The sequence below is a fragment of the Hydrogenophaga sp. L99 genome, from assembly GCF_058731905.1.
On the sequence record NZ_CM178972.1, the window covers coordinates 1,052,501 to 1,109,533 of the forward strand.

General features: G+C 64.6%; 46 protein-coding genes, 2 rRNA genes, 1 other RNA gene, 1 pseudogene and 1 riboswitch (2 of these 51 only partly in view). Of the genes and pseudogenes, 38 read left to right on the top strand and 12 right to left on the bottom strand.

The genetic code is table 11. The features are described from left to right. From AC4QBL_RS05060 to tnpC, 8 genes and pseudogenes are all read left to right on the top strand, one after another. Window positions 1-2,696, top strand: a 23S ribosomal RNA gene (locus AC4QBL_RS05060); it begins 183 nt to the left of the window's first position. Window positions 2,697-2,890: 194 nt separating this feature from the next. Beyond that, window positions 2,891-3,003, top strand: a 5S ribosomal RNA gene (gene rrf / locus AC4QBL_RS05065). Window positions 3,004-3,257: 254 nt separating this feature from the next. Further along, a complete protein-coding gene (gene tnpA, locus AC4QBL_RS05070; protein WP_472900638.1) occupies window positions 3,258-3,596 on the top strand; it encodes an IS66-like element accessory protein TnpA in 339 nt (112 codons plus the stop codon). Next, on the top strand, window positions 3,593-3,925 hold the full coding sequence (gene tnpB / locus AC4QBL_RS05075) for an IS66 family insertion sequence element accessory protein TnpB (protein ID WP_472908505.1): 333 nt from the start codon (window positions 3,593-3,595) through the stop codon (window positions 3,923-3,925). The genes tnpA and tnpB overlap by 4 nt, the downstream gene beginning before the upstream one ends. 81 nt (window positions 3,926-4,006) lie before the next feature. Next, window positions 4,007-4,189 (top strand): hypothetical protein, encoded by a 183-nt coding sequence (locus AC4QBL_RS05080; RefSeq protein WP_472900640.1) that lies wholly within the window; start codon window positions 4,007-4,009, stop codon window positions 4,187-4,189. Window positions 4,190-4,248: 59 nt separating this feature from the next. Next, window positions 4,249-5,775 (top strand): IS21 family transposase, encoded by a 1,527-nt coding sequence (gene istA, locus AC4QBL_RS05085; RefSeq protein ID WP_472906857.1) that lies wholly within the window; start codon window positions 4,249-4,251, stop codon window positions 5,773-5,775. After that, window positions 5,768-6,595 carry an IS21-like element helper ATPase IstB gene (istB, locus tag AC4QBL_RS05090; RefSeq protein WP_472902295.1) on the top strand — a complete coding sequence of 276 codons (828 nt, stop codon included), beginning with the start codon at window positions 5,768-5,770 and terminating at the stop codon, window positions 6,593-6,595. The genes istA and istB overlap by 8 nt, the downstream gene beginning before the upstream one ends. 112 nt (window positions 6,596-6,707) lie before the next feature. Then, a pseudogene (tnpC, locus tag AC4QBL_RS05095) lies at window positions 6,708-7,328 on the top strand (IS66 family transposase); the annotation flags it as partial. A gap of 195 nt (window positions 7,329-7,523) precedes the next feature. Here tnpC and rpoD read toward each other — a convergent pair. Together rpoD and dnaG are read right to left on the bottom strand one after the other, a co-directional pair. After that, window positions 7,524-9,854 (bottom strand): RNA polymerase sigma factor RpoD, encoded by a 2,331-nt coding sequence (rpoD, locus tag AC4QBL_RS05100; RefSeq protein WP_472902330.1) that lies wholly within the window; start codon window positions 9,852-9,854, stop codon window positions 7,524-7,526. A gap of 293 nt (window positions 9,855-10,147) precedes the next feature. Then, window positions 10,148-12,133, bottom strand: coding sequence for a DNA primase (gene dnaG / locus AC4QBL_RS05105; protein ID WP_472906478.1), 1,986 nt, complete (start codon window positions 12,131-12,133; stop codon window positions 10,148-10,150). 44 nt (window positions 12,134-12,177) lie between these two features. Here dnaG and AC4QBL_RS05110 point away from each other — a divergent pair, with 44 nt between their 5' ends. Next, window positions 12,178-13,824, top strand: a complete 1,647-nt coding sequence (locus AC4QBL_RS05110) for an acyl-CoA synthetase (RefSeq protein WP_472906477.1) — start codon at window positions 12,178-12,180, stop codon at window positions 13,822-13,824. Window positions 13,825-13,843: 19 nt separating this feature from the next. Here the strand turns inward: AC4QBL_RS05110 and AC4QBL_RS05115 are convergent, their stop codons facing one another. Further along, a complete protein-coding gene (locus AC4QBL_RS05115) occupies window positions 13,844-15,697 on the bottom strand; it encodes a gamma-glutamyltransferase family protein (protein ID WP_472906476.1) in 1,854 nt (617 codons plus the stop codon). Window positions 15,698-15,828: 131 nt separating this feature from the next. Here AC4QBL_RS05115 and AC4QBL_RS05120 point away from each other — a divergent pair, with 131 nt between their 5' ends. The 3 genes from AC4QBL_RS05120 to chrA all read left to right on the top strand — a co-directional run bounded on the left by AC4QBL_RS05120 (window position 15,829) and on the right by chrA (window position 19,555). Further along, the gene (locus AC4QBL_RS05120) at window positions 15,829-17,775 is read left to right on the top strand and encodes a GspE/PulE family protein (RefSeq protein ID WP_472906475.1); all 1,947 of its coding nucleotides are present in this window, start codon (window positions 15,829-15,831) and stop codon (window positions 17,773-17,775) included. A gap of 114 nt (window positions 17,776-17,889) precedes the next feature. Further along, entirely contained in the window at window positions 17,890-18,300 is a 411-nt protein-coding gene (gene arsC, locus AC4QBL_RS05125; RefSeq protein WP_472906474.1) for an arsenate reductase (glutaredoxin), read from the top strand. Then, window positions 18,278-19,555, top strand: a complete 1,278-nt coding sequence (gene chrA / locus AC4QBL_RS05130) for a chromate efflux transporter (protein ID WP_472898975.1) — start codon at window positions 18,278-18,280, stop codon at window positions 19,553-19,555. Before arsC ends, chrA begins: the two co-directional genes overlap by 23 nt. Before the next feature lie 24 nt (window positions 19,556-19,579). Here the strand turns inward: chrA and AC4QBL_RS05135 are convergent, their stop codons facing one another. Beyond that, a complete protein-coding gene (locus AC4QBL_RS05135) occupies window positions 19,580-20,437 on the bottom strand; it encodes an AraC family transcriptional regulator (RefSeq protein ID WP_472898976.1) in 858 nt (285 codons plus the stop codon). 95 nt (window positions 20,438-20,532) lie between these two features. Here AC4QBL_RS05135 and AC4QBL_RS05140 point away from each other — a divergent pair, with 95 nt between their 5' ends. The 4 genes from AC4QBL_RS05140 to AC4QBL_RS05155 all read left to right on the top strand — a co-directional run bounded on the left by AC4QBL_RS05140 (window position 20,533) and on the right by AC4QBL_RS05155 (window position 25,029). After that, window positions 20,533-21,762, top strand: coding sequence for an MFS transporter (locus tag AC4QBL_RS05140; protein ID WP_472898977.1), 1,230 nt, complete (start codon window positions 20,533-20,535; stop codon window positions 21,760-21,762). 27 nt (window positions 21,763-21,789) lie between these two features. Further along, window positions 21,790-23,496, top strand: coding sequence for a thiamine pyrophosphate-binding protein (locus AC4QBL_RS05145; RefSeq protein ID WP_472906473.1), 1,707 nt, complete (start codon window positions 21,790-21,792; stop codon window positions 23,494-23,496). Window positions 23,497-23,676: 180 nt separating this feature from the next. Next, window positions 23,677-24,372 (top strand): helix-turn-helix transcriptional regulator, encoded by a 696-nt coding sequence (locus tag AC4QBL_RS05150; protein ID WP_472898979.1) that lies wholly within the window; start codon window positions 23,677-23,679, stop codon window positions 24,370-24,372. A 6-nt stretch (window positions 24,373-24,378) separates the two neighbouring features. After that, on the top strand, window positions 24,379-25,029 hold the full coding sequence (locus tag AC4QBL_RS05155; RefSeq protein WP_472898980.1) for a Crp/Fnr family transcriptional regulator: 651 nt from the start codon (window positions 24,379-24,381) through the stop codon (window positions 25,027-25,029). Window positions 25,030-25,083: 54 nt separating this feature from the next. Here the strand turns inward: AC4QBL_RS05155 and AC4QBL_RS05160 are convergent, their stop codons facing one another. The 4 genes from AC4QBL_RS05160 to AC4QBL_RS05175 form a co-directional block, all read right to left on the bottom strand. Beyond that, window positions 25,084-27,090 carry a S8 family serine peptidase gene (locus tag AC4QBL_RS05160; RefSeq protein ID WP_472898981.1) on the bottom strand — a complete coding sequence of 669 codons (2,007 nt, stop codon included), beginning with the start codon at window positions 27,088-27,090 and terminating at the stop codon, window positions 25,084-25,086. Next, on the bottom strand, window positions 27,087-28,196 hold the full coding sequence (locus AC4QBL_RS05165; protein ID WP_492131634.1) for a phosphatase PAP2 family protein: 1,110 nt from the start codon (window positions 28,194-28,196) through the stop codon (window positions 27,087-27,089). The genes AC4QBL_RS05160 and AC4QBL_RS05165 overlap by 4 nt, the downstream gene beginning before the upstream one ends. A gap of 13 nt (window positions 28,197-28,209) precedes the next feature. Further along, window positions 28,210-30,042, bottom strand: coding sequence for an adenylate/guanylate cyclase domain-containing protein (locus AC4QBL_RS05170; protein ID WP_472906471.1), 1,833 nt, complete (start codon window positions 30,040-30,042; stop codon window positions 28,210-28,212). A gap of 199 nt (window positions 30,043-30,241) precedes the next feature. Further along, a complete protein-coding gene (locus AC4QBL_RS05175; RefSeq protein ID WP_472906470.1) occupies window positions 30,242-30,736 on the bottom strand; it encodes an SWIB/MDM2 domain-containing protein in 495 nt (164 codons plus the stop codon). A gap of 258 nt (window positions 30,737-30,994) precedes the next feature. Between AC4QBL_RS05175 and rraA the strand changes: the two genes are divergently transcribed. Then, window positions 30,995-31,513, top strand: a complete 519-nt coding sequence (gene rraA, locus AC4QBL_RS05180; protein ID WP_472906469.1) for a ribonuclease E activity regulator RraA — start codon at window positions 30,995-30,997, stop codon at window positions 31,511-31,513. Between the two features lie 35 nt (window positions 31,514-31,548). On the opposite strand, the gene AC4QBL_RS05185 is transcribed toward rraA, so the two are convergent. From AC4QBL_RS05185 to AC4QBL_RS05200, 4 genes are all read right to left on the bottom strand, one after another. Beyond that, on the bottom strand, window positions 31,549-32,364 hold the full coding sequence (locus AC4QBL_RS05185; protein WP_472898986.1) for a sulfite exporter TauE/SafE family protein: 816 nt from the start codon (window positions 32,362-32,364) through the stop codon (window positions 31,549-31,551). A gap of 57 nt (window positions 32,365-32,421) precedes the next feature. Beyond that, a non-coding RNA gene (ssrS, locus tag AC4QBL_RS05190) (6S RNA) lies at window positions 32,422-32,601 on the bottom strand. Window positions 32,602-32,707: 106 nt separating this feature from the next. Next, window positions 32,708-33,076 carry a cell division protein ZapA gene (locus AC4QBL_RS05195; RefSeq protein ID WP_472906468.1) on the bottom strand — a complete coding sequence of 123 codons (369 nt, stop codon included), beginning with the start codon at window positions 33,074-33,076 and terminating at the stop codon, window positions 32,708-32,710. Then, the gene (locus tag AC4QBL_RS05200; protein WP_472898988.1) at window positions 33,073-33,324 is read right to left on the bottom strand and encodes a coiled-coil domain-containing protein; all 252 of its coding nucleotides are present in this window, start codon (window positions 33,322-33,324) and stop codon (window positions 33,073-33,075) included. The genes AC4QBL_RS05195 and AC4QBL_RS05200 overlap by 4 nt, the downstream gene beginning before the upstream one ends. A 50-nt stretch (window positions 33,325-33,374) precedes the next feature. Beyond that, window positions 33,375-33,622, top strand: a riboswitch (cobalamin riboswitch). A 77-nt stretch (window positions 33,623-33,699) separates the two neighbouring features. Between AC4QBL_RS05200 and AC4QBL_RS05205 the strand changes: the two genes are divergently transcribed. The 21 genes from AC4QBL_RS05205 to AC4QBL_RS05305 all read left to right on the top strand — a co-directional run. Then, window positions 33,700-35,619, top strand: a complete 1,920-nt coding sequence (locus tag AC4QBL_RS05205; protein WP_472906467.1) for a TonB-dependent receptor — start codon at window positions 33,700-33,702, stop codon at window positions 35,617-35,619. A gap of 7 nt (window positions 35,620-35,626) precedes the next feature. Then, on the top strand, window positions 35,627-36,442 hold the full coding sequence (locus AC4QBL_RS05210) for an ABC transporter substrate-binding protein (protein WP_472906466.1): 816 nt from the start codon (window positions 35,627-35,629) through the stop codon (window positions 36,440-36,442). Next, window positions 36,439-37,011, top strand: coding sequence for a bifunctional adenosylcobinamide kinase/adenosylcobinamide-phosphate guanylyltransferase (locus tag AC4QBL_RS05215; protein WP_472898992.1), 573 nt, complete (start codon window positions 36,439-36,441; stop codon window positions 37,009-37,011). The genes AC4QBL_RS05210 and AC4QBL_RS05215 overlap by 4 nt, the downstream gene beginning before the upstream one ends. Next, the gene (locus AC4QBL_RS05220; RefSeq protein WP_472898993.1) at window positions 37,008-37,895 is read left to right on the top strand and encodes an ABC transporter substrate-binding protein; all 888 of its coding nucleotides are present in this window, start codon (window positions 37,008-37,010) and stop codon (window positions 37,893-37,895) included. Before AC4QBL_RS05215 ends, AC4QBL_RS05220 begins: the two co-directional genes overlap by 4 nt. Then, window positions 37,892-38,920: a FecCD family ABC transporter permease gene (locus tag AC4QBL_RS05225; protein WP_370870945.1), complete on the top strand. Its 1,029-nt coding sequence runs from the start codon at window positions 37,892-37,894 to the stop codon at window positions 38,918-38,920. Before AC4QBL_RS05220 ends, AC4QBL_RS05225 begins: the two co-directional genes overlap by 4 nt. A gap of 4 nt (window positions 38,921-38,924) precedes the next feature. After that, window positions 38,925-39,725 (top strand): ABC transporter ATP-binding protein, encoded by an 801-nt coding sequence (locus AC4QBL_RS05230; protein WP_370870946.1) that lies wholly within the window; start codon window positions 38,925-38,927, stop codon window positions 39,723-39,725. Window positions 39,726-39,754: 29 nt separating this feature from the next. After that, complete coding sequence (cobO, locus tag AC4QBL_RS05235) at window positions 39,755-40,336, top strand: cob(I)yrinic acid a,c-diamide adenosyltransferase (protein ID WP_305334222.1); 582 nt, start codon at window positions 39,755-39,757, stop codon at window positions 40,334-40,336. A gap of 27 nt (window positions 40,337-40,363) precedes the next feature. Further along, window positions 40,364-41,365 (top strand): biotin synthase BioB, encoded by a 1,002-nt coding sequence (gene bioB / locus AC4QBL_RS05240; protein WP_472899293.1) that lies wholly within the window; start codon window positions 40,364-40,366, stop codon window positions 41,363-41,365. 11 nt (window positions 41,366-41,376) lie between these two features. Next, a complete protein-coding gene (gene panD, locus AC4QBL_RS05245; RefSeq protein WP_304839308.1) occupies window positions 41,377-41,793 on the top strand; it encodes an aspartate 1-decarboxylase in 417 nt (138 codons plus the stop codon). A 71-nt stretch (window positions 41,794-41,864) separates the two neighbouring features. Further along, entirely contained in the window at window positions 41,865-43,172 is a 1,308-nt protein-coding gene (gene bioA, locus AC4QBL_RS05250) for an adenosylmethionine--8-amino-7-oxononanoate transaminase (RefSeq protein ID WP_492131652.1), read from the top strand. Beyond that, complete coding sequence (gene bioD / locus AC4QBL_RS05255; protein WP_305334225.1) at window positions 43,162-43,842, top strand: dethiobiotin synthase; 681 nt, start codon at window positions 43,162-43,164, stop codon at window positions 43,840-43,842. The genes bioA and bioD overlap by 11 nt, the downstream gene beginning before the upstream one ends. Window positions 43,843-43,846: 4 nt before the next feature. Beyond that, window positions 43,847-45,106 carry an aminotransferase class I/II-fold pyridoxal phosphate-dependent enzyme gene (locus AC4QBL_RS05260; RefSeq protein ID WP_305659807.1) on the top strand — a complete coding sequence of 420 codons (1,260 nt, stop codon included), beginning with the start codon at window positions 43,847-43,849 and terminating at the stop codon, window positions 45,104-45,106. Further along, the gene (gene cbiB, locus AC4QBL_RS05265; protein ID WP_304840697.1) at window positions 45,103-46,080 is read left to right on the top strand and encodes an adenosylcobinamide-phosphate synthase CbiB; all 978 of its coding nucleotides are present in this window, start codon (window positions 45,103-45,105) and stop codon (window positions 46,078-46,080) included. The genes AC4QBL_RS05260 and cbiB overlap by 4 nt, the downstream gene beginning before the upstream one ends. After that, complete coding sequence (locus tag AC4QBL_RS05270) at window positions 46,077-47,078, top strand: aminotransferase class I/II-fold pyridoxal phosphate-dependent enzyme (RefSeq protein WP_304840699.1); 1,002 nt, start codon at window positions 46,077-46,079, stop codon at window positions 47,076-47,078. The genes cbiB and AC4QBL_RS05270 overlap by 4 nt, the downstream gene beginning before the upstream one ends. Window positions 47,079-47,089: 11 nt before the next feature. Continuing rightward, the gene (locus AC4QBL_RS05275; protein WP_304840747.1) at window positions 47,090-48,571 is read left to right on the top strand and encodes a DUF3375 domain-containing protein; all 1,482 of its coding nucleotides are present in this window, start codon (window positions 47,090-47,092) and stop codon (window positions 48,569-48,571) included. A 139-nt stretch (window positions 48,572-48,710) separates the two neighbouring features. After that, window positions 48,711-49,379: a DUF4194 domain-containing protein gene (locus AC4QBL_RS05280; RefSeq protein WP_304840701.1), complete on the top strand. Its 669-nt coding sequence runs from the start codon at window positions 48,711-48,713 to the stop codon at window positions 49,377-49,379. Continuing rightward, the gene (locus AC4QBL_RS05285) at window positions 49,372-52,767 is read left to right on the top strand and encodes an ATP-binding protein (protein ID WP_304840703.1); all 3,396 of its coding nucleotides are present in this window, start codon (window positions 49,372-49,374) and stop codon (window positions 52,765-52,767) included. The genes AC4QBL_RS05280 and AC4QBL_RS05285 overlap by 8 nt, the downstream gene beginning before the upstream one ends. Continuing rightward, window positions 52,764-54,002: a Wadjet anti-phage system protein JetD domain-containing protein gene (locus tag AC4QBL_RS05290; RefSeq protein WP_304840705.1), complete on the top strand. Its 1,239-nt coding sequence runs from the start codon at window positions 52,764-52,766 to the stop codon at window positions 54,000-54,002. The genes AC4QBL_RS05285 and AC4QBL_RS05290 overlap by 4 nt, the downstream gene beginning before the upstream one ends. Continuing rightward, on the top strand, window positions 53,999-55,480 hold the full coding sequence (locus AC4QBL_RS05295; RefSeq protein ID WP_304840707.1) for a cobyric acid synthase: 1,482 nt from the start codon (window positions 53,999-54,001) through the stop codon (window positions 55,478-55,480). Before AC4QBL_RS05290 ends, AC4QBL_RS05295 begins: the two co-directional genes overlap by 4 nt. A gap of 15 nt (window positions 55,481-55,495) precedes the next feature. Beyond that, a complete protein-coding gene (gene cobT / locus AC4QBL_RS05300) occupies window positions 55,496-56,548 on the top strand; it encodes a nicotinate-nucleotide--dimethylbenzimidazole phosphoribosyltransferase (RefSeq protein WP_304840709.1) in 1,053 nt (350 codons plus the stop codon). 124 nt (window positions 56,549-56,672) lie between these two features. Continuing rightward, window positions 56,673-57,033 carry the 5' end (the start) of an adenosylcobinamide-GDP ribazoletransferase gene (locus tag AC4QBL_RS05305; RefSeq protein ID WP_304840711.1) on the top strand. Its footprint extends 446 nt past the window's final position, so only the first 361 of its 807 coding nucleotides appear in the window; the start codon lies at window positions 56,673-56,675; its stop codon lies off the right edge, out of view.

Below are 57,033 nucleotides of genomic sequence, written 5' to 3' on the forward strand. Positions count from 1 at the left end.
TGAACTGAAACATCTCAGTAGCTCGAGGAAAAGACATCAACCGAGATTCCGAAAGTAGTGGCGAGCGAAATCGGAAGAGCCTGTTAGTGATAGCACGACACTTAACAAAACGGCATGGAAAGGCCGGCCAAAGAAGGTGATAGCCCTGTATGTGAAAAGAGACGTGTGGTACTGAGCTAACGACAAGTAGGGCGGGACACGAGAAATCCTGTCTGAATATGGGGGGACCATCCTCCAAGGCTAAATACTCATCATCGACCGATAGTGAACAAGTACCGTGAGGGAAAGGCGAAAAGAACCCCGGGAGGGGAGTGAAATAGATCCTGAAACCGCATGCTTACAAAAAGTAGGAGCCTCGAAAGGGGTGACTGCGTACCTTTTGTATAATGGGTCAGCGACTTACATTCAGTGGCAAGGTTAACCGAATAGGGAAGCCGTAGAGAAATCGAGTCCGAATAGGGCGAATCAGTCGCTGGGTGTAGACCCGAAACCAAGTGATCTATCCATGGCCAGGATGAAGGTGCCGTAACAGGTACTGGAGGTCCGAACCGACTAATGTTGCAAAATTAGCGGATGAGCTGTGGATAGGGGTGAAAGGCTAAACAAACTTGGAAATAGCTGGTTCTCTCCGAAAACTATTTAGGTAGTGCCTCAAGTATTACCGTCGGGGGTAGAGCACTGTTTTGGCTAGGGGGTCATGGCGACTTACCAAACCAAGGCAAACTCCGAATACCGACGAGTACAGCTTGGGAGACAGAGCACCGGGTGCTAACGTCCGGACTCAAGAGGGAAACAACCCAGACCGCCAGCTAAGGTCCCTAAAACGGGCTAAGTGGGAAACGAAGTGGGAAGGCTAAAACAGTCAGGATGTTGGCTTAGAAGCAGCCATCATTTAAAGAAAGCGTAATAGCTCACTGATCGAGTCGTCCTGCGCGGAAGATGTAACGGGGCTAAGCCAGTTACCGAAGCTGCGGATTTGCAATTTATTGCAAGTGGTAGGAGAGCGTTCTGTAAGCCTGTGAAGGTGTCTTGTAAAGGATGCTGGAGGTATCAGAAGTGCGAATGCTGACATGAGTAGCGTTAAAGGGGGTGAAAAGCCCCCTCGCCGTAAGCGCAAGGTTTCCTACGCAACGTTCATCGGCGTAGGGTGAGTCGGCCCCTAAGGCGAGGCAGAGATGCGTAGCTGATGGGAAACAGGTCAATATTCCTGTACCGATTACAAGTGCGATGTGGGGACGGATCTTAATAGGTTATCCGGCGGTTGGATGTGCCGGTTTAGATGGATGTAGGCGACACGTAGGCAAATCCGCGTGTCATATACCGAGGCCATTGATCGAGCGAGCTTGCTCGCGAAGTAACTGAACGAGGTCCCAGGAAAAGCCACTAAGCTTCAGCTTGTAATTGACCGTACCGCAAACCGACACTGGTGCGCGAGATGAGTATTCTAAGGCGCTTGAGAGAACTCAGGAGAAGGAACTCGGCAAATTGACACCGTAACTTCGGAAGAAGGTGTGCCCTTGTAGTGTGATGAGAACATCTGAGCACGAACGGGTTGCAAAAAATTGGTGGCTGCGACTGTTTATTAAAAACACAGCACTCTGCAAACACGAAAGTGGACGTATAGGGTGTGACGCCTGCCCGGTGCTGGAAGATTAATTGATGGGGTGCAAGCTCTTGATCGAAGTCCCAGTAAACGGCGGCCGTAACTATAACGGTCCTAAGGTAGCGAAATTCCTTGTCGGGTAAGTTCCGACCTGCACGAATGGCGTAACGATGGCCACACTGTCTCCTCCTGAGACTCAGCGAAGTTGAAATGTTTGTGATGATGCAATCTCCCCGCGGAAAGACGGAAAGACCCCATGAACCTTTACTGTAGCTTTGTATTGAATTTTGAACAGATCTGTGTAGGATAGGTGGGAGGCTTTGAAGCAGGGTCGCTAGATCTTGTGGAGCCAACGTTGAAATACCACCCTGGTGTGTTTGAGGTTCTAACCTAGGTCCATTATCTGGATCGGGGACAGTGCATGGTAGGCAGTTTGACTGGGGCGGTCTCCTCCCAAAGTGTAACGGAGGAGTTCGAAGGTACGCTAGGTACGGTCGGACATCGTGCTAATAGTGCAATGGCATAAGCGTGCTTAACTGCGAGACTGACAAGTCGAGCAGATGCGAAAGCAGGACATAGTGATCCGGTGGTTCTGTATGGAAGGGCCATCGCTCAACGGATAAAAGGTACTCTGGGGATAACAGGCTGATACCGCCCAAGAGTTCATATCGACGGCGGTGTTTGGCACCTCGATGTCGGCTCATCTCATCCTGGGGCTGTAGCCGGTCCCAAGGGTATGGCTGTTCGCCATTTAAAGAGGTACGTGAGCTGGGTTTAAAACGTCGTGAGACAGTTTGGTCCCTATCTTCCGTGGGCGCTGCAGATTTGAGGAAGCCTGCTCCTAGTACGAGAGGACCGGAGTGGACGCACCTCTGGTGTACCGGTTGTCACGCCAGTGGCATTGCCGGGTAGCTAAGTGCGGAAGAGATAACCGCTGAAAGCATCTAAGCGGGAAACTCGTTCCAAGATGAGATCTGCCGGGGCCTTGAGCCCCCTAAAGAGTCGTTCAAGACCAGGACGTTGATAGGCTGGGTGTGGAAGCGCAGTAATGCGTTAAGCTAACCAGTACTAATTGCTCGTGAGGCTTGACCCTATAACTTTGATCTAATCCATCAACAGTTGAATGTCACCCGACTACAATACACAACCGTTTGTAGTCTTGTTATGCCCTTATGGAATTCAACACCGTTGATCCATAACGTTGGCAGCAATCAAAAAGACAGCTGATTCGAAGCTCTATGAATTCGTCGCCGTAGCACCCTCGTGCTGCAGCGGCAACCCTTTATGCCTGACGACCATAGCAAGTTGGTACCACTCCTTCCCATCCCGAACAGGACAGTGAAACGACTTTGCGCCGATGATAGTGCGGATTCCCGTGTGAAAGTAGGTCATCGTCAGGCTCTTACCAGCCCCCCAAACCCCCTCGTACCCCGTGTACCTGGGGGTTTGGGCTTTCTGGATTCTTAAATAGTTCGCGCCGATAGGCCGTGAGTTCGGTATCCGGTAATGTGCTTGGGTGTGCATGCCAGATAGGGGCCCTGTACACACTCGGTCGCCCTCGTGCAGTTGCGCGTAAGCGCGCGGTCATCCCACCCTTGAAGATCTTGGCTTAAGCGGCAACGATGGTGTCCACCAAACGAAATAGGTGGACACCATGAATGAAGCCAAGAAGAAGACCCGCCGGCGGTACGGCGCCGAGCTCAAACAGCAGATCCTCGCTCAGTGCGCCGAGCCGGGTGCCTCGGTGGCCCGCATTGCCCTGTCCCACGGCATCAACGCCAATGTTGTTCACAAGTGGCGCAGCCAAAGTGGTGGTGCGCTGCCTGCCCCGCAGGCTCCCGCATTCGTTCCGGTGCCGATGCCACCTCTCGCGTTCGCACCCGCACCAGACATCCGAATCGAGGTGCGCCGTGGCGCTACCAACGTCTGCGTGACCTGGCCGCTGGCCGCGGCCGAGCATTGCTCGGTGTGGATGCGAGAGTTGCTCAAATGATACGTGTGGATGCCTTGTGGTTGGCCACCGAACCGCTGGACATGCGAGCGGGCACCGAATCAGCGCTGGCCCGTGTGGTGTCGGTCTTCGGCGCAGCGCACCCGCACCACGCGTACCTGTTCGCCAATCGGCGCGCCAACCGCATGAAGGTGCTGGTGCACGACGGCATCGGTGTGTGGCTGGCGGCGCGGCGCCTGAACAGCGGCAAGTTCGTCTGGCCGCGTGATACGGCCAGCACCGCCGCGCTGACCCGTGCGCAGTTTGATGCGCTGGTGCTGGGCCTGCCCTGGCAGCGCCTGGCCGACGGTGGTGTCATCACCGTGGTCTGACTCTGAAGCGCAGACCGGTGCTTGCCAATTGGGGCATGCGCCAATGGTGCGCGCGTGCCAGTGCTGGCACAGTGAATACCCATGGTGGTCGAGCCTCAATCCCTGCAGAGCCTGAGCGCACAAGAGCTGCGTGAGCTGACCACGCGCCTCATGACGCAACTGCGCCACCAGAGCGCGCTGCTGGACAAACTCACGCACGAGAACGCGTGTTGCCGCCGCCCGAAAACTGACCCACCCCAGGCCACTGTGCCGACTGAAAACTGACCCAGGTGTTTAACTTGCCTTGCTCAATTATTGGGCAGGGGGCAAAGAGGGTGATCACCATGGAAATGTTGGGAAGAATTCGTCGGATGTACCTGCGCGACAAGATGTCGTTGCATGAGATCGCCAAGCGCACGGGCCTGTCGCGCAACACGGTACGAAGCTGGCTGAGGACGCCAGAAGAGGTGAAGGAGCCGGTCTACAAACGCAAGCCGGGATTCAACAAGCTCGGTGCCTATGTGGCCGAGCTGGTGCTCTCGCTCAAGGCCGATGCTCAGCGGCCCAAGCAGGACCGGCGAACGGCGCGCGCGCTGTTTTCGCAAATCAAGGCCAGCGGCTATGAAGGTGGCTACACCCGCGTCACGGATTTCATTCGAGGCTGGCGTGCCGATGCAGGCAAGGGCGTCCAGGCGTTCGTGCCGCTGAGGTTTGAAATGGGCGAGGCGTTTCAGTTTGACTGGAGCGAAGAGGGGCTGGTGGTGGGCGGCATCTACCACCGCATGCAGGTTTCGCATATGAAGCTGTGTGCCAGCCGCGCGTTCTGGCTGGTGGCCTACCCCAGCCAGGGACACGAAATGCTGTTTGATGCTCATACGCGTTTGTTCGCGGCGCTGGGCGGCGTGGCCCGCCGGGGCATCTACGACAACATGAAGACGGCGGTGGACAAGGTTCAGCGGGGTAAAGGTGGACAAGGCGGTAAAGGCCGCGTCGTCAACGCCCGCTTTGCCGTGATGTGTGCGCATTACCTGTTTGACGCCGACTTCTGCAACGTCGCCAGCGGCTGGGAGAAAGGCGTGGTGGAGAAGAACGTGCAGGACAGCCGCAGGCGCATCTGGCTGGACGCGCAGCAGCGCAAGTTTGGCAGCTTTGCCGAACTCAACGCCTGGCTGGGCGAGCGCTGCCGCAGCCTGTGGGATGAGGTGCGCCACCCCGAGCACAAGGCGTTCAGCGTGGCCGAGATGCTGGAGCAGGAGCGTGCAGAACTCATGCCGATGCCGACGGCCTTTGATGGCTATGTGGAACGCTCGGCCAAGGTGTCGAGTACCTGCCTGGTGGCGGTGGCGCGCAACCGGTACTCGGTGCCGTGCGAGCTGGTCGGCCAGCGCGTGAGCACCCGGCTGTACCCGGGCCGGGTGGAGATCGCGAGCTGCGACGAGGTGATTGTGGCCCGGCATGAGCGGCTGCCCAACCGGGGCCATATCTGCTATGACTGGCAGCACTACATCACGCTGATCCAGCGCAAGCCCGGCGCGCTGAGAAACGGCGCGCCCTTTGCCGACATGCCGGCTCCCCTGCAGCGCCTGCGTCAGGGCCTGATGCGGGTTGAAGGCGGTGACAAGACCATGGCCCAGGTGCTCAACTGCGTATCCAGCCACGGGCTGGACGCTGTGCTGGTGGCGGTCGAATTGGTCATCGAGTCCGGCGCGCTCAGCACCGAGCACGTACTCAACGTTTTGGCGCGTCTGAACGCCGTGGAGCCGCCGCCCAATGTGCAGAGCACTCTGGAGCTCAAGGAGGCGCCGTTGGCCGACACCGGGCGCTACGACAGACTGCGCGGTGACGCCATGGAGGAAATCAGCCATGCGTGATGTCGCTGCCGAACTGAAAGAGCTGCGCCTGAACGGCATGGCTGAGGCCTGGGCAGAGCTGATGACGCAGGAGGGGCCGCCAAGCGATGTTGGCGTTCAAACGTCGCGCTGGTTGATCGAGCACCTGCTGAAGGCTGAGCATACGCAGCGGGCCTTTGCGTCGGTGCGCCACCAGATGAAGGCAGCGAAGTTCCCGTTGCATCGCGACCTCGCAGGCTTCGACTTTGAGGTCTCCAAGGTGGACCAAAAGCTGGTGCATCAACTGGCCACGATGGCGTTCACGGAGGCGGCACAAAACGCGGTGCTCATCGGCGGCCCGGGCACAGGAAAGACGCATCTGGCCACCGCCATTGGCGTGACCGGCATTGTGGCCAAGGGCAAGCGTGTGCGCTTCTATTCCACGGTTGATCTGGTCAATGAACTGGAGCGTGAAAAGCACGAGGGCAAGGCCGGGCGCATCGCACTGGCGCTGAAGCGTCTGGACCTAGTCATCCTGGACGAATTGGGGTACCTGCCCTTCAGCCAGGCGGGCGGTGCGTTGCTGTTCCATTTGCTCTCCAAGCTGTACGAGCACACCAGCGTGGTCATCACCACCAACCTGAGCTTCTCGGAATGGTCGGCGGTGTTCGGCGACGCCAAGATGACCACGGCGCTACTGGACCGGCTGACGCACCATTGCCACATCGTGGAGACCGGAAACGAGTCCTACCGCTTCAGGCACAGCACCCTGGAGGCCAAGTCACGCATCAAGGCCCGGGAGACCTCACGCAAAGGCCGCTCGACCACACCAGTACCCCCGGGGGCGGACGAGCCGTTATGAAAGGGCCAATCGCTACACTTATCCACAATTGCTGAAAGAAAATTCAGCAGTCCGCCCTGGGTCAATATTGGATCGGCAGGGTGGGTCAATATTCAATCGGCGCCAACACGACTGGAGAGGCAGCCTGACCTGTGACGACTTCAGCGGCTACAAAGCCTTGATCGCCAGTGGCGTGACCGAGGTCGGCTGCCTGGCGCCCGCACGGCGCAAGTTCTTTGACCTGCACGCAGCGAACCAGAGCCAGATCGCCGAGTTCGCGCTGCAGCAGTTCGCGCGGGTCTACGAGATCGAGCGTGAGGCCAAGGCGCTGCAGACCGATCAGCGCCAAGCCATCCGGCAACAGCAAACGAAGCCGCTGCTCGATGCCTTGCACCAGTGGATGGTGCTGCAACGTCAGAAGGTGCCCGAGGGCTCAGCTAGCGCCAAGGCGCTGGACTACAGCCTGCGGCGCTGGGATGCATTGACCCGGTTCGTGGGGGATGGGCAATTGCCCGTGGACAACAACTGGATCGAGAACCAGATCCGGCCGATTGCCATTGGCCGCAACAACTGGCTCTTCGCTGGCAGCCTGCGCGCGGGCCAGCGGGCAGCGGCCGTCATGAGCCTGATCCAGTCAGCGCGCATGAACGGGCACGACCCCTACGCCTACCTGCGCGATGTGATGGCACGCCTGCCCATGCAGCGCGCCAGCCAGATCGGCGAGTTGCTGCCGCACCACTGGCAGCCAACCTGATAGCGCATTCTCAGGTGGGGAACGGCCTTGTCGTACGGGCGGGGTGGGATCGCCGTCCGCTTACAGTTGCGCTTCGCTTCGTTCGTCTTGGTCAACTTGGGGCGGGACTTGCACCCGCAGGAGTGAGCCCATGCTGGGCGCACCATGAAAAAGGGCTCCAAAGGGAGCCCTTTTACTTACCGCAACTGCGTCAAATCACATCGTGTCGATGAAGCTGCGCAGCTTGTCAGAGCGGCTGGGGTGCTTGAGCTTGCGGACCGCCTTGCTCTCAATCTGACGGATGCGCTCACGCGTCACGTCGAATTGCTTGCCCACTTCTTCCAGCGTGTGGTCGGTGGACATTTCTATACCGAAGCGCATGCGCAGCACCTTGGCTTCGCGTGGCGTCAGGCTGTCAAGAATCTCCTTAACCACTTCGCGCAGACCGGCTTGCATCGCGGCCTCAATGGGTGCGGTGTTGGCCTGGTCTTCGATGAAATCGCCCAGGTGCGAATCGTCGTCGTCGCCGATGGGGGTTTCCATCGAGATCGGCTCTTTCGCAATCTTCATGATCTTGCGGATCTTGTCTTCGGGCATTTCCATCTTCTCGGCCAGGATGGATGCATCAGGCTCAAAACCATGCTCTTGCAGGTGTTGGCGGCTGATACGGTTCATCTTGTTGATGGTCTCGATCATGTGCACCGGGATGCGGATCGTACGAGCCTGATCGGCGATCGAGCGCGTGATGGCCTGGCGGATCCACCAAGTGGCGTAGGTCGAAAATTTGTAGCCGCGGCGGTATTCGAACTTGTCCACCGCCTTCATCAGGCCGATGTTACCTTCCTGAATCAGGTCCAGGAACTGCAGACCGCGGTTGGTGTACTTCTTTGCGATCGAGATCACGAGGCGCAGGTTGGCCTCGATCATCTCCTTCTTCGCATCGCGCGACGTGGACTCGCCCTGGTTCATCCTTTTGTGGATGTCTTTGAGGTGCGCGAGCGGCACCACCACACTGGTCTGGATCGCCATCAGGCCGGTTTGCAGTTCTTGCACCGGCGGGATGTTGCGCTGCATGACCACGCTCCAGGGCTTGCCCGCAGCGGCCTGCTTTTCAACCCATTTGAGGTTGAGCAGGTTGGCAGGGAAGTCTGCAATGAACTTCTCTTGTGGCATGCCGCACTTGTCCACGATGATGCGGCGCAGTTCGCGTTCTTTCTTGCGCACTTCATCGACCTGGCTGCGCATGGTGCTGCACAATTTTTCGATGGCTTTGGCGGTGAAGCGGATCGACATCAGCGTTTCGGTGATGGCGGCTTGCGTCTTCAGATAGGTCGGCGTGCCGTAACCTTCTTTGTCGTAGGTTTTGTGCAGTTTTTCAAACAGCGCGCGCATGGAGTCGAAGCGGGTCAGCGCTTCGCGCTTGAGCTCTTCGAGCTTGCGGGTGAGGGCCTTGGAGCCGCCTTTGCCGTCGTCGTCATCGGCTTCGTCGTAGTCGTCAAAGTCTTCTTCGGCCACATAGTCGTCGGCCGCGTTGGCGTCTGCAAAACCGTCCACCACGGTGGAAATCACCACCTTGCCTTCGCGGATGTCTTCGGCCATGGCCAAAATCTCGGCAATGGTGGCCGGGCTTTCCGAGATGGCCGCGATCATGTCGTTGAGACCTCCCTCGATGCGCTTGGCGATCTCGATTTCACCTTCGCGTGTCAGCAGTTCCACGGTGCCCATTTCGCGCATGTACATGCGAACCGGGTCGGTGGTGCGACCGAATTCGCTGTCCACGGTGGACAGCGCGGCTTCGGCTTCTTCTTCGGCTTCTTCTTCGGTCGCGGCAGTGGGGCCGGTGTTGTTCAGCAGCAGGGTTTCGGCGTCGGGCGTCTGTTCGTAAACGGCCACACCCATGTCGTTGAGTAGCGAAACCACCACTTCCAGGGTTTCGGCTTCGACCAGCTTGTCGGGCAGGTGGTCGTTGATCTCGCCGTGCGTCAAGTAGCCGCGCGTCTTGCCCAGCTTGATCAGCGTCTTGAGGCGTTCGCGGCGGTTTTTGGCTTCTTCTTCGGACAGGACGGTTTCGTCCAGACCAAATTCCTTCATCAGCGCGCGCTCTTTGGCCTTGCTGATCTTCATGCGCAGCGGCTTGACCTTTTCAACCGGCTGTGCCGAAGAATCTACCGCTTCGGTCTCCACCTCGGGTTCACCGCTCAGATCGTCTTCAATGTCGCTCAGATCGGCGTCGTCCATGTCGACGTCAGACGAAGCGCCAGCTTTGGGCTTACGACCGCGCTTGGCTGCTGGTTTGTCGGCAGAGGCCGCTTTGGCCGGGCGGCCAGCTTTCTTTTTGACGGTGCCCGCCTCAACCGCCAATTCGGTGTCGAGAGCTTCGGGTGCGGTCTTGCCGGCGGCTTTTTTGGCAGCGGCTTTGGTGGGTGTCTTGTCGGTCACAGCAGGGGCTTTCTTCGGGGGGGCTACCGGTGTTGCCTTGTTCGGGCTGGCCTTGGCGGCGGTTTTGCTACTGGACACGACGGACGCACTGGACTTCTTCGTGGGCATGAGGACCTCAAAAAAACGTCAAACAGGAACCGGCAGAACAGACAAAAGCCGCCGGGCAGCCCCAACAGATGGGCAACCCCGGTGATTTTTGTGGTGCACAACGCCCACCTTTCGCCGGAAAGGGTGGGCCTGCAAGCTGTTGGGGCGATCATTTGGTGTGCAGCCCTTGCGGGGTTCCGTCAGGACCGGTGTGGTCGCTGGGGTGGCCGGGAATGAGATCCGTGTAGCCCCGTTACTGGGGGCCGGGCCGGGCCGGAGGTGCTGCTGTCGCGCTTGCGGTGCGTAACCCTACATTATACCGCCTGGCTATTTTTCAAGGCCTTGATGCGGTCGTTCACGCGTTTGAATTCCTCGTAAGCCGACGCATCGCCTTGCTGGACCCGGGCAGCGAGTGCATCGGCCATGGTTTTGAGCGCATCGGCTCGCAGCAAATTCATGATGCCGTCGAGCTCCGACAGCTCAGACGCGGCATCGTTCACCAGCGTCACCTGTTCGACCTGGGCGCATATATAGGCTTCAGAAGCGTGACCACGCAATGCCTCGCGCAACGCGACCCAGGGTTGCGGTCCATGTTCATGCATTTGTGCTTCAAGCCAGGCGAGAGCGGGGCCTTGCGGTGAGGGCAGATGCGCAAGCAGTGCGTGGTCGTCGGCCGACAGGTGGTCCCAGGCTTGGGCATTGGACAGCAGCAAGCCCACCGCCCGGTCGGCGCGGCTGGTGTTGGCACGGCGCTGCCCCAGCATGCGTGGCGGTGGTGGTTCCCCACGGCGGTATTTGCTGAAGCGTTTGCCGCCGAAGTCGCCACCCTTGCTGTAGCCACCACCCGATGCCTCCCACGGTTTGCGGTTGCTGGGGTAGCGCGCTTCGTAGTCGGGGTAATGACCTCCACTGTCTTCCGGGGTGTACTCGTGGGTGCGGCTTGGTGGCTCACCGCTGGCGCTGCGGGGCGCGCGCTGGGTGCTGCCCGCTTGCTGCCAAAGCTGTAAAAGATCTTGGCTGTTAAGCCCGGTGCCTTCGGCCAGCTCGCCGATCAGCTGGCGTTTGAGTGCGCCGTCGGGCAGGGCGCTCCACAGTGGGCGGGCCTGCGAAGCCATGCGCGCGCGGCCTTCCGCGGTGGTGAGGTCGCACTCTGCGCCGGCCGCTTCAATGAGAAAGCGCGAGAGCGGCATGGCTTCTTTCACGCACTGCGCAAAAGCCGCTTCACCGTTGGCGCGCACGAAGCTGTCGGGATCGTGCTCGGCCGGCAGAAAAAGGAACTTCACGCTGCGCGTGTCGGTGGCCAGGGGCAGGGCCGCATCCAGCGCCTTGCGCGCGGCGCGGCGCCCAGCGTTGTCACCGTCGAAGCTGAAGACCACGCTGTCGGTGAACCGAAACAGTTTTTGCACGTGGTCGGGGGTGCATGCCGTGCCCAGCGTGGCCACGGCGTTGGCAAAACCGAGCTGCGCCAACGCCACCACGTCCATGTAGCCTTCGGTCACCAGGGCGTAGCCGGCCACGCGGATGGCGGTACGGCCTTCAAACAGGCCGTACAGCTCGCGACCCTTGCTGAACACAGGCGTTTCGGGCGAATTCAGGTACTTCGGCTCGCCTTTGTCGAGCACCCGGCCACCGAAGCCGATGGTTTCCCCTTTCACATTGCGAATGGGGAACATGATGCGGTCGCGGAAGCGGTCGTAGCGTTTGACTTCGCCGTCCTGGCCTTTCTCGTCCTCGTGCACGATCACCATGCCGGACTCGACCAGCAGCGGGTCCGTGTAATCCGGGAACACGCTGGCCAGGCTTCGCCAGCCTTCGGGGGCGTAGCCGAGTCCAAACGTTTTGGCAATTTCGCCGGAAAGACCGCGGCCTTTCAGGTACGCTACTGCGCGGGGCGAGGCCTTGAGCTGTTTGATATAAGCCTGAGCGGCTTTCTCCAGCACATCGTGCAGCGTGGTCTGCTTTTGGCGCTGCTGCGCCGCACGCTCGCGGTCTTGCGGTGACGCGTCGTCTTCCGGAATCTGCAGCCCGGTCTGCTGCGCCAGGTCTTTCACCGCTTCAATGAAGCTCATGCCAGCGTGTTCCATGAGAAAACCGATGGCATTGCCGTTGGCGCCGCAGCCGAAGCAGTGGTAGAACTGCTTGGTCGGACTGACGCTGAAGGATGGCGATTTTTCCCCGTGGAAGGGGCACAGCCCCATCAGGTTGGCGCCACCCTTTTTGAGTTGGACGTAGCGACCCACCACGTCGACCACGTCGACGCGGTTAAGCAGTTCCTGGATGAATGTTTGCGGTATCGCCACCCTTCTATTCTCCCCCACCAGACAATAACGACAGGAGACACGACATGACCAGCATCTTTGACCGGGATCTGCCCCGAAACGAGGCCAACTTCACCCCCATTTCCCCGTTGTCGTTCATCGAGCGCACCGCCGAGGTGTATCCGGAGCGGCTGGCCATCGTGCATGGCCCGCTACGCCAGACCTGGAGCCAGACCTATGCCCGTGCGCGCCAGCTGGCCAGCGCCTTGCACCGCGCCGGCATTGGCAAGAACGACACCGTGGCCGTGATGCTGCCCAACACGCCGCCGATGGTGGAGGCGCACTTTGGCGTGCCCATGGCGGGCGCTGTGCTTAACGCGCTCAACACCCGGCTGGACCCGGAGGCCATTGCATTCATGCTGGACCACGGTGAGGCCAAGGCTGTGATCGTGGACCCGGAGTTTGCCCCCACCATGGCCCGGGCGCTCCAGCTGCGCCAGGCCACGGCGCCCCTGTTGTTGATTGACGTGGAGGACCCACTGTTTACCGGTGAGTCACAGCCTGTGGGCTCGACCACCTACGAAGCCTTCATGGCCGGTGGCGACCCGGCGTTTGCCTGGAACCTGCCCAGCGACGAATGGGACGCCATTGCGCTGAACTACACCAGCGGCACCACCGGCAACCCCAAGGGCGTGGTGTACCACCACCGGGGCGCGGCGACCAACGCCATTTCCAACATTCTGGAATGGGACATGCCCAAGCATGCGGTGTATCTCTGGACGTTGCCGATGTTCCATTGCAACGGCTGGTGCTTTCCCTGGACGGTGGCGGCTCGCGCGGGTGTGAATGTGTGCCTGCGCCGCGTGGAGCCGCAAGCCATTTTTGACGCCATGCGCGACCACGGCGTGACGCACTATTGCGGCGCGCCCATCGTGCATGGCCTGCTGGTGAATGCGCCGGCGGCCATGAAGGCGGGTGTGCCCGCCGGCATCAAGGCCATGGTGGCTGGCGCTGCGCCGCCGGCCTCCATGATTGAAGGCATGGAGCAGATGGGTTTTGACCTGACCCATGTGTACGGCCTGACTGAGGTGTATGGCCCGGCCACCGTGTGCGCCAAACACGCCGCGTGGGACACGCTGGACATTGGCGAACGCGCCCGGCTCAACGCGCGCCAGGGCGTGCGGTACCACCTTCAGCGCGACGTGCGCGTGTTGAACCCCGAGACGATGGAGCCCGTGCCCCTGGACGGCGAAACCATGGGCGAGATCATGTTCAAGGGCAACATCACCATGAAGGGTTACCTGAAGAACCCCCAGGCCACGGCCGAGGCCTTTGGCGGCGGCTGGTTCCACAGCGGTGACCTGGCGGTGCAGTACCCGGACGGTTATTTCAAGATCAAGGACCGCAGCAAGGACATCATCATTTCAGGTGGCGAAAACATCTCGTCCATTGAGGTGGAAGACGCGCTGTACCGCCACCCGTACGTGCTCGCGGCTGCGGTGGTGGCCCGACCCGATGCCAAGTGGGGCGAAACGCCGTGTGCGTTTGTCGAACTGAAATTTGGCGCGCACACCACCCCTGAAGAGATCGTGGCGCACTGCAAAAAACACCTGGCCGGCTTCAAGGTGCCGCGCTTTGTGGTGTTTGGTGAATTGCCGAAAACCAGCACCGGCAAGATTCAAAAATTTGAACTGCGCAAAAGGGCGGGTTCCGCCGAAGCCATCGACGTTTGAATGAAGATGCCAAGCAGGCTCAATCTCCCGCCACGATCCCTTCGCGCCGGGGGTCGGCGCCACCCAGCCACACGGCTTGGCCGGCTTGAACGCCGCGCTGAATAGCCTGCAGCCCGCTGGGTAAAGGTGTTTCGTTCACCGTGTGGCCGCGCTGCCGCAGCGACTGCACGGTGGCGCCCGGGAAACGCCCAGCTTCCAGCAACAGCGGGCCGCCCAGCGTGCCGAAGTTGGGCAGGTCGATGGCCGCTTGCGGGCTCAGGCCCCAATGCCAGGTGCCCAGCAGCGTCTTGGCCGTGAAATGGATGATGAACGCGCCGCCCGGGCTGCCCACGCTCATGAGCAACTGGCCTGTTTGGGCGTCAAAAACCAGGGTGGGCGACATGGACGAACGTGGCCGCTTGCCCGGCTCCACCCGGTTGGCCACCGGCTTGCCTGCGGCGTCGTTGGGCGCGAAGCTGAAATCGGTGAGCTGGTTATTGAGCAGAAAACCACCTGCTCGGCCTTCGCCGGTGTTGACCATCAAACGGGCGCCGAACCCGGCTTCGATGGTGGTGGTCATGGCCAGAGCGTTGCCCCAGGCGTCCACGATGCTGATGTGGCTGGTGCCGTACTCGGGTTGATCGGGCATGGGTGCCCAACTGCTGCGCATGCCATCGGGCTCCCCGGCGGACGCTGTGGGCATGCGCGCGGTGCCGATCAGGCGAGCCCGGTCGTCCAGGTAGCGGGCATCCAGCAGACTGCTCCAATGCCCAGCGGGTGCCACCACGAAATCGGGATCGGCCACAAACTGGGCGCGGTCGGCAAACGCCAGCCGCGCGGCTTCGGTGTAGGTGTGCAGCCAATCAGCCCCCGGGTTTTGTGTAGCTGGCTCCAGGGGTGCGGCTGGCTGCGGTGTGCGTGCCAGCAAGCCCATGATCTGGCCAATGGCCAGCGCCCCTGAGCTTGGCGGCCCAAAGCCGCAGATGCGCAGTGCACGCTGCTGCGCCGTGTGGTCAAAACACAGGGCGTCCCGCTCTTTGGATCGGTAGTTTTTCAAATCGTCCAGGCTCAGGCTGCCAGGGTTGGTGGGGTGCTGCTGCACCTTGCTCACCAGGGCGCGAGCCACTGTGCCTTCGTAAAAGGCTTGTGGCCCCTGTGCGGCGATGTTGCGCAGCACCAGGGCCAGTTCGGGGTTGCGCAACACATGGCCAACCGGGTGCGGTTCGCCATTCGCTTGGAAAAAATAATCCAAAGCGATCGGGTCGTTTTTCAAGGCGGTTTCAGCCCGCAGCAAGGTGTGCAGCCGGGGGCTGATGGCAAAGCCTTGTTCGGCCAGCCGGATGGCCGGGGCAAACAGCTGGCCCCAGGCCAGGCGGCCGTGTTGGCGGTGGGCCTGTGCCAGCATGCGCACGGTGCCCGGCACGCCCACGGAGCGCCCGCCCACCAAGGCTTTCATGAAGGGCAAGGGCTTGCCCTGGTTGTCGAGAAACAGTGTGGGGCCGGCTGCGGCGGGAGCGGTTTCACGGCCGTCGAACGCTTGCAGACGCTGTCCGTCGTGGTGCAGCAAAAAAGCGCCGCCGCCTATGCCGCTGGACTGTGGTTCCACCAGGGTCAGCACCATTTGCACGGCAATGGCAGCATCGACCGCGCTGCCGCCTTCGCGCAACACCTGAGCGCCCGCTTCGGTGGCCAGCGGGTTGGCCGCTGCCACGGCAAAACGGTGGTGCACCCAGCCGGGTTTGGCGCTGGCGCCAGAGGCGAGTTCGGGCTGTGCCAGAGGGTCGGCTGCGCCGGTGGACCGGTCCGCGCCCCCGATGCCGGCACAGGCCCCCATCATCCAGCAGGCCATCAGCGCCATGGCCTTGGTGCGCAGCAAGCTTGTGCAATCTGTCATGGTTCGGGTCTTTTCCGGATGTGTGGCGGTGCTGCGCCGGCTTGAAGGTTGCTGAAGCGCAAGTCGAAAGCTCCAGAGATGCGCTAAGTTCATTGGTGAGCAAACGAAGTGATCAACCTTGAGGAAACCGGATGACATTTTCTTCCCCGATGGAATTGGAGCATGGCGTGTCTGCGCCCAGCGCTTGGCAGTCTGTTTACAACCTGCCACTGTTGATGGTGGCCATTGAGTCCCAACACCGGTTGCCCATTGTGAATCTGCGCGAGGCGCTGCGCCAGTTGCGCATTTTGGATGTTGCCACGCTGGAGCAGCTGGCCGCTGAAGACCCCGACCTGCTGCGCTCGCGTTCGCCTGAACTGGTGCAGCGTCTGTTGCTGACTAGCGATGAGCTGCACCGGGCTTTGGCGCGTGTGGCGGGCCTGGTTGAGGTGGATGTGCTGGGGTTCAACTGCGAAGCCCATGCGTTTGATATCTTGCCTTTGCGTGAAGCCCACGGACTCACGGTGGTGCCGCTGGGCATGGCCAACGAGCAGTTTTTCGTGGCCTCGTGTGCGCCCACCAGCGCCGAACTGCACCAGCAACTGTGCTCCATCACCGGGCACTCGGTGAGCCTGGTGTGGGCCAGCCGTGAAGCCATTGAGCGGCGGCTGGCGGTGCAGGACAAACTGGCGCAGAGCGGACACACCAACAGCCCGGCTGCCATCGTCGACGAGGTTCGGCGGCGCCTGATGCCCCACCCCACGTCCCATGCCAACCCGGAACACGCTGTGCTGGACGATTTGGTGATGCAGGCCATGGTGGAGGTGGGCAGTGGCGCGGAAGCCGAGCAACTGGTATCGGCCAGCGAGTCGGCGGGCATGGTGCGCCTGGTCAACCAGATGATCACCGAGGCACAGCGCACACACGCCTCGGACATCCACATTGAAAGCAACCCGGGCGACGCCTTGACGGCGATCCGCTTCCGCCGCGATGGCGATCTGGAGCCCTACCTGTGGGTGCCGGCCAAGCTGCGCGGGCCACTGGTCTCGCGCATCAAGATCATGGCCCGGCTCGATATTGCCGAGCGCCGCCGCCCGCAAGACGGCAAGATCGATTTTTCGGAGTTCGGCGGCAAGGCGCTTGAACTGCGTGTGGCGGTGATGCCCACGCACGACGGCCTGGAAGACGTGGTGCTGCGGTTGCTGGAGTCGGCCAAGCCCCTGCCGCTCGCCCAGTTGGGTCTGCAGCCGCGCGACCAAGCGCTGATTGCGGGGTTTTCACAGCGCTCTTTCGGCATGGTGCTGGCGGCCGGCCCCACCGGCTCGGGCAAAACGACCACGCTGCATTCGATGCTGGCTGAGGTGAACACCGCCGAGCGCAAGATCTGGACGGCGGAAGACCCGATTGAAATCACCCAGCCGGGGCTGCGCCAGGTGCAGATGAACCCCAAGATTGGCCTCACCTTTGCCAGCGCCATGCGCGGGTTTTTGCGTGCCGACCCAGACATCATCATGATTGGTGAGGTGCGCGACGCCGAGACCGCCAAGATTGCGATTGAAGCGTCACTGACAGGGCACCTAGTGCTGTCCACCCTGCACACCAACAACGCCAGCGAGAGCGTGGTGCGCTTGTTGGACCTGGGCATGGACCCGATGAATTTTGCCGACTCGTTGCTGGGAATCGTGGCGCAGCGGCTGGTGCGGGCTTTGTGCCCGCACTGCGCACAAAGCCAACCGCTGGACCAGGCCGCTTGGGAAGAATTGCTGATTGAATACATGGACGGCAGCGCACTCAGCCGCGAAGAGGCGCAAGCCAGGCTGCTCAAGGCCACCGGCGCCGAGACGATTGGCAGCATCCAGACGCGCCACGCCGTGGGCTGCGAACATTGCGCGGGCAAAGGCTATAAAGGCCGGTTGGGTGTGTACGAAATTTTGCAAAACAGCCGGGCCATCAAGCAGCTCATTCAAAGCCGGGCACGGCCTTCCGAGATCTTCGACACCGCCGTGAACGAGGGCATGCGCAGCCTGCGCCACGACGCGCTGGAGAAGGTGGTGCAAGGGCTCATCGACATGAAGCAGGCACGCCTGGCTTACCGTTGAAGCTTGATAGGCGCGGCCGTTCAGGCCGCCACCGCAACACCGACAGGCCGGGGCTGGGTGCGGGGTGTGTTTGAATGCGAGGTTTTGGAAGATACACACACCATTTGCCCGCCCATGCACGCGCCCATCACGATCTACCACAACCCCCGCTGCAGCAACTCGCGCAAGGTGCTGGCGATGCTGCACGAGGCCGGTGTCCAGCCTCAGGTGGTGGAATACCTGAACGTTCCGTTCAGCGGCTCCCAGCTGACCCAATGGCTGGCCGCCATGGGCATGTCCGCACGCGATCTGATGCGCAGCAAAGAAGCGCTCTACGAGACGCTCGACCTGGGCAACCCCAACTGGACCGAACCGGACCTGATCGGTTTCATGGTGGCGCACCCCGTTTTGGTGAACCGCCCGATTGTGGTGGCGCCGTTGGGGGTCCGTCTGTGCCGCCCGCCCGAGCGTGTGCTGGAACTGCTGTCCCATCCTGCAGGCGCTCAGACCAGCGGGGGCGGTGATGCCGCAGCGCCCGGTGCATGACGAGTCGTCCCGCTTTCAGCGGGTCGTTGCTGTTTTTCTGATCTTTCTGCGCCTCGGTTGCACCTCGTTTGGCGGCCCCGTGGCCCACCTGGCTTTTTTTCGCACCGAGTTTGTCGAGCGCCGGCGCTGGCTGGACGAGCGCAGCTACGCCGATCTGGTGGCGCTGTGCCAGTTTTTGCCCGGCCCAGCGAGCAGCCAGGTGGGCATGGTGCTCGGCTGGCAGCGGGCGGGCTGGGGCGGTTTGGCGGCGGCCTGGCTGGGCTTCACGCTGCCGGCTGCTGTGCTCATGGTGGGTTTTGCCTATGGGGTCACGCAGCTGGCCACGCTGCAGGCTTCGCCTCTGTGGCAAGGCGCATTGCATGGGCTGAAGGTGGCCGCTGTGGCGGTGGTGGCGCAGGCGGTGTGGGGCATGGCCCGAAGCCTGTGCCCCGATGCGGCACGTCGTGCGCTTGCTTTGGTGGCTGCTGCGCTGGCTTTGGGCGTGCCATGGTTCACCGGCGCAGGTCTGGCCTGGGGCCAGCTGCTGGCCATGGCGGTGTGTGCGCTGGCGGGTCTTGCGGTGGGAGCCCGCTGGCTGCCACCACCCCAGGCCGGCGCCGGCGCTGACACGCACCGGGGTTTTGGCTTGCCACGCGCAGCGGGTTGGGCCGCGTTGCTGTTGCTGGCTGCTGCGTTGCTGGGCTTGCCGCTGTGGGCCGCAGGCAGCGGTTCTGCGCTGCTGGCGCAGGTGGACGGTTTCTTTCGCGCCGGCGCGCTGGTTTTTGGTGGCGGGCATGTGGTGCTGCCGCTGCTGCAGTCGTCTGTGGTGCCCAGCGGCGCGGTGGATGCGGCCGATTTCCTGGCCGGCTACGGTGCGGCCCAGGCCATGCCGGGCCCGCTGTTTTCCTTTTCGGCTTACCTCGGCGCGGTGATGAACCCGGCGGTGCTGGGCCCGCTCGCGCCTTGGCAGGGCGGGGCACTGCTGTTGTTGGCGGTGTTTGCGCCAGCCTTGCTGCTGGTGGTGGGGCTGCTGCCGTTTTGGGAGGCACTGCGCCAGCGCCCTGGCGTGCGCACCGCCATGACGGGCTTGAACGCCGGCGTGGTGGGTCTGCTGGTGGCCGCCCTGATTGATCCCGTGTGGCCCAGCGCCATTCACACGCCGGCAGACTTCGCGCTGGCCCTGTTGGCGCTGCTGGCACTCATCCGCTGGCGGCTTTCTCCCTTGTGGGTGGTGCTGGGATGCGCAGGCGCGGGGGCTTTGTGGGCGCTGACCTGAAGGCCGCCAGGCAGACCCGCAGGCTCAGTGTGGGTCCGCGGCGCGGGCACCCATGCGGGTGGGTGGTTGGCCCAAGGCCGCTTTGAACATGGCGCTGAAGGCGCTGTCACTCGCGTAGCCGCTGGCCGCAGCAACCTGACTCACCGGTAGGCCTCGTGCCAGCATGGGCAGTGCGTGTGCCAGCACCACTTGCTGGCGCCAGCGCTGAAAACTGGTGCCCAGCTCGTCGCGAAACAGCCGTGCCAACGTGCGTTCGCTGGCGCCGCTGAGCGACGCCCATTCGGCCAGCGTGGCGTGTTGCGTGGGGTTCTGCATCACCGCCTCACACACCGCCCGCAGGCGCCGGTCCCCGTGGCGGGCGCTGGGCATGGGCACACCCAGTGGCTGTGTGGCGGCGTGGTCCATTTCGGCAATCAGCAGCGTGTGCACGGCCTGGGCACGGGTGGCGGGCTGGTTCAGATGGGGCTGGTCGATCGCCAAAATAAGCTGGCGCAGCAATGGCGACACCACCAGCACGCGCGAGCGGGTCCAGTGCGCGGGTACCACGCTGGCGTCCACATACAGCGTGAGCAGCTGGGCGGCTTCCACGATCGTCACCGCATGTTTGGCGCCGGGGGGAATCCACAGCGCGCGGGAAGGCGGCACGATGGTGGTGGTTTCCGGGCTGTGCTGGTCGGTGCCCAACGCGCCATTGGCCAGCACGGTGACCCGCAGCAAGCCACTGGCGCAGTAGGCCAGCTGGCCCCAGGGGTGGTCGTGGGTTTCGAGCTGGTTTTCGCTCTCCAGCAGGCGCGGGCGGCAGCGTATGGGCTGTGCGGGGCTGGGTTGAAAGTGCTTCGAGTCGCCCAGGGGAACGGCGCGGCGGGGTGGTCGGCGTTGCATGGGCGGTGGCTCCAGGGCGGTGGGTTGGCTGAAATTCAACAATGCTTGTCTTTTTAGCGCATTTCAGCCCGCAGCACCACCCGTAACATGCCGACATGACCACTGCCACCCTGAATGCCACGGCGCTCGCCAATCCCGTCCCGTTGAAGCAGGACGCCGCCGTGATTGGCCTGGTGGGCCTGGCCCACGGCACCTCGCATTTCTCCCATTTGCTGCTGGCGCCGCTGTTTCCGGTGTTCATGCGCGACTTCGGCCTGAGCTATTCCGACGTGGGGCTGCTCATGAGCATCTTTTTCGTGATTTCGGGCTCAGGCCAGGCCATGGCGGGTTTTGTGGTGGACCGCATTGGTGCGCGCCCTGTGCTGTTTGCGGCGGTTAGCCTTTTTCTGCTGGCCGCACTCGCTGCTTCGCAGGCCACGGGCTACGGTGGCCTGGTGCTGGTCGCCATGCTCGCAGGCCTGGGCAACGCGCCATTTCACCCGGCCGATTTCACCATCCTCAACCAGCGCGTGTCACCCGCGCGCCTGGGCCACGCGTTCAGCGCGCACGGGCTCACCGGCAATCTGGGCTGGGCGCTGGCGCCTGTGTTTCTGGTGGGCATCACCGCGCTGGCCGACTGGCGGGTGGCTTACTACGCTGCGGCGCTGCTGTATGTGGGCGTGCTGGGGCTGCTGTTTTGGCAGCGCGACAAGCTGCGCACCGAGGTAGCTGTGCGCCATGCCGACGCGCCCAAGGGCGCCGAGCTGGCCTACCTGAAACTGCCGGTGGTGTGGTGGTGCTTTGCGTTCTTTCTGCTGTCCACCATGACGCTGGCCGTGGTGCAAAGCTTTGCACCCTCCATTTTGAAAGCGATGCACGGCGTGAGCGTGGAAGCGGCCACGCTCACCGTCAGTGCCTACATGTTGTGTGGTGCGTTGGGCATGCTGGTGGGTGGTTTCGTGGCCGCTTATGGACACAGCCACCGCTGGTCGAGTGACCGGGTCGTGGCCATCTCCATGTCCAGTGGTGCCGTCCTGTTGCTGGTGTGCGCCACCGGCTGGCTGGGTGCTGTGGGCACCATGGCGGCGCTGGCTGCCACCGGGTTTGCCGTGGGCGTGGGTGGGCCCAGCCGCGACATGATGATCAAAAAAGCCACGCCCAAAGGCGCCACGGGCCGGGTCTATGGCACGGTCTACTCGGGACTGGATGTGGGCTTTGCCATTTCACCGCTGGTGTTTGGCACCTTCATGGACCGCGGCTGGTACGCGCTGACCCTGGCCGGGGCGGCCGTGGTGCTGGCCATTTCGGTGCTGGCGGCGGTGGGTGTCGGGCGCAGGACAGCCTGACGGCGGGGCCACGGCACAATGGACGGCATGACCGAAAAACTCGCTGGCCACCTGCTCGTTGAATGCCTGATTGCCCAAGGCACCACCCACGCTTTTGGGGTGCCCGGTGAAAGTTACCTGGCCGTGCTGGACGGCTTTCACGCCCACGCCGATCGCATCCGTTTTGTGATCAACCGGCAAGAGGGCGGCGCCGCCTTCATGGCCGAAGCCCAGGGCAAGCTCACCGGCCGTCCGGGCGTGTGTTTTGTGACGCGCGGACCGGGCGCAACCAATGCCTCCATTGGTCTGCACACCGCCTTTCAGGACAGCACACCCATGGTGCTGTTTGTGGGCGATGTGGCCAGCGACGCGCGAGACCGCGAGGCTTTTCAGGAGGTCGACTACCTGAGCTTTTTCGGCCCCAGCACCAAAGGCATGGCCAAACGCGTGGAGCGCATCGACGACGCCCGCCGCATTCCCGAATATGTGGCGCGGGCCTTTGCCACCGCCATGAACGGCCGGCCTGGCCCCGTGGTGCTGGTGCTGCCCGAAGACATGCTGACGCAAACCGTGCAGGCAGAGTCGCTGCCGCGTGTGGAGCCGGTGCAAGCCTGGAGCGACCCGGGCGCGCTGCGCACCTTGCGCGAACTGCTGTTGCAGGCCGAGCGCCCGCTGGTGATCGCCGGTGGCGGCGGCTGGACGCCGCAGTCTGCCGCTGCGCTGCAGCGCTTTGCTGAAAACTGGCAGCTGCCAGTGGCCAATGCGTTCCGGTTTCAAGATTGCTTTGACAACCACCACCCCCACTACGCCGGCGACGTGGGTCTGGGCATCAACCCCGCGCTGGCTGCGCGCGTGCGCGACAGCGACCTGCTGATCGCCATTGGCCCGCGCCTGGGCGAGGCCACCACGGGCGGCTACGCGCTGGTCGAAGCGCCGGTGCCGAAACAGAAACTGGTCCACATCCACGCCGGCGCCGAAGAGCTGAACCGCGTGTACCAGGCCACACTGGCCATCAACGCCACCATGAACGCGGCGGCGCGCAGCCTGGAAGTGTTGACGGCACCACCGGGTGTGGCCTGGGGCCAATGGACGCAGGCCTGCCATGCCGACTTTGAAGCCAATGTGGACGAGGCCAACGGCGGCATCCAGTTGCCGGGCACGATCGACATGCCGGCGATCATCCACACCCTGCAGCGCCACTTGCCGAGCGATGCCGTGCTGAGCAACGGCGCGGGCAATTTCGCCAGCTGGTTGCACCGCTTTTACCGCTACACCGGTCTGGCCAAAGGCCACAAGACCCAGCTGGCTCCCACCAATGGCGCCATGGGCTACGGCGTGCCCGCCGGCATTGCAGCGTCCATCCTCACCGGGCGCACGGTCTTCACCATCGCCGGCGACGGTGATTTTTTGATGAATGGCCAGGAGCTGGCCACGGCTGTACAGCACGGTGCCAAGACCATCATCTTGCTGCTCAACAACGGCACCTACGGCACCATCCGCATGCACCAGGAGCGCGAATACCCCGCGCATGTGAGCGGCTCCAGCCTGGCCAACCCCGACTTCTGCGCGCTGGCACGCGCCTACGGTTATGCGGCCGAATGCGTGAACCACACAGCCGAATTTGAGCCTGGCTTGCAGCGAGCCCTGATGGCAACGACTGGAACGGTCATTGAGGTGCGGCTGGACCCTGAGGTCATCACCACCCGTGGCACGCTCACCGCTATTCGCAACAACGCGCTCAGGGCGCAGGCCTGAGCGGGTCAAACCGGCGACGTTCCTTCTTGTGCGAGGGACTGTGTTGGTATTTCAGCCTTGTTTGAAAGTTGTATGGATGCAAACTTTCGGGTAATAAATCACAACTATGGTGGTACCACGGTACACCCTGTGGCTGCGCTTCCTGCCTAAAGTGTCATCAACCTTGAAGGAGAGATGACCATGTGGCCAGCGAACGAAATGGGATGGGGTACCAGCGCACAGGCGAACACCTCGAGGTCTCTGTCGCCGGGGCTGGGTTTCAGCCAGATGCTGCGGGTGCTTGACGAGATCGATTACGGCATCCTCGTCGTGGACCCCAAGGGCCGCATTCAGCATACCAACCACCTCGCCCGCCACGAACTGCACGGGGGGAAAATCGTTTTTTCTCACGGCAATGTGCTGATGGGCGCCACCACCGAGCTCACCGAAGAGATCGAACTCGCGATCGAACACGCTTGCCGGGGGCAGCGCCGCCTGGTGTTGCTCAACCTGGAAGGGCGCGAACTGCCCGCTGCTTTCATCCCCCTGAGCCACCCGCTCGAAAATGACGCGCCTTCGGTGTTGGTGCTGTTGTCGCGCCAAAACGCTTGCGACAACCTCGCGGTCCGCATGTTTGCCCGAGCACAAGGCCTGAGCCCCAGCGAAGAGCTGGTGCTGATCGGGCTGTGCCGGGGCTTGGCGGTGCCCGACATTGCCCAGGAAAACGGCGTGGCGCAATCCACGGTGCGCAGCCAGGTGAAATCGCTGCGCGAAAAAACCGGGTGCGCCAGCATCCGCCAGCTCATGCGCCGGGTCAACAGCCTGCCGCCCGTGGTGCCTGCCTTGCGAATCATCACACCCATGCCCCACAATGTCACGGACTTTGCCCACCCGTGACGCTGGATGCCCCCCAACACCGCTCTGCCTGACAGTTCCCTCCCGACCCGCCATGTTGAAGCGCTGGCGGCGCTTGGCACGCCGCGCCGTTACCGGCGTGGGGCACTTCTCATTCAAGAGGGCGAGGTCGGGGACACGATTTACATCGTGCAACAGGGGCGCTTGCGTTCGTTTTTAGCCGACAACACCGGCAAAGAGCTGACCTTGGGCGTGCATGGCCCGCTGGAATACGTGGGTGAGATGTCGCTGGATGGCGGGCCCCGCTCCGCCAACGTGGAAGCCTTGGAGAGCAGCATTTGCTCGGTGGTGACCCGCGCCACGCTGTTGGCCTACATCTCTGAAGAGCCTGAATTTGCCATGGAGTTGCTGGGGCGTGTCATTCGCCGCGCTCGGCTCGCCACCGAAAGTGCCCGCAGCATTGCCCTGATCGATGTGTATGGCCGGCTGGTGCGTTTGCTCAACCAGATGGCGGGTGAGTACGACGCCAACGGCGAGCGTGTGCTGCAAGAGCGGCTCACCCACCAGACGATGGCTCAGCACCTGGCTTGCTCGCGGGAAATGGTGAGCCGCCTGTTGCGCGACCTGGAGGCGGGCGGCTACATCGCAGTGCGCGAACGCTGGATCTGGCTGCTCAAGCCATTGCCCGCGCGCTGGTAGCGCCACACCAGGCTGCCTCCCGCAGGCAGGCCAAGTGTCCCTTTCCCAGGGAGTTCAGTGGCGATTGAGCAGCTCGCGAGCGATTTGCGGCGCAGCCGAACTGGTGCCCGCCAAGCGCACCACGCTGCCGCTCAGGCTGCCGGCACCCAGCACGCCCCAAAGCGCCGGGTTGTCGTCGCTTGCGGCCAGTCTGTCCGGCACCTTTTTCACGCCTGGGCGTTGGGGGCGGCCAGCGTCGGGGTCGGGCTTTTGGGGCGAATACAGCGCGAACGGACTCACAGGGCTCTTGGGGTCGGCCTCGCGGCGCGTGCCGCCCACGCTCACGGTGCGTTTCCCCGTGGACAGGCTGTTGAACGTGCCGCTGCGGCGAATGGGCGTGGGGTTGCCTGGATGGTCTACCCAGGCTTCCGGGTTGCCGCTGGTGTCGTAGAGCGCGTCTTCAAAATACGACTGCTTGGCTCCGGTGTTTTGGCCGAGCACCACGTCGTCCCGTTCAATGTAGGCGTCGAACACCACGGCCTGTTCACCCCTGTTGGTCAGCGTGATTTCCCACTTGCCAAAGGGTGCGGTGGTGACGGATGCCCTGTGGCTGAAGGTGGGTGCCAGTGCCAGCAGGGCGCAGGTGCCTTGCCGGCCCAGGGCCGAACGGCTGGGGTAGATGAGGCCACACACCGGGGCTGCGTCTGGCCCTTTCGATGAAGAACATCCTCCCCACAAACCCGACTGACCCATGCCCACGGGCGGCAGCGATTGGGCATGGCCTGGCGGCCTGACGGCCACCGTCACGCCCTCAGCGCCCTCTGGCAGCCATAGTTCCAGGAAGCTCTCGGTGTGGTCGTCGGGCAGCACGCGCCAATTTAAGGTCAGGGACTGACCAGGCTGCAGCGTGGCGTTGGCATGGGTGCGGCTCTGGTACGCGTTGCCCGCCGGTACGGCGATCTGCAGACGACCGTTTCGCAATTCAATCAACTGGTCCATGGCAGCTTCAAGAATGGAGCTGCCGTCGTGCGGGCCAGCCAGCGTGCCCCAGCTGATGTTGACCACCACCTCGGCCGAATCGGCACACCGGGCCAGGATGAACATGAGGCCGTCGAGAACGCTGACGTTCAGGGCTCCGCCGGATGTGTCGAGCACGTTGGCCCAGTCGAGCTGCACGGCGACCAGGCTCACCTGGCTGGCTTCGTCATGGTGTGGGCTCAGCGGCAGACCGGCGCCCGCGGCCAGGCTGGTCACGTGGGTGCCGTGGTTGACCGGGCGGCTCAGGTCCTCCATTTGCAGGTAGGCGTAAAGCGCCTCTTCGTCCAGCTGCCCTTGGTGTGAGTGTTGGGCCATGGCCTGGTTGATGGCTGCGCTGGTGAGTTCGTGGCCATAGCCCATGTCGTCTGGGGTGGGGCCGGCACGTGCGGGGTCCAGTGCCACCGCGTTGCGCCCGCGCACCGCCTGCCCAGGCCAGGCGCCGCCATGGCAGTTGCTCTGCCGCCACAAGTGCTGCACACGGGTGGGACCGCTCCCGTGGTTGCTGCGGAAGGTGGCGTTGGCCACGGCCAGGCCGCCGTCGATCACGCCCAGGACTTTGCCGGTCAGCCGTGCGTCGGGTGAGGACGCCGGCCCGGGCTCGTTCACGCGCTCCTGTTTGGCGCACGGATGCGCGATGGCATGGGTGTATTGCCCCACCGGCAAGCCCAGCTCGTAACGCTGAATCAGGCTGCGCAGGTGGGCGTTGTGCCGAAGGTGGTCAAAGAAGGCCGAACGCACGCGGGCTGTGCAATAGCGCAGCGTGGGCAGGTTGGCGTTGAGGTATGCCCGTGGGATTTGCAGCCAGCGCGTGGACGCAGCGTCCACCAGCGCGCGCACGGTAGCCTGGGGTGTGAGCTCGATCACGATGGGCAGCCACTTGGGCGGCTTGCGACCTGAACCCAGGCGGTAGCCGGCAAAGTCCTCGCTTTCGGCCCAAATCAGATACGGGTCTTCGCTGGCAGTGGCGCCGGGGTGGCTCCAATTCGTGCCGGTGAAAACGCCCTTTGGCAGGGGCTGCCAAGGTTTAGGTGGCGTGGCCTTCATGCCCACTCCTTGAGCGCTTCCTCCCAAAGCCAGCCCAGCAGCGGGGCGCTGCCTACAGAGTAGCCGCTGCCCGCGCGCGAATAGCCGATCTGGCCGTCGTCGAGCGACTGATGCAGGCTGAAATCGAGTGCATGCCCGTCGGCCTTTTGGTAATCGCGGGCATTGAAGCCGCTCGCGTGCACTTTGCCGCCCGTGGCGCGGGCCACCAGGAACTCGGCCAGCGCGGTGCCCAGCAGGCGCCCGCAGGCACTGTCCACGGGGAAATGAAGACCCGCCACCACCCGGTTGGTTGAAATGCGTGCGGCCAGGCGTTGCAGATCTTCTCGGCAAGCGGTGCCGTTGGGGAGTGCGGCGTCCGGGTGGGATGCGGCGTTCAGCAGTTTCTCCAGGAGCAAGGCGATCGCAAATGCCTCCGTGGCGTGCCCGCTGGGCCAGCTGCCATGGCCTGGTGTTTCGATCATGGGCTGGATCTGGGGCGACAACGCCACAGGCCGCAGGCAGGCAAAGATGTGCTTGAAACGCATTTCCGTTTGCACGCACAGCAAATACACCAGTTCCATGAGTTGGCGCGTTTTGGGGTGGCGGTGGGCGGTGAGCCCAACCACAGACGACCAAAACGCCACAGGGAGCCCCATTTGCGCCACCACCTCTGCAGCGCGATCGGCGCGCAGGTCGGCGTAGGCGGCCACCAAGTCGAGTTGTTTCTTGAACTGCCCCTTGCTGGGCGCGCGCAGGCTCACCAGAAGCTGGCGCTGTATGTTGGTGGCTTGCAAGTTGGCAAACCCCAGTTCAGCCTCTTTGGGTCCGTTGCGGGTCTTGAAAGACAGACCTTCGGTGAGTTCACTGAAACAGGCTTCGATGCGAGGCCCATCGGCCCACAGGGCGAGGTTGGTCGGTTTGTCGAAACCTGGTTCGTTGGCGTGGAGCACCGCACCGCGAAAAGGGCCAACGGTGGCGGCACGACTGAGGATGGTCGACTCCACGGTGACGACTCCCATGCCACTCATGCCACTCATGCCACTCATGCCACTCATGCCACTCATACCGCTCATACCGCTCATACCGCTCATACCGCTCATACCGCTCATACCGCTCATACCGCTCATGATTTTCCCCTCATCAATGTTCAGGCAGGCCCAGACTTTTCAGCGCCTCCGCACCGCGTTGGCGCAAAGAGCTCGTGCTTCCGTAGGAAAGGAACTTGGAGACCGTCAGGTCGGGCTGCAGCGACAACAAGACGTCAAAGGTCTTGCGGGCTTCGGCGGTCTGGCCGGACTCGTGTTGTGCCGTCAGGAGCGCGCGCAGCGTGGGCGCGTGGTAGCGGTTCTTCTGCAATGACGACTGGCACATCGAAATGGTGTCGCTCAGTTGTCCCGCCATCAGGTAGCTGTTGGCCAGCAGCATTTCAAAGTAGAAACGCTGCGGGTCCACCGGCGAGAGGCTTTGTGCCTGCTCCGACTCGGAAACCGCAACCGTGGCGTTCCCCCACATGCAGGACCAGAAGCCACGGTAGAGCCACGCCATGGGATCGTTGGGGTTCATCTGCGTGGCATTGTTCAACAGCGCTTTGGACGCATCCAGGTCGTGACCAAGGTGGCACATGGCGTGCCCCTTGATCGCCATCGCCATGGAACTGTTGGGCTCCAGGTCGAGGGCTTTGTCGGCCACGCTCATCGCTCGGCGGAAGTCGTCGGCGGGGTTGGACGTCAGGCCTTGCACCACCTGCATGATGTGCCATTTGGCCAGCCAGGCCCAGGGCGCGGCCACGCGTTTGTGTCGCTCAGCCACAGCTTCGAGCAATTGGCGGCTGCGCTTCAGATCGCGCGGGGTGGAGCGGTGCATGAGCGTGATGCCCCCGAGCATGAGGCTGTTGCTGTCCAGTTTGGGCAGGGGAAGCACCAGGCTGCGCTGTACTTCGGCATTGAGCAGGGCACGGGCGCAGGCGGTGCTGATGGTGGCCATCAATTCGCTGTGCACTTCCATCAGGTCCATGGTGTCGCCACTCAGGCGCTCCGCCCACAACACCTCGTTTCGGCGGGTGTCCGCCAGCTCGACCATGATGACCACCTTGCTGCCCAAAGTGGTGTAGTTGCCACTGAGCACGAAGGCTGCGTCCAGCCGGGCATCTATCTCGCCATGGCTGGTGCTGCGCCCCCTGAAAGCGGTGGTGGACAGGCGCGAGATCACGCGCAAATCCTGGCTGCGGGAGAGCTGTGCGATCACGCCGTCGGCAATCAGCTCGCCAATCACGAAGTATTCCGGTGAAGGGTTGCGCGCTTCGAAGGGCACGACCGCAATGGAAGGGCGAAAGTCGATCGGTACGGCTTCGCGTTGGGCGTGCCGCCAGACCATTTTGGCCTCTTCTACGGGATGCACGCGCCAGGTTCGCACCGGCTCTGGCCAGTGCTTGAGGTAGCTCTCACCCATGTCTTCAATCTGCGCATCGATGCCGTCCACGATCCCGTCGCACACGCTTGCGGTGATCACGGTGTCTCCCGGTGCGCCGAGGTCCGCCACGCGTGCAGCCAAGTTCACGCCGTGGCCGTACACGTCGTGCGTGTCCACATACAGATGGGCGGCGTTGATGCCTGCGCGCAGATGCATCTGCTCTGCGGCTGGCAGGCTCTGGTTGACGGGGTTGAAATACCGGTGCAGCGCCATGGCGGTTTGCACCGCCTGGGAAGGGTGGTCAAACTCGGCCAGCAGTCCATCGCCCAGACTTTTCACCAAGCGCCCGTTTTGGCGGGGCAGCACATCGTGCTCGGCATGGCGCATAAAACCCATCCAGCGTTCAACCACAGCCGCTTCGTTGGCCGCCATCAGGTGCACCGATTCCACCAGATCGATCACCAGCACCACTTTGTATTGGTGCAGTCCAAGCGTCGGGGCTGAAAGGACTTCTTGGGCGAAGTTTTCAGCCGACAGGAGGGGCGGGGACGATGGGGAAGTCATACCTCATTGGTAGTAATGATCGTATTCAGTTTCTCATATATCGGATGCGCGATTGGCTCTGCCCGCATTTATCTTGAGGTGCCTTCTGCTCCAGGACCACGCATGGTTCCTGGGCTGCGCCCCAAGCAAAAGAGCCGGCTTTCGCCGGCTCTTTTGTTGCTTCAAGCCAGGCCCGAAAGCCATGGGCATCCGCGTCAGATCACTTCAGGTGATCGTTGATCATCTTGGTCATCTCGAACATCGAAGCCTGGGCCTTTTTGAAGATTTCCTTCAGCTTGGCGTCGGCGTTGATCATGCGGCGGTTCACTGCGTCTTGCAGGTTGTGCTTTTTGATGTAAGCCCAGACCTGCTTGGTCACCTCGGTACGTGGCAGCGGGGTTGCGCCCACGATGGCGGCCAGCGCTGCGCTGGGGGTCATGGCCTTCATGAAGGCGGCATTGGGGGTGCGCTTCTTGGCAGGCGCCGCAGCCTTTTTGGCTGGGGCTGCTTTTTTGGCAGGAGCTGCAGCTTTTTCGGCGGGAGCGGCCTTCTTCACGGGTGCAGCGGCCTTTTTGGCAGGAGCTGCCTTTTTCGCAGGTGCTGCTTTTTTTGCAGGTGCTGCAGCCGCTTTGGCTGGAGCAGCTTTCTTGACCGGTGCCGCAGCCGTCTTGGCGGGAGCCGCTTTTTTCGCAGGAGCTTTTTTCGCAGTTGCCATGGTTGTATTTCCTTCTAGAAGTGGAATGTGCGCCAGTGCAAAAATGCGCTCTTACACCGGTGTCTCGGATGCTAATAGAGTTGCATCGCCATTCCAAGGTGGCGAATGCTGTTTTTTGCAGTTTTTCATAGCAAGCAGTGGGGTTATTGCATACGAAAACAACATTTTTGCCCGCAGTCGCTGCAAGGGGCCTGTCAGAGCCTGCGCACAGACTCAAAATCACGTCAAAGCTTTTTTCTTTTCCTCTTGTGTTTTGCCATGCCAACGACCTCTGATTCAATCCTTGCTGTCGCTACGTGCGATCTCTGCGACGCGCACAAAAACGACGCCTCTGGCGCCTTCCGGGTGTTGCCGCCGGTGTTTCGAGACTTCGGCGCCGTGCAACGTTTTTCAGGCCCGGTGGTCACCATCAAATGCTTTGAAGACAACACCCTGGTGAAGGGTGCCGTGGACAGCCCGGGCGAAGGCCGTGTGCTGGTGGTGGATGGCGGCGGTTCCTTGCGCCGTGCCTTGGTGGGCGGCAACCTGGGCGCTGCTGCCGCGCGCAACGGCTGGGCCGGCGTGGTGGTGGACGGCTGCGTGCGCGATGTGGCCGAGTTGGCCCTGTGCCAGACGGGTATCCGCGCCTTGGCGGCCATGCCGCTGCCTACCGAAAAGCGCAACGAAGGGCAGCGCGATGTGGCGGTTCAGATTCAAGGGGTCTGGGTGCGGCCTGGCGAATGGCTCTACGCGGACGAGGACGGTGTTGTGGTGTCCTCAACCGCCTTGCATGCCTGAGAATTTTGGGCGCCTGGCGCGCCCAGTGCGCGCACTCAGACGCTGAGGCCTTTGTAGAGCATGTAGGCCGCCAGCACATACAGGATGCTCGCGAACACCCGTTTGAGTGATTTGACGGGCAAAGCATGGGCGGCCCGAACCCCCAGCGGGGCCATGATGACGCTGGCTGTGGCGATCACCACCAGGGCGGGCAATGAGATGTAGCCCAGCGAGCCTGCGGGCAAGCCAGCCACGCCCTGGCCCGCCACCACATAGCCCAGCGCGTTGGCCAGTGCGATGGGAAAGCCCAGGGCGGCGCTGGTGGACACGGCGTTGTGAATGGCCACGTTGCACCACGTCATAAAGGGCACGCTGACAAACCCACCGCCGGCGCCCACCAGGCCCGACAGAAAACCAATGACCGTCCCCGCGCTGATCTGCCCGGCAGTGCCCGGCAAGGTGCGAGACGGTTTGGGCTTTTTGTCGAGCAGCATCTGGGTGGCCGAGAAGCTGACGAAAGCCGCGAAAAACAGGGCCAGCCAGGCACCTTTGAGCAGCGCAAACACACCCACGCTGGCCAGTGCCGAGCCCAGCACAATGCCGGGCGCCAGGCGTTTGACGATGTCCCAGCGAACCGTGCCGCGCTTGTGGTGCGCACGCACGCTGGAGATGGATGTGAAGATGATGGTGGCCATCGACGTGGCAATCGCCATCTTGACCGCGAGGTCAGGAGCAACGCCCTGACCGCTGAGGATGATGGTGATGAACGGCACCATGAGCATGCCGCCGCCGATGCCCAGCAAGCCGGCGAGAAAGCCGGTACACAGGCCCAACAGCACGAGTTGGGCGATCAGCAAGGGGTCAAGCAGCATGGGGGATTGGTGAAAGTTACGCTCAACTTTCGCCGCCGAACGCCAAACCTGAAGAATAGGGTGTCTGCAAGTGCCGCCGGACCGGCATCCTGAACCGGGGTTCAGGTGGGCAAGGGCAGCGTGACTTCGGGTTCATCTGACGCGAGATGCTCACACCCGCCACGCAATGTACCAAGCCCGGGCTCTATGAGCATTGGTTCAAGGAAATATAAAGCCCGGCGCGCACTGCAGACAGGCAAATTGTAGGCCCTGAATGGGGCTTGTGCGGTTTGCGTTCAGATAAAAAACAAGGGCCAAACGGCCCTTGTTGATGACACCGGGTGGTCGGCGCAACGGTCCAGCGTCAAATCAGCTGGCCGTCGCTGCCCAGGGTTTTGTCGAGCCGCCGCATGAGATCGTCCAGGCGGGTCTGGGTGTGCGGGGAGGCATCGTTTGCAGAGCCGTTGAGCATGGCTCCGTTGCTCGGCGCAGCCGCCGGTGCCGCGGCGCTGGTGGATTCTTTTTGCGACAACTCAAACGCGAGGTTGAGCGAGGCCAGCACCGCGATGCGGTCGCGCGCCTTCACCTTGCCGGCATCGCGGATGCGGCACATGGCGGTGTCCACGCGCTCCACCGCATCGAGTAGCGCAGACTCACCCCCCACGGGGCAGGCCAGCAAGTAGCTCTGGCCCATGATCTGCACTTCAATCTGTTTGCTCGCAGGCTTGTTCATGCGCGGTCCTTGCTGGGTGTGTCTGCTGCGGTGTGCGCCGCGCTAGCTGTTGGCTGAGGCAGGCGGTCCAGCAGCGCGTCGATGCGGGCTCTGGCCGCATTGAGTCGTGACTTGAGCGAGTCGCGCTCGGCCTGCAGCGCTTGAACCTGCTCGTGCAGCAGGGTGTTGGTGCGTTGCAGCTCTTCATGGCGCAGCAGCAAGCGCTCTACGCGCTCGGTGATCTGGTCAAGGTGCTTGGGATCTGCCATGGTGTCGGTTCGAAGTTTTCACATTGTAGGGTTGTCGCAAGTTCTCACGCTTTAGAATGCACGCTGTTGGTGCTCGCGGTGTGGTTCACATGCCGCAGTTCAACGGGAAGCAGGAGGGAAAGTTCACATGAACCGACCTAACCTGCGCTGCCCCCGCAACGGTAAGCAGACGAGAACCCTGAAGCCATTTCAGGCGACTCCGCTTTCATCTCACAACCACTGGGCGCTGCCAAGCGCCTGGGAAGGTGATGAAGGTCGTTCTGCCAGCCCGGATACCGGCCAACGAGGTGGCGGTGCGTCTGAAAAGGACGTGCCGCCGTGACGCTCATGCACCGTCGGGGAAGGCGGTGACGGCACATCCGTTGTTAGTTTTTCATGAAAAATCGTCCTCTGCGCGCGCCTTTGGCCGTGCTCTCGCTGGCTGTTCTGGCCACGTTCTCTTCGCACGCCCAAAACGTTGTCACGACCGATCTGCCCGAGACGGTGGTCACGGCCACGCGATTCGCTGAACCCCTCGCGTCTTTGCCCTTGGGAGTGAGTGTGATCACACCCGACGATATCCGGGCATCTGGCGCCACCACCGCGAACGAAGCCGTGATGCGTCTTCTGGGGGTGCCTGGCCGTCTTGACTATTACGGCGGGGCTAACTACACCCTTGATCTCCGTGGGTTTGGCGAAACGACCAACAGCAACCAAGTTGTGGTTGTGGATGGTCAGCGTCTCAATGAGGCCGATTTGGGAATCCCTCTCTTGGCGGGCATTCCCATTGAGTCAATTGAACGCATTGAGGTGCTGCGAGGAAGTGGGGCGGTCTTGTACGGAGAAGGTGCGACGGGCGGTGTGATCGTGATCACGACCAAGGCCGGTTTGGGCAAAGACCGCCGCAACAAGGCCTCTGTTTACGGCGGGGCAGGATCAAACGACCTTCGCGAATTGCGTGCCAGTGCCACACTGGCTTCTGGAGGGTTTTCGGTGGATGTGTCTGGGCAGCGTAGAGACACGGACAACCACCGGGACAATTTTCGGGCTAAGTCGGATGCCGCCAGTATCACGGCCCAGTGGTCCAACGATGCCTTTCGAGCGGGTATTCGCCACAGTCAGGACGCTGTCGAGACTCGGTTGCCTGGAGGGTTGACCATTGCCCAGTTTGAGGCAAATCCATCTCAGACCAATACGCCCAACGACTGGGCACGTATTCGCAACACCCGGGACGGTCTGTTCGCTGAGGCGTTGATGGGCAACTGGCAACTAGCTGGTGAAACGGGCTGGCGAGACAAGCAACTGCGAAGCGCCTCATATGACTACGACGTGGATGCCAACAACTACGGCCTAAGGGCACGGCATGAATCTCGTATCGGTGATGTAAGGAATCAGTTGGTAATTGGACACGACTATTCCCGCTGGGCCCGTGAGGCGTACGGATCGACTTCCAACCACAAGGCGCGAGGTTGGTATTTGCAGGACGACGTAACACTGGCTTCGGGTACCCGATTCTCGGGCGGTGTGCGTACTGAACGAATGGACAAGGATGCGTATGACGGCAGCAGCAGATTGGCAGATCGTCAACACGCATGGGAACTGGGTATCAGCCATTCGATGTCCTCAACATCACGAGCTTGGGGACGATTGGGCCGGAGTTTCCGTCTGGCCAATGTAGACGAGTTCAGCTTCACGAACCCATCGGTCGCTATCCGCCCGCAAACCTCTCGCGATGCTGAGGTTGGTTGGAACTGGAAGCAGGCCTCCTACCAGCTGGAGGTCCGTGCGTATCGCAACATCTTGACCGATGAGATTGGCTACGACCCGAAAGCCCTGGGGGCAGGCCAATATGACGGCCGCAACGTCAACTTTGACCCTACGCGACGCCAGGGGCTGGAGGTCGAAGGCCGTTGGGCTGTCAACCGTGAGCTAGCACTCAATGCGAATCTGAACTTGCGTCGCGCCACCTTCCGTTCTGGTGGCTACGATGGCAATGACGTACCGCTGGTAGCAAGACAGACCTTGGCTTTGAGGGCTCACTGGAAGCCTGCTGAAGGGCACGGAGTCACAGGCGGAATCAACTGGGTAGGTGCGCGGTATGCCGATTCTGCTAACCAGTGCAGCATGCCCTCCTACACGACAGCCGATATTCGCTATGCCCGCCAATGGAACAACGTAGAGTTGTCGCTGAGCGTGAACAACATGTTTGATCGCCAGTACTTCACACTGGGCTTTGGTTGTTCTGGTGGACAGGTCGAATCGGTCTATCCCGAGGCTGGCCGCACCTTGACAGCGGCCTTGCGTGTCTCGTTCTGACCCCGATATGAACTCTGCTCACCTCGGCCCACAACGCATCGTCTGCCTGACCGAAGAAACCACCGAGTGGCTTTACTTGCTGGGGCAAGAACACCGCATTGTGGGTATCAGTGGCTACACCGTTCGCCCGCGCCGGGCGCGAGACGAAAAGCCCAAGGTGAGCGCGTTTCTCACCGCCAAGGTGGACAAAATTTTGGCGCTGCAGCCCGACTGTGTGTTCGGTTTTTCCGACTTGCAGGCCGACATTGCTGCGTCGCTCATACGCGCTGGCGTGCAGGTGACGGTGTTCAACCAGCGCAGCGTGGACGAGATTTTTTCCATGCTGTACCAGGTGGCGGCCATGGTGGGCTGCACCGAGCCGGCGCTCGCCTGGATGGACGCCACGCGCCAGCGGCTGGCCGACATGGCCCAAGCGGTGGCGGCCTTGGAAGCGGCGGGCAAGCGCCGCCCCAAGGTCTTTTTTGAAGAGTGGGACGAGCCGCACATCAGCGGCATTCGCTGGGTGTCCGAGCTGCTGGGCCTGGCCGGTGGCGACGATGTGTTTCCCGAGCTGGCTGTTGAGTCGCTGGGCAAAAACCGCATCATTGCCGACGGCGCCGAGATCGTGCGCCGCAACCCGGACATCATCATCGGCTCCTGGTGCGGCAAGAAGTTTCGGCCGGAAAAGGTGGCGGCCCGTGCGGGCTGGCAGGACGTGGCGGCGGTGAAGACCGGGCAGCTGTTTGAGATCAAGTCGGCCGATATTTTGCAGCCCGGCCCGGCGGCGCTCACCGACGGTGTGGCGCAGATGCACCGCATCGTGACGAACTGGATGGCACGATGAACATGGAACGCAGCGAATTCATATTGGGTGGCCAGAAAAGTGGTAAGTCGCGCCGCGCCGAGCTGCTGGCCAGCGCCTGGCTGAACGCCGCGCCCGACCACCGCGCGGTGTTGATTGCAACCGCCCAGCCCTGGGACGATGAGATGCGCGAGCGCATTGCCCGCCACCAGCTGGACCGGGCGCAGCGCGTGCCGGGCATGGCCACGGTGGAAGAGCCGCTGGCGCTGGGTGCGGCCCTGCGCCAGCACAGTGCGCCCCACACGCTGGTGGTGGTGGACTGCCTCACGCTGTGGCTCACCAACCAGCTCATGCCGGCCGACGCGAGCCAGGCGGCCAGCGCAGACGGCTTGCAGGCGGCCTGCCATGCGCTGTGCGGTGCGCTGGAAGAGGCGCGTGGGCCGGTGGTGCTGGTGGGCAACGAAATTGGGCTGGGCGTGATCCCGATGGGGCGCGAGGTGCGCGCCTTTGTGGACGCGCTGGGCCAGCTGAACCAGGCGGTGGCGGCCGCGTGTGATCGCGTCACGCTGATGGCGGCGGGCCTGCCGCTGGTGTTGAAAGGTGCGGCATGAAAATCAGCAAGCGCTTGGGTTTGCTGTGGGTGTTTCTGGCGGGCTGGGCGCTGCTGCTGGGCAGCGTGCACGCGGCCGGGCTGCAGGTGACCGACGACCGGGGTGTGACCGTGCGCTGGGACGCGCCACCGCAGCGCATTGTTTCGCTGTTGCCCTCGCTGACCGAGACGGTGTGTGAGCTTGGCCAGTGCCACCGCCTGGTGGGGGTGGACCGTTACTCGAACTGGCCAGCGACCATTGCCGCGCTGCCGCGCGTTGGGGGTGGCATTGACCCGAACGTGGAGGCCATCGTGGCCCTGCGGCCCGACGTGGTGCTGCTGGCGCAATCGTCGCGGGTGGTGGAGCGGCTGGAGTCGCTGGGGCTGAAGGTGGTGGCGCTCGAGCCCAAGAGCCACGCCGATGTGCAGCGCGTGCTGGGCAAGGTGGCGCAGGTGGTGGGCGTGGACGCGCAGGCCACCCAGCGCATCTGGCGGAACATTGACGCGGCGGTGTCGGCGGCGGCGCAGTCGCTGCCGGCGCGCGTGAAAAACACCCGCGTGTACTTCGAAGTGAACCGGGCGCCGTATGGTGCGGGCACGTCGTCTTTCATTGGTGAAACGCTGACCCGGCTGGGCGTGCAAAACATCGTGCCCGCCAGCCTGGGGCCGTTTCCCAAGCTCAACCCGGAGTTTGTGGTGCGCGCCAACCCGGACGTGATCATGGTGGGCGACCGCAACTTTGAGGGCATGACGCAGCGCCCCGGCTGGCGCAGCATCCGCGCCGTGCGCGAAGAGCGGCTGTGTGTGTTCCCCAACAACGAGTCTGACGTGTTGGTGCGGCCCGGCCCCCGCATGGCCGAGGCCGCCCGCCTGATGGCGCGTTGCCTGCAGGAGAAAGCGCCGTGAACACCGCCACGCTGCAAACCGCTGTGACGGCCGAGCGGACAACGTCTGCGCGCCCGCTGTGGCTGGCGGTGGGTTTGGTGCTGGGTGGCGGCGTGCTGGCGGTGCTGGGGCTGGGCGTGGGCAGCACCGGGCTGGAGGCGGTGTGGAACATGCTGGCCGACCCGGTGGCGGCGCAGATTGTGTGGGAGATCCGTGCGCCGCGCACCGTGGGCGCGTTTGCCGCCGGCGCCTTGCTGGGGCTGGCGGGCGCGGTGGCGCAGGGCCTGTTTCGCAACCCGCTGGCCGATCCGTTTTTGCTGGGCAGTGCCTCGGGTGCCTCGCTGGGTGTGGCGCTGGCGCTGGCGGGGCTGGGCGTTTCGCCGTTTGCCACGCAATGGGTGGTGCGCCTGGGGCTCACCGGCGCGGCCTTTGTGGGTGCGGTGCTGGCGGTGCTGCTCACGCTGGCGCTGGCGCGTGGGGTGCAGCACACGCTGCGCCTGCTGCTGGCTGGTGTGGTGGTGGGGGTGGTGCTGGGTGCGCTCACCTCGCTGGTCACGCTCACCACGCCAGATATTTTGCAGGCCATGCAGGCTTTCATGCTGGGCTCTACCGGGTTTGTGGGCTGGGCGTCTTGCGCGTTGATGGCCGGCATTGGTTTCGTGTGCCTGTTGCTGGCCTGGGGCTTGTCGCGCGTGCTCGACGGGCTGGCGCTGGGCGAGTCCACCGCGCTCAGCCTGGGCCTGCCGCTGGGGCCGCTGCGCGCGGCCCTGGTGGGTGTGCTGGCCCTGGCCACCGGCACCGCCGTGGCGCAAACCGGGCTGATCGCCTTTGTGGGCCTGGCCGCGCCGCACCTGGTGCGCGCGGTGGTGAAAACCACCCACGCCTGGCTGGTGCTCCTGGCCAGCCTCATGGGCGGCGTGTTGCTGATGCTGGCTGACACCCTGGCCCGTGGCCTGCTGGCGCCCCAAGAGCTGCCTGTGGGCGTGCTCACGGCGGTGCTGGGCGGTGGCTACCTGCTGTGGCTCATGCGCAAGCGGGTGGGGTGATAGCATGTTGAACAAGGCCCACTCTGCCATAGCCTTGCAAACGCTGGACCTGCACGCCACGCTGGGCCTGGGCCACAACCAGCGCCAGGTGTTGCAAGGCGTGAACCTGGCGCTGGGCGCTGGCCGCTGGACCAGCATTGTTGGCCCCAACGGTGCGGGCAAGTCCACCCTGCTGCGTGCGCTGGCGGGGGTGCTGCCTTGCCAGGGCGACGTGCTGCTGCACGGGCAGCCCATGGCGCGCATGGCGCCGCGTGAGCGCGCCCGGGCGCTGGCCTGGCTGGCGCAAAGCGGCGCGGGTGAAGCCAGCGCCGACGACCTCACGGTGTACGACGTGGCCTTGCTCGGGCGCCTGCCGCACCAGGCCTGGCTGGCCCCGCCCAGCCCGGCCGACCACGCGGCGGTGGAGCGCGCGCTGCGCCAGACCCAGGCCTGGGACTGGCAGTGCCGCCCGCTGGGCGCGCTATCGGGCGGCGAGCGCCAGCGCGTGTTGCTGGCGCGGCTGCTGGCGGTGGAAGCCGATGTGTTGCTGATGGACGAACCGCTGGCCAACCTGGACCCGCCGCACCAGGCCGACTGGATTGCGCTGGTGCGCAGCCTGGTGGCGCAGGGGAAAACCGTGGTCAGCGTGCTGCACGAAATCACGCTGGCGCTCATGGCCGACGAGGTGGTGGTGATGCAGCAGGGCCGCATTGTTCACGCCGGTTCGGCCCAGCAAGCCGCTGCGCACCGGGCACTGGAAGCGGTGTTCGAGCACCGCATCGCCATTCATGCGCTGGGCCCGCGCTGGGTGGCGCTACCCCAATAAATCCCCTTTTTTTGACAGGACATCGAGCCATGGAAATTGAATCGGCACCCACCGAGAAGCGCTATGAAAAACCCGAGGGCGAGCGACGCGGGCTGTTGATCGTGCACACCGGCGACGGCAAGGGCAAGAGCACGGCCGCCTTTGGTCTGGCCTTGCGCGCCTTTGGCCGCACGCACGTGCACGGCAAGCTGGTGAAGATTTTTCAGTTCATGAAGGTGCCTTCCGCGCGCTTTGGCGAGCACCGCATGTTTGAGCAGATCGGTATTCCGATCGAAGGACTGGGCGACGGTTTCAGCTGGAAAAGCCAGGACCTGGAACACTCGGCCCAGCTCGCGCGCGACGGCTGGGAAAAAGCCCGCGCCGCCATTTTGAGCGGCGACTATTTCATGGTCACGCTCGACGAACTGACCTACCCGCTGATCTACGGCTGGCTGCCGCTGGAGGGCGTGTTGCAAACCCTGCGCGACCGCCCGAAGCACACCCATGTGGTCATCACGGGCCGGCGCTGCCCGCCTGAAATCATCGAGCTGGCCGACACCGTGACCGAAATGACACTGGTGAAGCACGCCTTCAAGGCGGGTATCCCGGCTCAGCGCGGTATTGAAGACTGACCCACCTGGAGAACCCCGATGACCGTGATCGTTGAAACCCCCGTGACACTGCACCGCCCCGTCAAGAGCGTGTCGAAGACGCCACAGCGCTGGCCCGTCGCCGAGGTGCAGGCCCTGCTGGACCTGCCGTTGCCCGAGCTGATGCACCGCGCCCAGACCGTGCACCGCGAGCACCACGACCCCACCGAGATGGAGCTGGCCACACTGCTGTCGATCAAGACCGGTGGCTGCCCGGAGGACTGCGGCTATTGTCCGCAGTCGGTGCACTATGAGACCGGCGTGCCGGCCACCAAGATGATGACACCCGACGCCGTGCGCGAAGCCGTGCTGGGCGCCAAGGCGGCCGGTGCCTCGCGCTTCTGCATGGGCGCGGCCTGGCGCGCGCCCACCGACCGCGACCTGGAGAAGGTCGAAGAACTGGTGCGTGTGATCAAGGACCAAGGCCTCGAAGCCTGCTGCACCCTGGGCATGCTCACGGGCGACCAGGCGCAACGCCTCAAGGGCGCCGGGCTGGACTACTACAACCACAACCTCGACACCGCACCCGAGCTGTACGGCAACGTCATCACCACCCGCGACTACCAGGACCGGCTGGACACCCTGGGCCACGTGCGCGGGGCCGGCATCCATGTGTGCAGCGGTGGCATCGTGGGCATGGGCGAATCGCGCGCTGGGCGCGCCGGTCTGATCGCGCAGCTGGCCAACCTGGCGCCGTACCCCGAATCGGTGCCGATCAACCACCTGGTCAAGGTGCCGGGCACGCCGCTGGCCGACGAGCCCGACCTCGACCCGCTGGAGTTTGTGCGCACGGTCGCTGTGGCCCGCATCACCATGCCCAATGCCAAGGTGCGTCTGTCGGCCGGGCGCCGGCAGATGGACGAATCGACCCAGGTGCTGTGCTTCCTGGCCGGGGCCAATTCCATCTTTTATGGCGACAAGCTGCTGGTGACCGGCAACCCCGACGTGGAGGCCGATCGCGCGCTGCTCCAGCGCGTGGGCCTGAAAACGCGCCACACCTTCGGCGCTTGAGGAGATCCCCCATGTTCCGCACCCTGCTGAAATCCAAAATCCACCGCGCCACCGTCACCCACTGCGAGCTGCACTACGAAGGCTCCTGCGGCATCGACGAAGACCTGCTGGAGGCGAGCAACATCCGCCCCAACGAACAGGTCCACATCTGGAACGTCAACAACGGCGAACGTTTCATCACCTACGCCATCAGGTCGCCGCGCGGCAGCGGCATCATTTCGCTCAACGGCTCGGCCGCCCGGCGCGCCAGCGTGGGCGACCTGGTGATCATCGCGGCCTTCGGCATGGTGCACGAAGACCAGCTCGACGAGGCCGTGCCGAAGCTGGTGTTCCCCGACGCCGCCAACCGCATCGTCGAGACCCGCAGCGAGCCCGCCGGTCCGCAGGCCGGCGACCCGGTCATCCGGCCCCTGGGCGCCGAGCTGTGACGCAGCCCGTGTCGGCCAACGCCGCCTGGCGCCAGCGCAGCCTGGCCGCCGTCTGGCACCCGTGCACGCAGATGAAGCTGCACGCGCCCGAGGGTGTGGCGTTGCCGCTGATTCCCGTGGCGCGGGCCGAAGGCGTGTGGCTGCACGACCACGAAGGCCGGCGCTACCTCGACGCGATCAGCTCCTGGTGGGTCAACCTGTTCGGCCACAACCACCCCGCGATCCGCGCCGCGCTCATCGACCAGCTGCACACGCTGGACCACGTGATGCTGGCCGGCTTCACCCATGGGCCGGTGGTGGAGCTCTCCGAGCGCCTGGCCGCGCTGACCGGCCTTGGCCACGCCTTCTACGGCAGCGACGGCGCCAGCGCCACCGAGATCGCGCTGAAGATGAGCGCCCACCACTGGCGCAACGCGGGCCGGGCCGACAAGTGCCGGTTCGTCGGCGTGGCCGGGGGTTACCACGGCGAGACCGTGGGCGCGCTGGCCGTGACCGACATCGCGCTGTTCCGCGAAGCCTATGCGCCGCTGGTGCGGCTGGCCGCCACCGTGCCCAGCCCCGACGCCCGCGGCGCGGCGCCCGGCGAAACCCCGGCCGACGTGGCCGAGCGGGCCGCCGCCGCCCTGGGCGACTGGCTGGCCGAACACGCGCACGAGACCGCCGCCGTGATCATCGAGCCGCTGATCCAGTGCGCCGCTGGCATGGCCATGCACGACCCCGTGTACCTGCGGCGCGCGAGAGAACTCTGCGACCAGCACCAGGTGCACCTGGTGCTCGACGAAATCGCGGTCGGCTTCGGCCGCACCGGCACCTTGTTCGCGCACGAGCAGGCGGGCATCCGGCCCGACTTTCTCTGCCTCTCCAAGGGCCTGACCGGTGGCACGCTGCCGCTGTCGGTGGTGCTCACCACCGACGCGGTGTACGCCGCCTTCTACGACGACGAGGTGGCGCGCGGCTTCCTGCATTCGCACAGCTACACCGGCAACCCGCTGGCCTGCCGCGCCGCGCTGGCCACGCTGGACCTGTTTGACCAGACCGACGCGCTGCGGCAGAACCTGGGCACCAGCGAGCGGCTGGCCGCGCAGTTCGCGCCGATCTCCCACCACCCGCGCGTGCGCCACGCGCGGCGCAAGGGCATGGTCTTCGCGTGGGACGTGCTCAGCAGCCTGCCCGACTTCGGCCGCCGCTACGCCCGCCACGCGCTGGCGCAGGGGCTGCTGCTGCGGCCCATCGGCCACACGCTCTACGCCATGCCGCCCTATGTGATCGACGAGGCCGAGGGCGAGCTGCTGGCCCGTGGCGCGCTGACCGCGCTCGACGCCACGCTGGCCGAAGAGACCGGCCCGGTGCCGGTGAGCGGGGTGCCCGATGGCGTTTAACGGCTGCTTCGTCACCGGCACCGACACCGGCGTGGGCAAGACCCTGGTGAGCGCCGCGCTGCTGCACACGCTGGCGCGCCACCATGCCCGCGTGGTCGGCATGAAGCCGGTGGCGGCCGGCCTGGTGTTGCAAGGTGGCGAGTGGGTGGCGGAAGACGCGCGGGCCTTGCGCGCCGCGTCCACCGTGGCCGTGCCGCCCGCGCTGGACAACCCGGTGGCGCTGCCCGAGCCGCTGTCGCCCCACCTGGCGGCCGCGCGCGCGGGCCGGCGCGTGGGCGTGGCCGAGCTGGTGGCGGCGCACCGGGAGCTGCGTGGCCTGGCCGACGTGGTGCTGGTCGAAGGCTCGGGCGGCTGGCGCGTGCCGCTGAACGAAAACGAGACCCTGGCCGACCTGGCGGTGGCGCTGGCCCTGCCGGTGGTGCTGGTGGTGGGCCTGCGCCTGGGTTGCCTGAACCACGCGCTGCTCACCGCCGAAGCCATCCGCGCCGACGGCCTGCAGCTGGCCGGCTGGGTGGCCAACACCGTGGACCCTGCCATGGTCTGCCGCGACGAAAACATCGCCACGCTGTGCCAGCGCCTGGGCGCGCCGTTGCTCGGCGTGGTGCCCTGGCAGCCGCACACCCCGGAGGCACGCCAGATCGTGCTGGACCTGCCTGCAACATGGCAATGAAAGGATGGCCATGAGCTGGCTGAACGAATTTGACGAACGCCTCGCCGCGCTGGATGCACAGTCGCTGCGCCGCGTGCGCCGCGCGGTCAAGCCCGAGCCGGGTGCCCGGCTCAACGTGGACGGCGTGTCGCTGCTGGCCTTCTGCAGCAACGATTACCTGGGCCTGGCGCAAGACCCGCTGCTGCGCCAGGCGGTGCACGCCGCAGTGGACCGCTACGGCGTGGGCTCCGGTGCCTCGCCCATGGTCAGCGGCCACAGCGTGGCCAACGCCGCGCTGGAACGCGAGCTGGCCGAGGCCGTGGGCCTGCCGCGCGCGCTGTATTTCTATGCCGGCTACGCCACCAACGCCAGCACCGTGCCGGCCCTGGTGGGTGAGGGCGACGCGCTGTTTTCCGACGCGCTGAACCACGCCTGCCTGATCGACGGCGCGCGCCTGTCCAAGGCCACGGTGCACCGCTTCCCCCACGGCGACCTGGCCCGGCTCGACGCCTTGCTGGCGGCCAGCCCGGCGCGCCGCAAGCTGGTGATCAGCGACGCGGTGTTCAGCATGGACGGCGACGTGGCCGACATCACCGGCCTGCACGCGCTGTGCGAGCGGCACGATGCCTTGCTGCTGCTCGACGACGCACACGGCTTTGGCGTGCTGGGCCCGCAGGGGCGGGGCGCGCTGGCCGCCGCCGGCCTCACCGGCGCGGGCGCTTCGCCGCGCGTGCTCTACATGGCCACGCTGGGCAAGGCGCTGGGCGTGGCCGGCGCCTTCGTGGCCGGGCCCGAGCGGCTGGTGGAGTGGCTGCTGCAAAAGACGCGCAGCTACACCTACGCCACCGCCGCGCCGGCCCTGCTGGCCGAGGCCGTGCGCGCCGGCCTGCGCTGCGTGCTCGGTGCCGAGGGCGAGCGCCGCCGCCAGCACCTGGCCGCGCTGATCGCGCAGCTGCGCCGGGGCCTGGCGCCGGGCGCCCACGCGGCCATCGACGCCGCCGGCTGGGCGCTCACGCCCTCGGACACCGCGATCCAGCCGCTGGTGATTGGCGACAACGCCGCCGCGCTGGACGTGATGGCGCGCCTGCGTGCGCAGGGCCTGTGGGTGCCCGCCATCCGCCCGCCCACCGTGCCCGAGGGCACGGCCCGTTTGCGCATCGCCCTGTCGGCCGCGCACCAGGCCGACGACGTGGACCAGCTGCTGGCGGCACTGCACGCGGCCGCGGCCGGGCGTCTGGCCCTGGCTGACGCCGACGCCGCCGCGCTGCAAGGCGCCACGCCATGACCGACCCGCAGGCGCTGTCACCGGTAGCCATCGGCGCCTTCGCGGTGCTGGTGGCGCTGGGGGTGGACCGCCTGTGGGGCGAGCCGGCGGCGCGCTGGCACCCGGTGGTGGGGATGGGGCGTTACCTGGGCTGGGCCGGCCAGCGCATCGCCACCCCGGTGCCCACGCCGCAAGCCGACCGGTGGCGCGTGTTCGCGCGCGGCGCGCTGGCCTGGCTGCTGGGTGCCGCGCTGGTGGCGCTGAGCGCCTGGGCGCTCGCCCGCGCGCTGGGCGCCGGGCCAGGGTGGCTGCAGGCGCTGGCGCTGGGCGTGCTGCTCAAGCCGCTGCTAGCCTGGCGCATGTTGCGCGACGAGGTGCGGGCGGTGGAGGCTGCGCTGGCGTCGTCACTGGCTGAAGGGCGCGCCCGGCTGGCCTGGCTGGTGAGCCGCGACGTGACCACCCTGGACGCGGCCCAGGTGCGCGAAAGCGCCATCGAGACCCTCGCCGAGAACCTCAACGACTCGGTGGTCGCGCCGCTGTTCTGGTTCGCTGTGGCCGGCCTGCCAGGCGCGGCGCTCTACCGCTTCGCCAACACGGCCGACGCCATGTGGGGCTACCGGGGCGAGCGCCAGGGCCGTGACTGGACCTGGGCTGGCAAGTGGGCGGCGCGGGCAGACGACGTGTTGTCGTGGCTGCCGGCGCGCATCACGGCGGTGTTGCTCGCCGGGCTGGGCGCGGTGGGGCGCTGGCGCGAAGTGCGCGCTCAGGCGCGTCTCACACCCTCGCCCAACAGCGGCTGGCCGATGGCCGCCATGGCGCTGGCGCTGGACGTGCACCTGGCCAAGCCCGGCGTGTACACGCTGCACCCCGCAGGGCGCAGCCCGCAGGCGGCAGACACCGCGCGGGCGCTGCAACTGGCGGGCCGCGTGGTGGGCGCGCTGGCGGCGCTGGCCGCTGGGGTTCTGGTGGCGGGGCTTTGGAGCCACGCGGCATGAACATGCCCACGCGCCAAGAGCACGGTGGGCCGGACGCCCAAGGCGTTCCCCGGTGGGACTTTTCCACCAACGCCAACGTGTGTGGGCCATGCCCCGTGGCGCTGGCCGCGCTGGCGCAGGCCGATGCGCAGCATTACCCCGATCCCGCTTACGCGGCGTTGCGCGCAGCGCTGGCGGCGTTTCATGGCGTGTCGGCCGAGCGCATCGTGGTGGCCGGCAGTGCCAGCGAGTTCATTGCGCGCATTACCGCAGCGGTGGTGCGTGCCGGCGGGCACAGCGTGTGGCAACCCGCGCAGGCCTATGGCGACTACGCGCGGGCCGCAGCGGCCTGGGGCTTGCAGCGTGTGACCGATCCGGTCGCCGCCAACTTGCTGTGGCTGTGTGAGCCGTCGAGCCCGCAGGGCATGGCCGAACCCCTGGCGCAGGCCGTGGCGGAGCAGGGCGGCGTGGTGGTGCTGGACCGCGCTTATGAGCCTTTGCGCCTGGCTGGTCGCTGCAGTCTGGACGCCGCTGCCCTGGACACCGTTTGGCAACTCTGGTCGCCCAACAAAGCGCTGGCGCTCACCGGCGTGCGCGGCGCTTACGCCATTGCGCCGCTCGGCGCCGGTGCGCTGCAAGCGACACTGGAAAGCCTGGCGCCCTCGTGGCTGCTGGGCGCCCACGCCGTGGCCATGCTCACCGCTTGGGTGCAGCCCGACACGCAGGCCTGGCTGGCGCACAGCCGTGAGCAATTGCGCGAATGGAAAACGCAGCAGCTGGCGCTGTTGCGCAGCCTGGGCTGGCAGTGCTTGTCCAGCGACGCGAACTACCTGTGCGCGCAGGCGCCCGGGCCGGTGAACGTGGCCGGCTTGCGCGCGCAAGGCATCAAGCTGCGCGACACCACCAGCATGGGCTTGCCGGGCCACTGGCGCCTGAGCGTGCAGCCGCCCGCTGCGCAGGCTGCCCTGGCGAAGGCTTTGGCGCTGACGGAAAATGGCAACGTGTCACGACACCCTTGACTGGAGCCACCATCCAACTCGACCACAGCACCCTGGAGATGCAGCGCCGCCAGCACCCGGCCTGGCGCCTGCTGGCGGCGGACTCTGCGCCGCTGGTGGCCAGCTTTTTGCACCGGGTGTTCGTGGTGCCCAATGTGCGGGTGATGGCGCAGTCCAGTCTGGTGCAATTGCTGGATGACACGCTCTATGGCCTGCGCGAGCAACTCGGGGCGCAGGCGTTTCCCAAGTCGGCGCAGGCTTATTTGAACGACTGGGCCGCCAACGACAAGGGCTGGCTGCGCAAGTTTTACCCAGCGGGTTCCGATGAACCCCACTTCGATCTGACCCCGCCCACCGAGCGAGCCCTGGCTTGGCTGGGCAGCCTGTCGGACCGCAGCTTTGTGGGCACCGAATCGCGTTTGCTGACCCTGTTTGGCTTGCTCAAGCAAATGAACGATGGCAGCGAAACCAACCCCCAGGTTCGGCTGGCCGAGCTGCACAAACAACGCGACGCCATCGACGCCGAGATAGCCCGGGTGACCGAGGGTGACCTGGCCTTGCTTGACGACACCGCACTGAGAGACCGCTTCCAGCAGTTCACCGGCCTGGCGCGCGAACTGCTGGCGGATTTTCGGGAGGTGGAACACAACTTTCGGGCCCTGGACCGCACCGTGCGTGAGCGCATTGCCCTGTGGGACGGGGCCAAGGGCGCGCTGCTGCAGGCGATCGTGGGCGAGCGCGACGCCATCGCGGAGTCGGACCAGGGCAGGAGCTTTCGCGCCTTCTGGGACTTCCTGATGTCACAGTCGCGGCAAGCCGAATTCACGCAGTTGCTGGAGCGTGTGCTGGCGTTGCCCCCGGTGGCGTCGCTGGCGCCGGACAGGCGCCTCAAGCGCGTGCACTACGACTGGCTCGAAGCCGGTGAACACGCCCAGCGCACGGTGGCGCAGCTTTCGCAGCAGCTGCGCCGGTTTCTGGACGACAAGGCCTGGCTGGAAAACCGCCGCATCATGGAAATTCTGCGGGGCATCGAAGGCAAGGCGCTGGCGATGCGCGATGGCGCGCCAGACGCACTGCGCGCACCCGATGTCATGCAGATGGACGAAGTGGGCGTCGGGTTGGCCTTGCCGCTGGAGCGCCCTTTGTACCAGCCACCACAGCACACCGCGCTCAGCAGCGTGGCCCTGCAGGCCGGCGACGGCGATGTGGATGCTGCCGCCCTGTTTTCCCAGGTGCGGGTGGACAAAGCGGCGCTGTCGGCCCACATCACACGGTCCTTGCAGACCCGGGCGCAAGTCACCTTGGCGGAGCTGTTGCAGACACGACCGTTGCAGCAAGGTCTGGGCGAACTGGTGGCCTACCTGCAACTCGCCAGCGAGGCGCCGGGATCGGTGGTGGATGAGACGACGATGGACACGGTGGAGTGGTTGGCACGGGACGATGCGGATGCCGGCCCGGCTGGCCCCGTGACCCGGCGTGCCGAGTTGCCACGGATCATTTTCGTGCGCGGCTGAGGGTTTCGATGGAACCGCGCAACAAGGAGCCTCATGGTCATTTCGGCCGAAAAATCAGGTGGAGCATCGCCCTGCAAACCGCGCCAGAGATGGGCGGTCCTGGCGTCGGGGTGGTTGCATTTTTTGAGGACGTTCGTTCATGACGCATGAAGTGCCTGCAGACACCATGCGCCCCGGCGCATCACAACCCGACTTGACCAGCCTGGTCGTCCCCTTGTTGAAGGGCGTGCTCTACCGCGAAGAGGATGCCGCGCAGTGGGCTGCCTTGATGCAACTTCAACCGCGCGTGCGTGATTACGTGGCGGTACTGGCGCTGGACTTGGTGGTGGACGAGGCCGAGGGCTACGCCTTCTTGCGTTCCCGGCAGCAAGCCGACGACGGTGCGCCGGCGCTGCCGCGCCTGGTGCGGCGCCAGCCTTTGAGTTTTCAGGTGAGTCTGCTGTTGGCGTTGCTGCGCAAAAAGCTGGCCGAGTTTGACGCCAGCGGCGGGGACACACGCCTGATCTTGACCCGCAGCGCGGTCGTGGAACTGGTGCGGGTGTTTCTCCCCGCGGGCTCCAATGAGTCGCGCCTGATGGAACAGATTGAGACCCAGTTGAACAAGGTGATCGAACTGGGCTTTGTGCGCCGTCTCAAGGCCCAGGCCGATGGGGCGGGTGGCCGCTCCTCGCAAGAGCCGGTGTACGAGGTGCGCCGCATTCTCAAGGCTTTTGTCGACGCCCAGTGGCTGGCCGACTTTGACCAGCGACTGGGCGAGTACCAGGCCCAACTGGCCGCGTCCGCCACCACGGAGTCGGACGATGCATGACATGACCTTGGCGGGCTTTCGTCTCGCGCGCCTTGAAGTGTTCAACTGGGGCACTTTTGACAAGCGGGTCTGGTCCTTGGAGCTGAACGGGCGCAATGGTTTGTTGACCGGTGACATCGGCTCGGGCAAATCCACCCTCGTCGACGCCGTCACCACGCTGCTGGTGCCCGCACAGCGCATTGCTTACAACAAGGCGGCCGGGGCCGATGCCCGGGAGCGCTCGCTGCGCTCCTATGTGCTGGGGCATTACAAGTCCGAACGCCATGAGGCCAGCGGCAACGCCAAGCCGGTGGCACTGCGCGATGCCAGCCACTACGCCGTGATCCTGGGCGTGTTCCACAACGCCGGGTTTGACCAGACGGTGACGCTGGCGCAGGTGTTCTGGATGAAGGACAGCTTTGGGCAGCCCGAGCGCTTTTATGCCGTGGCGGACAAGGCGCTGTCGCTGACCCACGATTTTTCTGACTTCGGCACCGCCGTTGCGGCCTTGCGCACGCGCCTGCGCAAAAGCGGGGTGGCGCTGTTCGACAGTTTTCCACCCTACAGCGCGCACTTTCGCCGCCGCCTGGGCAACATGGGCGAGCAGGCGCTGGAGCTGTTTCACCAGACCGTGTCCATGAAGTCGGTGGGCAACCTGACCGATTTCGTGCGCCACCACATGCTGGAGCCGTTTGACGTGGCCCCGCGCATCGCGGGGCTGCTGGCGCATTTTGACGACCTGAGCCGCGCCCACGCGGCGGTGCTGAAGGCCAAAGAGCAGGTTGATGGGCTCACGCCCCTGGTGGCGGACTGCGACAAGCACACCGCCCTGGTGGACAACGTGGCCGAGCTGCGCCTGTGCCGCGAGACGCTCAGACCCTGGTTTGCCGGTCAAAAAACCCAGCTGCTGGCACAGCGCCTGGAGAGTCTGGACGTTCAGCTCGCCAGTGAATCGGCTAAGGTGACGCGCTTGCAGGAGCGCAAGGCCGAGCAGCAAACGCAGGAGCGCGATTTGCGCCTGAGCATTGCCCAACGCGGGGGCGACCGGATCGCGCAGATCGAGGCCGACATGGCGCGCCAGCAAACCGAGCAGGAGCGGCGCCAGAAAAACGCCCAGCGCTACGACCAGTTGCGCCTTGGTCTGGGGCTGCTGCAGGTGAGCAACCGAGAAGAGCTGCAAACCCAGCAACAGGGTTGTGCTGAGCGGCGGTTGGTGGACAGCGCGCGCGATGCCGTGGTGCAGAACGAATTGACCGAGCGCGGTGTCGAGCTGGCGCAAGGACGCGCCGAACACGCGGCCTGGTCCGACGAAATCAGGAGTCTGCAGGCGCGGCGCAGCAACATCGATGCGCAACACATTGCGTTGCGGGCGGCCCTGTGCCAGGCGCTGCGTTTGCGCGAAGACGACATGCCGTTTGCCGGTGAGCTGCTGCAGGTGCACGACGACGCACGCGACTGGGAGGGGGCAGCCGAGCGCGTGCTGCACGGCTTTGCGCTCTCTTTGCTGGTGCCCGAGGCGCACTACGCCCAGGTTGCCCAGTGGGTGGACGACACCCACCTGAAGGGGCGCCTGGTCTATTACCGGGTTCGCGCCGGCGGGCGCCTGGATCGGTCCCAGCTGCACGCGCAGTCGCTTGTGCGCAAGATTGCCATCAAGCCCGACTCCGCCTTTTACGATTGGCTGGCTCATGAGGTGGCGCGTCGCTTTGACTACGCCTGCTGCAGCACGCAAGAGCAATTTCGTGCCGAGCCCAAGGCCATCACCCGTGCCGGGCAGATCAAGGCCGCGGGCGAGCGCCACGAAAAAGACGACCGCCACCGCCTGGACGACCGCAGCCGCTATGTGCTGGGCTGGAGCAACACCGCCAAGCTGGACGCCTTGCAAGCCAAGCTGCGTGTGCTGGAGGCCCGCCTGGCCGAGATCGGCCAGCAGATCGGTGATCTGCAGCAAGAGCATGCAGCCATTCGCGAGCGGCAGGACTGCCTGGCCAAGCTGGAGGAGTTTCAGGACTTCAACGAACTGGACTGGGCTGCGAACGCGCGCGAGGTCGCCCGGCTCGGTGCGGAGCGGGCCAAGCTCGAAGCCGCCTCTGACGTGTTGATCACGCTGACCCAGCAGTTGAAAACGCTGGGCGAGGCGTTAAACAAGACGGAAGAGCAACTCATTGAGCAACGCGACAAGCGCTCAAAAACCGAACAAAAGATTGCCGACGCGCTGGCCTTGAAGCGCGACGCCGAGGGCTTGATGGCAGAAGCACCCGACGGGTTGGCAGCGCGTGTGCCGCGCCTGCAGGCCTTGCAAGCCGAAATGCTCGGCACGCTTGCGCTGACTGTCGAGTCTTGCGATGCCCGCGAGCGCGAGATGCGCGATGGCCTGCAAAAAACCATTGATGCCGAGGAAGGCCGCGCCCGACGCGTGCTGGAAAAAGTCATTGACGCCATGCGGTCTTTCAGCGACCGCTTTCCCGTGGAAACGCAAGAAGTTGATGTGGCCATGGGCTCGGCCGGCGAATACCGCAGCCTGTTGCAGCGCCTGGTGGCCGACGACCTGCCGCGTTTCGAGGCCGATTTCAAACGCTCGCTCAACGAGAACACGATCCGCGAGATCGCGAATTTCAGCTCGCAGCTGAGCAAGGAGCGCGAAACCATCAAGGAGCGCATTGGCCTCATCAACCAGTCGCTCACGCAGATCGACTACAACCCTGGTCGCACCATCACGCTGGAATTTCAAGCCGCCACGGACGCGGAGGTGCGCGATTTCCAGACCGAGTTGCGCACCTGCCTGGACGGTGCCCTGCACGGCGAGGGACAAGACAGCCAGTATTCCGAAGCCAAATTCCTGCAGGTCAAGCACATCATCGAGCGCCTGCGGGGCCGCGAGGGCCAGACCGAGCAAGACCGGCGCTGGAGCGCCAAGGTTACCGATGTGCGCAACTGGTTTGTGTTTGCCGCCAGTGAGCGCTGGCGCGAAGACAACCGCGAGCACGAGCACTATTCGGACGCCGGGGGCAAATCCGGCGGGCAAAAAGAGAAGCTGGCCTACACGATTCTGGCGGCCAGTCTGGCCTACCAGTTCGGTCTGACCTGGGGCGAAACCCGCTCCCGCAGCTTTCGCTTTGTGGTCATCGACGAGGCCTTTGGGCGTGGTTCAGACGAGTCGGCACAGTACGGACTGGAACTGTTCGGCAAGCTCAACCTGCAGTTGCTGATCGTCACCCCGCTGCAAAAAATTCACATCATCGAACCCTTCGTCGCCAGCGTGGGCTTCGTGCACAACGCCGAGGGGCGCGACTCGCGCCTGCGCAATCTGAGCATTGAGGCCTACCGAGAGGAAAAGGATCGGGCTGACCGGGGCACCACCGGCGGGACTATGGACCTTAGACAAGCGGCGCAGGGGTTGAGCGGATGACCTGGACCACGCCCGCCGACTTGCGCGCCCAGGTCCAGAAACTTTGGGACAAAGGCGACTTGCTCCGGCTGCTCATGCCGGGTGCGGTGATGGCGCCCCTGCGGCTGCGACTGGTCGGGCCGAGCTCGGCCGAGTTGGCCGAGCGTTTTGATGCGGTTCGGGCGTGGATGCGCGAGCTCGGCTGCTACGCACCGGCAGACTGTGCGTCGGGCTACCGCATCGCCATGCGCGAATTTCGCCACCGTGTGCTGGGTGCCAATGCCGTGCCCGATGCGATCTGGCTGGACACGCTGGACGCGGCGCTGGCGTTGATTGGCAAGAAAAAAGATGCGCAGCGGTTTGTGCAACTGCTGGACGGCACGCGGGTGCAACAGCCTGCCTTGCTGCCGTGGTTGCACCAGCGGCCACTGCAGGCGCTCGCCCTGGTGCCCGAGTGGCCGCGCTTGCTCGACGTGGTGACCTGGCTGCAGGCGCACCCTCGGCCCGGCGTGTACCTGCGCCAGGTCGATCTGCCCGGTGTGGACAGCAAGTTCATCGAGGCCCACCGGGGCGTGCTGTCGGCCTTGCTGGATCTGGCGCTGCCCGCTGACGCCATGGATCCCACGGCCAACGGGAGCAGCCAGTTTTGCCGCCGATACGGTTTTAAGGACAAGCCCTTGCGCATTCGCTTGCGATGGCTGGGCACCACCGCTGCGCTGTTGCCCGCAGCGGGGGCGCAAGACGTGACGCTGACACAAGCCGACTTCGGGCGCCTGGCGCTGCCGGTGCAGCGTGTGTTCATCACCGAAAATGAGGTTAACTTTCTCGCCTTTCCCGAGCTTGCTGACAGCCTGGTCATTTTTGGTTCTGGTTATGGTTTTGATGCCTTGGCCGGAGCGCACTGGCTGCGCGCTTGCAGCGTGCATTACTGGGGTGATATCGACACCCACGGCTTTGCCATCCTCGACCAACTGCGCGCCCATGTGCCGCAGGTGCAGTCGCTGTTGATGGACCGAACAACCTTGATGGCGCACACGGACCAGTGGGGGCAGGAGCCCACGCCGGTCCTGCGCGACTTACCCCGTTTGAATGCGAAGGAGCATGCTTTGTTTGACGACTTGCGCCACCGGCGCTTGGGCGCTTTTTCTGCCACCGGGCACGTGCGGCTGGAGCAGGAGCGCATCGGTTACGGCTGGGTGCAACAGGCCGTGGCTGCGTTGCCACCTTTGGACGACCGCATGAGGCCCACCGCATGACCGCCGTGTGTGTGATGGTGCTCGGCACCACCAGCGGTGCCGGCAAGAGCTGGCTGACCACGGCGCTGTGCCGCCACTACGCGCGCCAGGGGCTCAAGGTGGCGCCGTTCAAGGCGCAAAACATGAGCAACAACGCACGGGTCGTGGCCGGCGCATCAGGCGGGCAGGGCGAGATCGGCTCGGCCCAGTACTTTCAATCCCTCGCCGCCAACGCCGAACCCGACGTGCGCATGAACCCGCTGCTGCTCAAACCCGAGGCCGACACGCGCAGCCAGGTGGTGTTGATGGGCGAGGTCAGCCGCGAGCTGAGCGACATGCCGTGGCGCGGGCGCAGTGAAAAAGTCTGGCCGACCATCACCGCCGCGCTGGACGCCCTGCGGGCTGAAAACGACGTGGTGGTGATCGAGGGCGCGGGCTCACCGGCCGAGATCAACCTGCACGCCAGCGATATCGTGAACATGCGCGTGGCCCGCCACGCACAGGCCCGTTGCCTGCTGGTGACCGACATCGACCGGGGCGGCGCGTTTGCCCACCTGTACGGCACCTGGGCGTTGCTGCCCCCGGACGAACGCGCGCTGATCCACGGTTTTGTGCTCAACAAGTTTCGCGGTGACGCCGCGCTGCTGGCGCCCGGCCCGCAGATGCTGCAAGACCTCACCGGTGTGCCGGTGGTCGCCACACTGCCCATGTGGTGGCAGCACGGTCTGCCCGAGGAAGATGGGGTTTTTGACGACAAGACCCGGGCCGCCGGGGTGGTGACCCACACCATCGCCGTCATCGCCTACCCGCGCATCAGCAACCTCGACGAGTTTCAGCCGCTCAAGAACGTGCCGGGCGTGCGCCTGGTGTGGGCGCGCACCCCGGCCGACTGCGCCGGGGCCGACTGGATCGTGTTGCCGGGTTCCAAGGCCACGGGCTGCGACCTGGCGTGGCTGCGCACGCAAGGGCTCGACCGGGGCGTGGCCGACCATGCCGCGCAGGGCGGGGCGGTGCTGGGCATCTGCGGCGGCCTGCAAATGCTGGGCGAAGCGCTGATCGACAGCCACGGCATCGAACCGATGGCCCTGGGCAACGCCCCGGGTCTGGGTCTGCTGCCGCTGGTGACCGCTTTTGACGCCAACAAAACCGTGCGCCACACACACACCCGCTTCACCGAGTTGGTGGGCTGCTGGGCGGCGCTCTCGGGTGTGGCAACCCAGGGCTACGAGATTCACCACGGCCAGACCGCGCAGCACCCGGCCATGGCCGCCGCGGGCGATGTGGCCCGGCCTGTCTTGCCCGACGGCCTGGCCTGGCAGAACGGGGCGGGCAATGTGCTCGGCGTTTACCTGCACGGTCTGTTTGAAGACCCGCGGGTGTTGCACGCCTTGTTTGGCGCATCGGCGCCCACGCTGGACAGCGTGTTCAACGGCCTGGCCGACTTCCTTGAGCAACACGCCGAGCCCGGCGTGCTGAAAGCCCTGATCCAGAAAAATTGAAGAAAGTACCCGACCATGACCTACACCGTGCCGACTCTTGACGACATCGCCCAACCCGCCCTGGCGGCCCGCCTGCAGCACCTGCTGGACAACAAGACCAAGCCGCTGGGTTCGCTGGGCCGCCTGGAGGCGCTGGCGCTGCGCATCGGTCTGGTTCTGGGCACCGAGTCACCCGAGCTGAAAGACCCGCAACTGGTGGTGTTTGCCGGCGATCACGGCCTGGCGGCGCGCGGCGTGTCGGCCTACCCGAGCGACGTGACCTGGCAGATGGTGGAAAATTTTCTGGCCGGTGGCGCGGCGGTGAGTGTGCTGGCGCGCCAGCACGGCATCGGCCTCACGGTGGTGGACTGCGGCGTGTGCCACGACTTCGCGCCTCGACCGGGTCTCGTGATCCACAAGGTGGCACCGGGCACCGCCGATGCGCTTGAAGGCCCGGCCATGACCGCTGCGCAGCGCGACACCGCGCTGGCCAACGGCGCCGCGCTGGTGACAACGCTGCCCGGCAACGCGCTGCTGCTGGGTGAAATGGGCATTGGCAACACCTCGGCGGCCTCGCTGCTGCTGGCGCGCCTGAGCGGACTCGACGTGACCGACTGCACCGGTGCCGGCACCGGGCTGGACGCCGAGGCGGTGCAGCGCAAGATCGGCATCCTGCGCCAGGTGCTGGCGCGCCACTCCGACGCCACCGATCCGCTGGCCGCGCTGGCGGCCTTCGGCGGCTTCGAGATCGCCACCATGGTCGGTTCGGTGCTGCAGGCCGCGCAGGAGCGCCGCGTGATCGTGGTGGACGGCTTCATCGCCAGCTCGGCGGTGCTGGTGGCTGCGGCCCTGCAGCCCGCTGTGCTGCAGCGCTGCGTGTTTGCCCACCGCTCGGGCGAGCGCGGCCATGCGCTCATGCTCGCGCACCTGAAAGCCGAACCGCTGCTCGACCTGGGTCTGCGCCTGGGTGAGGGCTCCGGTGCCGCGCTGGCCTGGCCGTTGCTGGCGAGCGCCTGCGCGATCCTGCGCGAGATGGCGAGTTTCGAGGCCGCGGGCGTGTCGCGCAGCGACGAAACCGCGCCCGTCTAAGGAACGTACGGTGGGTCACGCAGACACAGAAGCAGACGCAGGTCAAGGCAGCCGTGGTGCCGGCTCCGCCGCGCCACAGGCTGCGTCGCCAGCGGAGAAGGTGCCCAGCGGCGCAGGGCGGCTGATGATGCCACTGCGTCATTTTTTGCTGGCTATCCAGTTTTTCACTCGCATCCCGGTCACCGGGCGGCTGGCTGGCTGGGTGGGTTTCAGTCCGGCCATGCTGCGGGCCAGTGCGGCCCACTTCCCCGGCGTGGGCTGGGTGGTGGGCGGGCTGAGCGCGGCGGTGTTCTATGGCGCGTGGCTGGTGCTGCCGGCGCAGCCCGCAGCCGCCTGGGTGGCCGCTGTGGCCTGCACCGTGTTCAGCGTGTTGCTGACCGGTGCGTTCCATGAGGACGGTCTGGCCGATCTGGTGGATGGCCTGGGCGGCTCCATGAACCGCGAGCGCGCGCTCGACATCATGAAAGATTCGCGCGTGGGCACCT

Coding starts and splice junctions, on each gene's coding strand:
- tnpA (WP_472900638.1), top strand. CDS start 3,258: ATGAATGAAGCCAAGAAGAAGACCCGCCGGCGGTACGGCGCCGAGCTC.
- tnpB (WP_472908505.1), top strand. CDS start 3,593: ATGATACGTGTGGATGCCTTGTGGTTGGCCACCGAACCGCTGGACATG.
- AC4QBL_RS05080 (WP_472900640.1), top strand. CDS start 4,007: ATGGTGGTCGAGCCTCAATCCCTGCAGAGCCTGAGCGCACAAGAGCTG.
- istA (WP_472906857.1), top strand. CDS start 4,249: ATGGAAATGTTGGGAAGAATTCGTCGGATGTACCTGCGCGACAAGATG.
- istB (WP_472902295.1), top strand. CDS start 5,768: ATGCGTGATGTCGCTGCCGAACTGAAAGAGCTGCGCCTGAACGGCATG.
- rpoD (WP_472902330.1), bottom strand. CDS start 9,854: ATGCCCACGAAGAAGTCCAGTGCGTCCGTCGTGTCCAGTAGCAAAACC.
- AC4QBL_RS05110 (WP_472906477.1), top strand. CDS start 12,178: ATGACCAGCATCTTTGACCGGGATCTGCCCCGAAACGAGGCCAACTTC.
- AC4QBL_RS05115 (WP_472906476.1), bottom strand. CDS start 15,697: ATGACAGATTGCACAAGCTTGCTGCGCACCAAGGCCATGGCGCTGATG.
- AC4QBL_RS05120 (WP_472906475.1), top strand. CDS start 15,829: ATGACATTTTCTTCCCCGATGGAATTGGAGCATGGCGTGTCTGCGCCC.
- arsC (WP_472906474.1), top strand. CDS start 17,890: ATGCACGCGCCCATCACGATCTACCACAACCCCCGCTGCAGCAACTCG.
- chrA (WP_472898975.1), top strand. CDS start 18,278: ATGCCGCAGCGCCCGGTGCATGACGAGTCGTCCCGCTTTCAGCGGGTC.
- AC4QBL_RS05135 (WP_472898976.1), bottom strand. CDS start 20,437: ATGCAACGCCGACCACCCCGCCGCGCCGTTCCCCTGGGCGACTCGAAG.
- AC4QBL_RS05140 (WP_472898977.1), top strand. CDS start 20,533: ATGACCACTGCCACCCTGAATGCCACGGCGCTCGCCAATCCCGTCCCG.
- AC4QBL_RS05145 (WP_472906473.1), top strand. CDS start 21,790: ATGACCGAAAAACTCGCTGGCCACCTGCTCGTTGAATGCCTGATTGCC.
- AC4QBL_RS05150 (WP_472898979.1), top strand. CDS start 23,677: ATGTGGCCAGCGAACGAAATGGGATGGGGTACCAGCGCACAGGCGAAC.
- AC4QBL_RS05155 (WP_472898980.1), top strand. CDS start 24,379: ATGCCCCCCAACACCGCTCTGCCTGACAGTTCCCTCCCGACCCGCCAT.
- AC4QBL_RS05160 (WP_472898981.1), bottom strand. CDS start 27,090: ATGAAGGCCACGCCACCTAAACCTTGGCAGCCCCTGCCAAAGGGCGTT.
- AC4QBL_RS05165 (WP_492131634.1), bottom strand. CDS start 28,196: ATGAGCGGTATGAGCGGTATGAGCGGTATGAGCGGTATGAGCGGTATG.
- AC4QBL_RS05170 (WP_472906471.1), bottom strand. CDS start 30,042: ATGACTTCCCCATCGTCCCCGCCCCTCCTGTCGGCTGAAAACTTCGCC.
- AC4QBL_RS05175 (WP_472906470.1), bottom strand. CDS start 30,736: ATGGCAACTGCGAAAAAAGCTCCTGCGAAAAAAGCGGCTCCCGCCAAG.
- rraA (WP_472906469.1), top strand. CDS start 30,995: ATGCCAACGACCTCTGATTCAATCCTTGCTGTCGCTACGTGCGATCTC.
- AC4QBL_RS05185 (WP_472898986.1), bottom strand. CDS start 32,364: ATGCTGCTTGACCCCTTGCTGATCGCCCAACTCGTGCTGTTGGGCCTG.
- AC4QBL_RS05195 (WP_472906468.1), bottom strand. CDS start 33,076: ATGAACAAGCCTGCGAGCAAACAGATTGAAGTGCAGATCATGGGCCAG.
- AC4QBL_RS05200 (WP_472898988.1), bottom strand. CDS start 33,324: ATGGCAGATCCCAAGCACCTTGACCAGATCACCGAGCGCGTAGAGCGC.
- AC4QBL_RS05205 (WP_472906467.1), top strand. CDS start 33,700: ATGAAAAATCGTCCTCTGCGCGCGCCTTTGGCCGTGCTCTCGCTGGCT.
- AC4QBL_RS05210 (WP_472906466.1), top strand. CDS start 35,627: ATGAACTCTGCTCACCTCGGCCCACAACGCATCGTCTGCCTGACCGAA.
- AC4QBL_RS05215 (WP_472898992.1), top strand. CDS start 36,439: ATGAACATGGAACGCAGCGAATTCATATTGGGTGGCCAGAAAAGTGGT.
- AC4QBL_RS05220 (WP_472898993.1), top strand. CDS start 37,008: ATGAAAATCAGCAAGCGCTTGGGTTTGCTGTGGGTGTTTCTGGCGGGC.
- AC4QBL_RS05230 (WP_370870946.1), top strand. CDS start 38,925: ATGTTGAACAAGGCCCACTCTGCCATAGCCTTGCAAACGCTGGACCTG.
- cobO (WP_305334222.1), top strand. CDS start 39,755: ATGGAAATTGAATCGGCACCCACCGAGAAGCGCTATGAAAAACCCGAG.
- panD (WP_304839308.1), top strand. CDS start 41,377: ATGTTCCGCACCCTGCTGAAATCCAAAATCCACCGCGCCACCGTCACC.
- bioA (WP_492131652.1), top strand. CDS start 41,865: ATGAAGCTGCACGCGCCCGAGGGTGTGGCGTTGCCGCTGATTCCCGTG.
- bioD (WP_305334225.1), top strand. CDS start 43,162: ATGGCGTTTAACGGCTGCTTCGTCACCGGCACCGACACCGGCGTGGGC.
- AC4QBL_RS05260 (WP_305659807.1), top strand. CDS start 43,847: ATGGCCATGAGCTGGCTGAACGAATTTGACGAACGCCTCGCCGCGCTG.
- cbiB (WP_304840697.1), top strand. CDS start 45,103: ATGACCGACCCGCAGGCGCTGTCACCGGTAGCCATCGGCGCCTTCGCG.
- AC4QBL_RS05270 (WP_304840699.1), top strand. CDS start 46,077: ATGAACATGCCCACGCGCCAAGAGCACGGTGGGCCGGACGCCCAAGGC.
- AC4QBL_RS05280 (WP_304840701.1), top strand. CDS start 48,711: ATGACGCATGAAGTGCCTGCAGACACCATGCGCCCCGGCGCATCACAA.
- AC4QBL_RS05285 (WP_304840703.1), top strand. CDS start 49,372: ATGCATGACATGACCTTGGCGGGCTTTCGTCTCGCGCGCCTTGAAGTG.
- AC4QBL_RS05290 (WP_304840705.1), top strand. CDS start 52,764: ATGACCTGGACCACGCCCGCCGACTTGCGCGCCCAGGTCCAGAAACTT.
- AC4QBL_RS05295 (WP_304840707.1), top strand. CDS start 53,999: ATGACCGCCGTGTGTGTGATGGTGCTCGGCACCACCAGCGGTGCCGGC.
- cobT (WP_304840709.1), top strand. CDS start 55,496: ATGACCTACACCGTGCCGACTCTTGACGACATCGCCCAACCCGCCCTG.